47 protein-coding genes, 1 tRNA gene and 1 pseudogene (1 of these 49 running past the window's edge) are annotated in these 57671 nt (G+C 65.5%); 27 read left to right on the top strand and 22 right to left on the bottom strand.

Features of this window, described 5'->3' with window-relative positions; translation table 11 throughout:
- Positions 1–1014: the beginning of a TonB-dependent receptor gene (locus IN820_RS12300; protein ID WP_193681258.1), read on the bottom strand. Its footprint begins 1272 nt before the window's first position; only the first 1014 of its 2286 coding nucleotides appear in the window; the start codon lies at positions 1012–1014; its stop codon lies beyond the left edge, outside the window.
- A gap of 409 nt (positions 1015–1423) precedes the next feature.
- On the opposite strand from IN820_RS12300, the gene IN820_RS12295 reads away from it, so the two are divergent.
- From IN820_RS12295 to IN820_RS12285, 3 genes are all read left to right on the top strand, one after another.
- Complete coding sequence (locus IN820_RS12295) at positions 1424–1888, top strand: YybH family protein (protein ID WP_193681257.1); 465 nt, start codon at positions 1424–1426, stop codon at positions 1886–1888.
- A 78-nt stretch (positions 1889–1966) separates the two neighbouring features.
- Positions 1967–2323 (top strand): YciI family protein, encoded by a 357-nt coding sequence (locus tag IN820_RS12290; protein ID WP_193681256.1) that lies wholly within the window; start codon positions 1967–1969, stop codon positions 2321–2323.
- Position 2324: 1 nt separating this feature from the next.
- Positions 2325–3563 carry an RNA polymerase sigma factor gene (locus IN820_RS12285; protein WP_193681255.1) on the top strand — a complete coding sequence of 413 codons (1239 nt, stop codon included), beginning with the start codon at positions 2325–2327 and terminating at the stop codon, positions 3561–3563.
- A 229-nt stretch (positions 3564–3792) separates the two neighbouring features.
- On the opposite strand, the gene IN820_RS12280 is transcribed toward IN820_RS12285, so the two are convergent.
- Together IN820_RS12280 and IN820_RS12275 are read right to left on the bottom strand one after the other, a co-directional pair.
- The gene (locus tag IN820_RS12280) at positions 3793–5136 is read right to left on the bottom strand and encodes a sigma-54-dependent transcriptional regulator (protein ID WP_193681254.1); all 1344 of its coding nucleotides are present in this window, start codon (positions 5134–5136) and stop codon (positions 3793–3795) included.
- A 31-nt stretch (positions 5137–5167) separates the two neighbouring features.
- Positions 5168–6922, bottom strand: coding sequence for a sensor histidine kinase (locus IN820_RS12275; RefSeq protein WP_313027596.1), 1755 nt, complete (start codon positions 6920–6922; stop codon positions 5168–5170).
- Positions 6923–7135: 213 nt separating this feature from the next.
- Here IN820_RS12275 and IN820_RS12270 point away from each other — a divergent pair, with 213 nt between their 5' ends.
- The 3 genes from IN820_RS12270 (at position 7136) to IN820_RS12260 (ending at position 11001) form a co-directional block, all read left to right on the top strand.
- The gene (locus IN820_RS12270; RefSeq protein WP_193681252.1) at positions 7136–8356 is read left to right on the top strand and encodes an HD-GYP domain-containing protein; all 1221 of its coding nucleotides are present in this window, start codon (positions 7136–7138) and stop codon (positions 8354–8356) included.
- A gap of 291 nt (positions 8357–8647) precedes the next feature.
- Positions 8648–10135 carry a SulP family inorganic anion transporter gene (locus tag IN820_RS12265; RefSeq protein WP_193681251.1) on the top strand — a complete coding sequence of 496 codons (1488 nt, stop codon included), beginning with the start codon at positions 8648–8650 and terminating at the stop codon, positions 10133–10135.
- A 14-nt stretch (positions 10136–10149) separates the two neighbouring features.
- Positions 10150–11001 carry a universal stress protein gene (locus tag IN820_RS12260; protein ID WP_193681250.1) on the top strand — a complete coding sequence of 284 codons (852 nt, stop codon included), beginning with the start codon at positions 10150–10152 and terminating at the stop codon, positions 10999–11001.
- A gap of 46 nt (positions 11002–11047) precedes the next feature.
- Here the strand turns inward: IN820_RS12260 and cfaB are convergent, their stop codons facing one another.
- Positions 11048–12229, bottom strand: coding sequence for a C17 cyclopropane fatty acid synthase CfaB (cfaB, locus tag IN820_RS12255; protein WP_193681249.1), 1182 nt, complete (start codon positions 12227–12229; stop codon positions 11048–11050).
- Positions 12230–12377: 148 nt separating this feature from the next.
- Between cfaB and IN820_RS12250 the strand changes: the two genes are divergently transcribed.
- From IN820_RS12250 to IN820_RS12240, 3 genes are all read left to right on the top strand, one after another.
- Entirely contained in the window at positions 12378–12752 is a 375-nt protein-coding gene (locus IN820_RS12250) for a DsrE family protein (RefSeq protein WP_193681248.1), read from the top strand.
- The gene (locus IN820_RS12245; RefSeq protein ID WP_193681247.1) at positions 12749–13213 is read left to right on the top strand and encodes a glycine cleavage system protein H; all 465 of its coding nucleotides are present in this window, start codon (positions 12749–12751) and stop codon (positions 13211–13213) included. Before IN820_RS12250 ends, IN820_RS12245 begins: the two co-directional genes overlap by 4 nt.
- Positions 13214–13447: 234 nt before the next feature.
- Entirely contained in the window at positions 13448–13714 is a 267-nt protein-coding gene (locus IN820_RS12240; protein ID WP_193681246.1) for an antitoxin of toxin-antitoxin stability system, read from the top strand.
- A 610-nt stretch (positions 13715–14324) separates the two neighbouring features.
- On the opposite strand, the gene IN820_RS12235 is transcribed toward IN820_RS12240, so the two are convergent.
- The 3 genes and pseudogenes from IN820_RS12235 to IN820_RS22655 form a co-directional block, all read right to left on the bottom strand.
- Complete coding sequence (locus IN820_RS12235; RefSeq protein ID WP_193681245.1) at positions 14325–14714, bottom strand: hypothetical protein; 390 nt, start codon at positions 14712–14714, stop codon at positions 14325–14327.
- Between the two features lie 224 nt (positions 14715–14938).
- Positions 14939–15034 (bottom strand) — tRNA-Sec (locus IN820_RS12230).
- Positions 15035–15348 (bottom strand): annotated as a pseudogene (locus tag IN820_RS22655) (tyrosine-type recombinase/integrase); the annotation flags it as partial.
- Between the two features lie 218 nt (positions 15349–15566).
- On the opposite strand from IN820_RS22655, the gene IN820_RS12220 reads away from it, so the two are divergent.
- A complete protein-coding gene (locus IN820_RS12220; RefSeq protein ID WP_313026442.1) occupies positions 15567–15851 on the top strand; it encodes a DNA-binding protein in 285 nt (94 codons plus the stop codon).
- A 168-nt stretch (positions 15852–16019) separates the two neighbouring features.
- Here IN820_RS12220 and IN820_RS22970 read toward each other — a convergent pair whose 3' ends face one another.
- Positions 16020–16196 (bottom strand): hypothetical protein, encoded by a 177-nt coding sequence (locus IN820_RS22970; protein ID WP_193681244.1) that lies wholly within the window; start codon positions 16194–16196, stop codon positions 16020–16022.
- 314 nt (positions 16197–16510) lie between these two features.
- Between IN820_RS22970 and IN820_RS12210 the strand changes: the two genes are divergently transcribed.
- A complete protein-coding gene (locus IN820_RS12210; protein ID WP_193681243.1) occupies positions 16511–18088 on the top strand; it encodes a GmrSD restriction endonuclease domain-containing protein in 1578 nt (525 codons plus the stop codon).
- A gap of 434 nt (positions 18089–18522) precedes the next feature.
- Positions 18523–18840 (top strand): hypothetical protein, encoded by a 318-nt coding sequence (locus IN820_RS12205; protein WP_193681242.1) that lies wholly within the window; start codon positions 18523–18525, stop codon positions 18838–18840.
- A 323-nt stretch (positions 18841–19163) separates the two neighbouring features.
- On the opposite strand, the gene selB is transcribed toward IN820_RS12205, so the two are convergent.
- The 7 genes from selB to IN820_RS12170 all read right to left on the bottom strand — a co-directional run bounded on the left by selB (position 19164) and on the right by IN820_RS12170 (position 29207).
- Positions 19164–21071, bottom strand: coding sequence for a selenocysteine-specific translation elongation factor (gene selB / locus IN820_RS12200; RefSeq protein ID WP_193681241.1), 1908 nt, complete (start codon positions 21069–21071; stop codon positions 19164–19166).
- Complete coding sequence (selA, locus tag IN820_RS12195; protein ID WP_193681240.1) at positions 21068–22477, bottom strand: L-seryl-tRNA(Sec) selenium transferase; 1410 nt, start codon at positions 22475–22477, stop codon at positions 21068–21070. Before selA ends, selB begins: the two co-directional genes overlap by 4 nt.
- A complete protein-coding gene (gene fdhE / locus IN820_RS12190; protein WP_193681239.1) occupies positions 22474–23391 on the bottom strand; it encodes a formate dehydrogenase accessory protein FdhE in 918 nt (305 codons plus the stop codon). The genes selA and fdhE overlap by 4 nt, the downstream gene beginning before the upstream one ends.
- A 132-nt stretch (positions 23392–23523) precedes the next feature.
- Positions 23524–24147, bottom strand: a complete 624-nt coding sequence (locus IN820_RS12185; protein WP_193681238.1) for a formate dehydrogenase subunit gamma — start codon at positions 24145–24147, stop codon at positions 23524–23526.
- A 54-nt stretch (positions 24148–24201) separates the two neighbouring features.
- The gene (gene fdxH, locus IN820_RS12180) at positions 24202–25140 is read right to left on the bottom strand and encodes a formate dehydrogenase subunit beta (protein ID WP_193681294.1); all 939 of its coding nucleotides are present in this window, start codon (positions 25138–25140) and stop codon (positions 24202–24204) included.
- Positions 25140–28214, bottom strand: coding sequence for a formate dehydrogenase-N subunit alpha (gene fdnG / locus IN820_RS12175; protein ID WP_193681237.1), 3075 nt, complete (start codon positions 28212–28214; stop codon positions 25140–25142). The genes fdxH and fdnG overlap by 1 nt, the downstream gene beginning before the upstream one ends.
- Positions 28215–28370: 156 nt before the next feature.
- Positions 28371–29207: a helix-turn-helix transcriptional regulator gene (locus tag IN820_RS12170; RefSeq protein WP_193681236.1), complete on the bottom strand. Its 837-nt coding sequence runs from the start codon at positions 29205–29207 to the stop codon at positions 28371–28373.
- A gap of 120 nt (positions 29208–29327) precedes the next feature.
- Between IN820_RS12170 and IN820_RS12165 the strand changes: the two genes are divergently transcribed.
- Positions 29328–29756: an organic hydroperoxide resistance protein gene (locus IN820_RS12165; RefSeq protein WP_193681235.1), complete on the top strand. Its 429-nt coding sequence runs from the start codon at positions 29328–29330 to the stop codon at positions 29754–29756.
- Positions 29757–29791: 35 nt separating this feature from the next.
- Positions 29792–30742 (top strand): alpha/beta fold hydrolase, encoded by a 951-nt coding sequence (locus tag IN820_RS12160; RefSeq protein ID WP_193681234.1) that lies wholly within the window; start codon positions 29792–29794, stop codon positions 30740–30742.
- 165 nt (positions 30743–30907) lie between these two features.
- On the opposite strand, the gene IN820_RS12155 is transcribed toward IN820_RS12160, so the two are convergent.
- Positions 30908–31744, bottom strand: coding sequence for a Tim44 domain-containing protein (locus tag IN820_RS12155; RefSeq protein ID WP_193681233.1), 837 nt, complete (start codon positions 31742–31744; stop codon positions 30908–30910).
- A 151-nt stretch (positions 31745–31895) separates the two neighbouring features.
- Between IN820_RS12155 and IN820_RS12150 the strand changes: the two genes are divergently transcribed.
- Complete coding sequence (locus tag IN820_RS12150; protein ID WP_193681232.1) at positions 31896–32549, top strand: FMN-binding negative transcriptional regulator; 654 nt, start codon at positions 31896–31898, stop codon at positions 32547–32549.
- A gap of 752 nt (positions 32550–33301) precedes the next feature.
- Here the strand turns inward: IN820_RS12150 and IN820_RS12145 are convergent.
- The 5 genes from IN820_RS12145 to IN820_RS12125 form a co-directional block, all read right to left on the bottom strand.
- Positions 33302–34402 (bottom strand): TRAP transporter substrate-binding protein, encoded by a 1101-nt coding sequence (locus IN820_RS12145; protein ID WP_193681231.1) that lies wholly within the window; start codon positions 34400–34402, stop codon positions 33302–33304.
- 59 nt (positions 34403–34461) lie between these two features.
- Entirely contained in the window at positions 34462–36651 is a 2190-nt protein-coding gene (gene uvrD / locus IN820_RS12140; protein WP_193681230.1) for a DNA helicase II, read from the bottom strand.
- Positions 36652–36739: 88 nt separating this feature from the next.
- Positions 36740–37447, bottom strand: a complete 708-nt coding sequence (locus tag IN820_RS12135) for a fumarylacetoacetate hydrolase family protein (protein ID WP_193681229.1) — start codon at positions 37445–37447, stop codon at positions 36740–36742.
- 73 nt (positions 37448–37520) lie between these two features.
- Positions 37521–39281, bottom strand: a complete 1761-nt coding sequence (locus IN820_RS12130; RefSeq protein WP_313026463.1) for an IlvD/Edd family dehydratase — start codon at positions 39279–39281, stop codon at positions 37521–37523.
- A gap of 48 nt (positions 39282–39329) precedes the next feature.
- On the bottom strand, positions 39330–40364 hold the full coding sequence (locus IN820_RS12125; protein WP_193681228.1) for a LacI family DNA-binding transcriptional regulator: 1035 nt from the start codon (positions 40362–40364) through the stop codon (positions 39330–39332).
- Between the two features lie 241 nt (positions 40365–40605).
- Here IN820_RS12125 and IN820_RS12120 point away from each other — a divergent pair, with 241 nt between their 5' ends.
- The 12 genes from IN820_RS12120 (at position 40606) to IN820_RS12065 (ending at position 55776) form a co-directional block, all read left to right on the top strand.
- Entirely contained in the window at positions 40606–41754 is a 1149-nt protein-coding gene (locus tag IN820_RS12120; RefSeq protein ID WP_193681227.1) for a mandelate racemase/muconate lactonizing enzyme family protein, read from the top strand.
- Positions 41755–41873: 119 nt separating this feature from the next.
- A complete protein-coding gene (locus IN820_RS12115) occupies positions 41874–42851 on the top strand; it encodes a tripartite tricarboxylate transporter substrate binding protein (protein WP_193681226.1) in 978 nt (325 codons plus the stop codon).
- Between the two features lie 32 nt (positions 42852–42883).
- A complete protein-coding gene (locus IN820_RS12110) occupies positions 42884–43351 on the top strand; it encodes a tripartite tricarboxylate transporter TctB family protein (RefSeq protein ID WP_193681225.1) in 468 nt (155 codons plus the stop codon).
- Between the two features lie 36 nt (positions 43352–43387).
- The gene (locus IN820_RS12105; RefSeq protein WP_207793611.1) at positions 43388–44896 is read left to right on the top strand and encodes a tripartite tricarboxylate transporter permease; all 1509 of its coding nucleotides are present in this window, start codon (positions 43388–43390) and stop codon (positions 44894–44896) included.
- Between the two features lie 78 nt (positions 44897–44974).
- On the top strand, positions 44975–45895 hold the full coding sequence (locus IN820_RS12100) for a dihydrodipicolinate synthase family protein (RefSeq protein WP_193681224.1): 921 nt from the start codon (positions 44975–44977) through the stop codon (positions 45893–45895).
- A gap of 15 nt (positions 45896–45910) precedes the next feature.
- On the top strand, positions 45911–46906 hold the full coding sequence (locus IN820_RS12095; protein ID WP_193681223.1) for a 2-hydroxyacid dehydrogenase: 996 nt from the start codon (positions 45911–45913) through the stop codon (positions 46904–46906).
- A 49-nt stretch (positions 46907–46955) separates the two neighbouring features.
- Entirely contained in the window at positions 46956–48092 is a 1137-nt protein-coding gene (locus IN820_RS12090; protein WP_235989148.1) for an alpha-hydroxy acid oxidase, read from the top strand.
- Between the two features lie 192 nt (positions 48093–48284).
- Positions 48285–49199 (top strand): LysR substrate-binding domain-containing protein, encoded by a 915-nt coding sequence (locus tag IN820_RS12085; RefSeq protein ID WP_193681221.1) that lies wholly within the window; start codon positions 48285–48287, stop codon positions 49197–49199.
- Between the two features lie 120 nt (positions 49200–49319).
- On the top strand, positions 49320–50195 hold the full coding sequence (locus IN820_RS12080) for an alpha/beta fold hydrolase (RefSeq protein ID WP_193681220.1): 876 nt from the start codon (positions 49320–49322) through the stop codon (positions 50193–50195).
- Positions 50196–50405: 210 nt separating this feature from the next.
- Complete coding sequence (leuC, locus tag IN820_RS12075) at positions 50406–51827, top strand: 3-isopropylmalate dehydratase large subunit (RefSeq protein ID WP_193681219.1); 1422 nt, start codon at positions 50406–50408, stop codon at positions 51825–51827.
- A gap of 1 nt (position 51828) precedes the next feature.
- Positions 51829–52437, top strand: coding sequence for a 3-isopropylmalate dehydratase small subunit (gene leuD, locus IN820_RS12070; RefSeq protein WP_193681218.1), 609 nt, complete (start codon positions 51829–51831; stop codon positions 52435–52437).
- Between the two features lie 507 nt (positions 52438–52944).
- Positions 52945–55776 carry a putative bifunctional diguanylate cyclase/phosphodiesterase gene (locus IN820_RS12065; protein ID WP_193681217.1) on the top strand — a complete coding sequence of 944 codons (2832 nt, stop codon included), beginning with the start codon at positions 52945–52947 and terminating at the stop codon, positions 55774–55776.
- 137 nt (positions 55777–55913) lie between these two features.
- Here the strand turns inward: IN820_RS12065 and trhP are convergent, their stop codons facing one another.
- On the bottom strand, positions 55914–57287 hold the full coding sequence (trhP, locus tag IN820_RS12060; RefSeq protein ID WP_193681216.1) for a prephenate-dependent tRNA uridine(34) hydroxylase TrhP: 1374 nt from the start codon (positions 57285–57287) through the stop codon (positions 55914–55916).
- Positions 57288–57671: the final 384 nt, after the last annotated feature.

Here is a 57671-nt window from a genome sequence, read left to right as displayed (position 1 = left end):
GCCGGTGACCGAGTCCGAGAAATCGTATTCGGCGCGGAAGGTGCCGAAGGTCTGCTTCTCCTTCGAATAGGTCCAGGGCTGGGCGAAGTTGTCGTCCGCATCCGGCGCGCTGGGGATGCCGCCGCTGGGCGTCACGCTCGGGCGCGGGCTGTCGATGAAGTGGTACTGGTGGCCGATGTCGGCCGACAGGCGGAAGCGGTCGCCCTGGTAGTCCAGGCCCAGGGCGAACATATCCAGGGTGCGGTCTTCATCCTCGACGGTGGTCTCGCCGGCGCGTTTGGCTGCATTCAGGCGCACGCCGAAACGGTTGTCCTCGCCGAAGCGGCGGGCGATATCGGTCGCGACCATGCCGTGGCCGCCGTTTTCCGCGCCCATGGTCAGACGGGTGAGCGGCTCGTTGGGTGCGCGCTTGGGCAGAATATTGATTGCCCCGCCGATGCCGCTGCCGCCGGGTGCTGCGCCATTGAGGAAGGTATTGGCGCCGCGGAATACTTCCACGCGCTCGATGAATTCGGCGGCCACGTACTGGCGCGGCAGCAGGCCATAGAGGCCGTTGTAGGAAATGTCGTCGGAGTAGACCGGGAAGCCGCGCACCACGTACAGCTCCTGGAAGTTGCCGAAGCCGCGCGCCACGCGCACCGAGGGGTCGTTCTGCAGCACGTCGGAGACGCTGCGCGCCTGCTGGTCCTGGATCAGTTGCGAGGTGTAGGCCGTCGAGGTGAACGGCGTATCCATATAGTCCTGGTTGCCGAGGATGCCGACCCGGCCACCGCGCGCCACCTGTTCGCCGGCATAGGGCTCGGTCAGGCCGCCGGACGAGGCGTCGGCGCTGGCGACCACTTCGGTTTCCGGCAGTTCGAGCGGCTCGCTGGGTCGGCTGGTCTGCCCTTGCGAAGGCTGCGTGGTTGCAGATTGCTGCGCCATGGCCGGGGTACCGGCGAAGCTGGCGGCAAGGCAGACGGGCAGCAGGGCGGCGGCGGCACCTGTTTTACGAGGGAGGCGAAGGATGGTCATGGTGGGCCTGACTGGGCTGGTGGTCTTTGCGAGGAGGCATGCCGTCGGCAGGAGCCAGGCGGCATGGCGATCAGAGCCGGATAGGATAGCTCAATGATAATAATTCGCAACAATATTCAGATTCGAGGATGCCCGCTCGCGCCAAGTGCACCGGCGCCTGGACTCGTCCCGGCGCTTGATGGTTCCCACGCTCCAGCGTGGTAACCCTGGCGGTGGACGCTCTGCGTCCAGCGGCGCGGAGCGTCGTGGCTGGCGCTCCCACGCAGAGCATGGGAGCGATCGACTGCGTCCAGCGATAGCGACCACCGGCGGTGGCCGATCAAAAAATCCGGCTCGCCTGTCGATTCGCGTGCCTGCCGCTCGACCAGTCAATGAACCCATCGTTGAACCACGAGAACAGGAGATGGACATGACGCACGACATCCGCCAGGACGAAAACCGTATCCGCCAGCTCCACGAAGCGTTCGAACGCGACACCAAGGCCAAGGACCTGGACCGGATCATGGCCCAGTACGCCGACGACCTGGTCGCCTTCGACGCCGTCGGGGCGCTGCAATTCAAGGGGCTGGAGGAGTACCGCGCCCATTGGCAACGCTGTTTCGAGTTCTGCCAGGGCGAAGGCTTCCTCGAGACCCACGAGTTGCACGTGACGGTGGGCGGTGATCTGGCCTACAGCCGCATGCTCAACCATTGCGGCGGGCCCAACGCCGAGGGGCAGATGCAGACCGCCTGGATGCGCGGCAGCCGGGTCTGGGCCCGGCGCGACGGCGACTGGAAGGTGATCCACGAGCATTTCTCGATGCCCTTCGATATGGAAACCGGCCAGGTCTGCATGTCGCAGGAACCGTCGTCCGGCCAGCAACGGACGGGTTGAACGGTATTCGTCGCCCGTCGACGCGCGTCCGGCTGCCGGCTGCTAGCTTTTCTCCGTGACCGGCAGACGGAGAGCGTCATGAAATACCTGTGCCTGATCTATTACGACGAGCAGCGTGTCGACGAGATGAGCGACGAGCAATGGCAGGCGCTGGTCGCGCGCTGCCTGGCCTGTGGCGAAGCGCTGCGCGCCAGCGGCCACATGCTCGCCGGCGAGCCGCTGCAGGCGGTGCGCACCGCGCGCACGGTGAGGGTCCGCGACGGTGTCGCCACGGTGGTCGACGGGCCCTTCGCCGAGACCCGCGAGCAACTGGCCGGCTTCTACCTGATCGAGGCGGCCGACCAGGGCGAAGCCGAGGCCATCGCCGCGAAGATCCCGCCGGCGACGTTCGGCTGCGTCGAGGTGCGCCCGTTGCGCCAACTGCCGCAGCGCTGACATGCGCTGCAGCGGACAATCCGCGACGGCGGCGGTCGAGGCGGTCTACCGGGCCGAGTCGCGCCGGGTACTGGCGACCCTGATCCGTCTGCTGGGCGATTTCGATCGCGCCGAGGAGGCCCTGCATGACGCCTTCGCCGCGGCGCTGCAGCAGTGGCCGCGCGACGGCGTGCCGGGCAACCCGCGCGCCTGGCTGGTCTCCGCCGGGCGCTTCAAGGCCATCGATGCCCTGCGCCGGCGCGCGCGGTTCGATGCCTCGCTGCGGCTGCTGGCCGAGCAGCTGGAGGGCGAGGCGCATGAAGCGGAGCTCGATGAGGTGGAAGACGATCGTCTGCGGCTGATCTTCACCTGCTGCCATCCGGCGCTGCCGGCCGATGCGCGCGTGGCCCTGACCCTGCGCGAAGTCTGCGACCTGACCACCGAGGAGATCGCGCGGGCCTTCCTCGCCGCGCCCGCCACCATCGCCCAGCGTATCGTCCGTGCCAAGGCGCGGATCCGCGATGCGCGGATTCCCTATCGCGTGCCGGAGCGCGAGGAGCTGCCGGCGCGGCTCGACAGCGTGCTGCGGGTGATCTATCTGGTGTTCAACGAGGGCTATTCGGCCTCCGCGGGGGCGTCGCTGACCCGTGCCGATCTGTGCACCGAGGCCATTCGCCTCGGCCGGCTATTGCTGGAGTTGCTGCCCGACGCCGAGGTGATGGGCCTGTTGGCGCTGATGCTGCTGCACGACGCGCGCCGCGCCACGCGTACCGATGCGGCCGGAGAACTGGTGCGGCTGGACGAGCAGGACCGCAGCGCCTGGGATCGGCAACTGATAGCCGAGGGCTCTTTGTTGGTGCGCCGCGCCCTGGCCAGCCGCGATCTCGGACCCTATGCCCTGCAGGCGGCGATCGTCGCCGTGCATGCCGAGGCGCCGAGCGCGGTGCAGACCGACTGGGCGCAGATCGTCCGGCTCTACGACGTGCTGCTGGGCCTGAGCCCGTCGCCGGTGGTGGAACTGAACCGCGCGGTGGCCGTGGCGATGCGCGACGGCCCGGCGGCCGGCCTGCAACTGGTGGACGAGCTGCTGGCGCGCGGCGAGCTGCGCGACTACCACCTGAGCCATGCCGCCCGCGCCGACCTGCTGCGGCGGCTGGCGCGCATCGACGAGGCCCGCGAAGCCTACCGAGCGGCCCTGCGCCTGGCGCGGCTGGAGCCGGAGCGGCGCTTTCTGCAGCAGCGGCTGGATGAGTTGTCGTAGCTGCGCAAGATGGTTTTTCTCGAGATCGATGGTCCCCACGCTTCTGCGTGGGAACCTTGGCAGCGGACGCTCGGCGTCCAGCGACGCGGAGCGTACGCTTCTTGTAGGCGCCAGCTTGCTGGCGATCCGTGCCAGCCCGGCGGCTGGCTGATGATCGACCGACCTCCTCGCCAGCAAGGTTAGGCGCCCCCGCTGCTCCTACAGGTCGGTGCGGGCCTGCGGTCGGCGGTCAGCTGTCCGGACTACCCGCCGGCAGGTAGTCGCTGCGGCTCAGGCCGTGGCGCTGCATCTTCTCGTTGAGGGTGCGGCGCGGCAGTTGCAGCAGGGTCATGACTTCGGCGATGTTGCCTTTGCAGTGCTGCAGGGCGTTGTGCAGGCATTGCGCCTCGAAGGCCTCCATCTGTTCGGCCAGCGACTGGCCGCCACTGCTGGCCGGTGCCGGGGTGCTGAGGCCAAGGGCATGGCGTTCGGCGGCGTTGATCAGTTCGCGGACGTTGCCCGGCCAGTCGTGGGCGAGCAGTTGCGTCAGCTCGCCGGGCGTCATCGGTGGCGCCTCGCGACCGTGGCGCTGGGCGGCCTGGCGGGCGAAGTGCTCGAACAGCAGCGGAATGTCCTCGCGGCGTTCGCGCAACGGCGGGATGTGCAGCTCGGCGACGTTCAGCCGGTACAGCAGGTCTTCGCGGAAACGCCCGCCGCGCACTTCTTCGAGCAGGTCCGGCTTGGCCGCGCTGATCACCCGCAGGTCGACCTCGATGCTGCGGTTGGAACCGAGGCGTTCCAGGGTCCTTTCCTGCAATACGCGCAACAGCTTGACCTGCTGCGCCAGCGGCATGCTCTCGATCTCGTCGAGAAACAGCGTGCCACCGGCGGCGTGCTCGATACGGCCGATGCGTTTGCCCTGGGCACCGGTGAAGGCGCCGCTCTCGTGGCCGAACAGCTCGCTCTCGAAGATGGTTTCCGGAATCGCCGCGCAGTTCAGCGCGACGAAGGGGCCGCCGGCGCGCGGGCTGAAGTCGTGCAGGCAACGCGCGACCTGCTCCTTGCCGCTGCCGGTCTCGCCGCGAATCAACACGTTGACGTCGGTGCCGGCCAGTTCCAGTACCTGCCGGCGCAGATTGTCCATGGCCCGCGAGACGCCGAGCAACTGCGATTCGATGCGGCCCTTGCGGGCGAACTGCTCGCGCAGTTGGCGGTTCTCGCAGACCAGCCGGCGCTTGTCCATGGCACGGCGGACGCTGTCCAGCAGGCGCTCGGGGGTGAAAGGTTTCTCGATGAAGTCGTAGGCGCCCTGGCGCAGCGCCTGCACCGCCATGGGTACGTCGCCGTGGCCGGTGACCATGATCACCGGCAGGTCGGCATCCAGCTCCACCAGTTGTTCCAGCAGGCCGAGGCCGTCGAGATCGGGCATGCGCACGTCGCTGATCAGCACGCCGGGGAAGTTGCGGTCGAGCGCCGCCAGCGCTTCGCGGGCGCGGGCGAAGGTGCGCACCGCGAAGCCGGACAGCTCCAGCCATTGCTGCACCGCCTGGCGGATCGCCGCCTCGTCGTCGATGAAGATTACCTGCCCGCTCATTGCCTGCTCCTCGCGGTCGCGTCGCGGCAGTTTACTCGGCGGCGCTCGCTTCGGCAGCCGGAAGCGTGAGGGTGAATACTGCGCCCTGGTGGTCGTTGCGAACCTCCAGCGTTCCGCCGAAGTCACGCACGATGCCGTAGGACACCGCCAGCCCGAGCCCCAGCCCCTGACCCACCGGCTTGGTGGTGAAGAAGGGTTCGAACACCTGCTCCAGATGCTCGCCGGCGATGCCGCCGCCATTGTCGGCGATGCTGAGCTGCCAATTGTCGCCGACCCGTTGGCAGAGGATGCGCAGGTGCCGCTGCGGCCGTTCGGCCATGGCATCCAGGGCGTTGTGCAGCAGATTGATCAGCACCTGCTCGAGGCGAATGGCATCGCCGCTGACCCCGGCATCGGCCGGCACCTGGCGGAATATCTCGACCTGCTCGCTGCGAATGCGCGGCGCCAGCAGTTGCAACGCCTGCTCCAGTACCTCGCCCAGGCCCAGGCGCTGGCGCAGCCCGGCCGGGCTCTTGCGGGCGAAGGTCTTCAGGTGGCCGGTCAGCGCGGCCATGCGTTCGAGCAGCCCTTCCACATGGCCCAGGCCCTCGCGGACCTCGGCCTCGCGGCCGTTGTCGAGCAGCAGGCGCAAACTGGCCAGTTGCATGCGCAATGCGGTCAGCGGCTGGTTGATCTCATGGGCGAGGGCGGCGGACATCTGCCCCAGCGCGGCCATGCGCGCGGCGTGCACCAGCTCGTCCTGGGCGGTGCGCAGTTCGCGGGTGCGCTCGTGTACCAGCCGCTCCAGCTCGATGCGGCTGCGCTGCTCGACGCGGCGGGTCTTGCGCCGCTGGGCCAGGTAGAGCAGCAGGAAAGCCAGGGTCATCCATACGCCAGCGGCGGCCAGGCGATAGCTGCGCACGCTGGTGGCCACCGACTGCGGCTCCTGCAGCAGGTGCAGGGTCCAGTTCTCTTCTGGCAACTTCAGGCTCTGCCAGAGATAGTCGCGGCGGCCGTCGGGGCCGTCCACCTGGCGCCGCTCGCTGCCTTCGGCGAGCGCTTGCAGGCGCATGCTCTGCAGTGGTTGCAGGGTCTGCTCGGCATAGCGGCGGGCGGTTACCAGACGGCTGCGTACCTCGTCGCTGAGCGGGCGCAGATAGCGGAAGCGCCAGGCGGGGCGGTTGGTGAGGATGACGATGTCCAGCGAGTCGGCAATCAGCAGGATGCCCGATTGGCCGACCCAGCCGCGCTGCATGTCCTCCAGTTCGAGCTTGACCACCAGCACGCCGAGCACTTCGCCGGCAGCATTTTTCACCGAGCTGGAGAGGAAGTAGCCGGGGATGCCGGTGGTCACCCCGACGGCGAAGTAGCGGCCGCTGTCGCTGTTCAGCGCGTCGCGAAAGTATGGGCGGAAGGCGTAGTTGTAGCCGACGAAGCTGCTCCAGTCGCGCCAGTTGCTGGCGGCGATGGTTTCGCCTTCGGGGTCGAGCAGGTAGAGCACCGAGGAGCCGGCCGCCTGGTTCTGCTGTTCCAGGCGCTGGTTGAGGCGCCTGCGCAGCTGTTGATTGGCGGGATCGGCGAGCAGCGCCTGGATGTCGCTGTCCAGCGCCAGCAGCGCCGGCACCGAGCGGAAGCGTTCGACCTGGGTATGGATCGCCTGGGCATAGAGTTCCAGCTGCCCGCGCGCTTCCTGGCCACGCTCGGCCCAGGCGCGTTCCTCGGCCAGGCGCCCGGCCCAGTACACGCTGAGCAGCAGGCCGACGAGAATCAGCGCAACGATCAGGATGACGCGCAGACGGCTGGACATTGTGGCCAAGGGTGCTCGCGAGAAGACGCGCCGATGGTAAGCGAAAGCCAGTGGCTGTGTGGCGCTGATCGGCAAGCATTATCGCAACTAAAATCTTGTTTAGAGCGTATAGGGGCATGGTGCCATCATCGATATACTGTGGGGCGTTAGAGATCAGCTCGAGCAGGGATCGCTTGTACGGTCGGCCACGCCGCCCCACCAGTTGAGGTTCCCTTGCTCAGGAAAATTCTCGTCAGCCAGCTCCGCTTCGGAATGTACGTACATGCACTCGAGGGGAGCTGGTTCGATCATCCGTTCTGGCGCAGAAAGTTCCTGCTGAGCGACCCGGTCGATCTGCAGAACTTGCGCAGCAGCGGGATCAAGGCCGTATGGATCGATGTGGAGAAAGGGCTGGATCAGGATATCGTGGCCGCAACCGCTTCGCCTGCCGAGCCGGGTCAGGCGCTGTCAACGGCGCTGGTGGAGCAGCCCACCGCGCCTGGCGCGCGGCCGCAGCTGTGCAGTGTCAGGGAGGAGCTGCAGCGCGCAACGCTGTTGCTCAAACGCTCCAGGCAGCAGGTGACCTCGCTGTTCAACGAGGCCCGTCTCGGCAAGGCGGTCGATCCACAACAGTGCCTGCCGCTGGTGGAGCAGATTTCCGCGTCCCTGGCGCGCAACGGCTCGGCGCTGCTGAGCCTGGCGCGGCTGAAGACCAAGGACGAATACACCTACATGCATTCGGTGGCGGTCTGTGCGCTGATGGTGGCGCTGGCCCGGCAGCTGGGTATGGGCGAGGACGAGGTGCAGGAAGCGGGAATGGCCGGGCTGCTGCACGACATCGGCAAGATGGCCATGCCGCTGGACGTGCTGAACAAGCCCGGCAAGCTGAGCGACGACGAATACGCGATCATGCGCAGCCATCCCGAGCGCGGGCATGCCATGCTGCTCGCCGCCGAAACGGCCGTATCCGAGGCGGTACTGGACGTGTGCCTGCATCACCATGAAAAGGTCGACGGCACTGGTTACCCGCACGGGCTGGCGGGCGAGCAGATCGGCCAACTGGCGCGGATGGGCGCCATCTGCGATGTCTATGACGCGATCACCTCGGATCGTCCGTACAAAAGCGCCTGGGATGCCTCGGGCTCGCTGGCGCGCATGGCGCAGTGGCAAGGGCACTTCGATACCAAGCTGCTGTATGCCTTCGTGCGCACGGTGGGCATCTATCCGCTGGGATCGTTGGTGCGTCTGCAGTCGGGCCGGCTCGGCGTGGTCATCGAGCACAACGCCCAGCAACTGACGGCTCCACGGCTGAAGCTGTTCTACTCCACCCGCTCGCGCACCGCGATTCCACTGATAGAGCTCGACCTGTCCAATCCGCAGTGCAGCGACCGCATCGTTGGTCGGGAAGACCCGGCGGCCTGGGGCTTCACGCACCTCGATGAGCTGTGGACATAGATCGGCGGTCGTAAGAGCGGCGCGTTGCGGCTAGAATGTCGCCCCCGAATCGTTTCGCCCGGCGAGTCACACAGACGAGAGCCCGCACCGCCCATGACCTGGCTGCCTAGTCCGCCATAGCGCGCCGCCCCCCGCGTCACCTTGCGACTGCCTGTCATGGAGGCGGTCGTATGCCGCTGTCCATGCGTTTCTGCCGGCAGACAGCTGATCCATTCAAACCAAGAACTGGCCTTGTATCGCTGCCGATCACTTCGTGATTAGCATGCCGGTGCTTTTGCTCTGGATATACCGATGCTGCATACCCTCAAACAGAACTGGCTTTCCAACGTCCGTGGCGACCTGCTTTCCGGACTCGTCGTCGCGCTGGCGCTGATTCCCGAGGCGATCGCCTTCTCCATCATCGCCGGCGTCGACCCGCGGGTCGGCCTGTATGCGTCCTTCTGCATCGCCGTGGTGATCGCCTTCGTCGGCGGGCGCCCGGGGATGATCTCGGCCGCGACCGGGGCGATGGCGCTGCTGATGGTGACGCTGGTGCGCGAGCACGGCCTGCAGTACCTGCTGGGGGCAACGCTGTTGTGCGGCCTGTTGCAGATCGCTGCCGGCTATCTAAGGCTCGGCTCGCTGATGCGCTTCGTCTCGCGCTCGGTGGTCACCGGTTTCGTCAACGCCCTGGCGATCCTGATCTTCATGGCGCAGCTGCCGGAACTGACCAACGTCACCTGGCACGTCTACGCCATGACCGCGGCGGGTCTGGGGATCATCTACCTGTTCCCCTACGTGCCGAAGATCGGCCGGGTGATTCCTTCGCCACTGGTGTGCATCCTCTCGATGACGGCGGTCGCCATTTACTTCGGCCTGGATATCCGCACGGTCGGCGACATGGGTGAGTTGCCCGACACGTTGCCCATCTTTCTCTGGCCACAGGTCCCGCTGACCTTCGAAACCCTGGTGATCATCTTCCCTTACGCCGCCGCGCTGGCCGTGGTTGGGCTGCTGGAGTCGCTGATGACCGCAACCATCGTCGACGAGCTGACCGACACTGGCAGCGACAAGAACCGCGAGTGCAAGGGCCAGGGCGTCGCCAACATCGCATCCGGCCTGTTCGGCGGCATGGCCGGCTGCGCGATGATCGGCCAATCGGTGATCAACGTGAAATCCGGTGGCCGCACGCGCCTGTCGACGCTGGTCGCCGGCGTGGTGCTGTTGCTGCTGGTGGTGTTCCTCAGCGACTGGGTCAGCCGGATTCCCATGGCTGCGCTGGTGGCGGTGATGATCATGGTGTCCATCGGCACCTTCAGCTGGGACTCGCTGCGCAACCTCAAGCGCTACCCGCTCTCGACCAACATCGTCATGATGGTTACCGTGGTGGTCGTGGTATTCACCCACAACCTGGCCTACGGTGTGCTCGCCGGTGTGCTGCTGGCGGCGCTGTTCTTCGCCAACAAGGTGGGTCACTACCTGGCCATCGATTCGGAGCTGGACGCCGTCGGCAGCCAGCGAACCTACAGGGTGGCGGGCCAGGTGTTCTTCAGCTCCTCGGACAAGTTCACCGCCGCGTTCGACTTCAAGGAGGCGCTGGGCAAGGTGACCATCGATCTGTCCCGCGCGCATTTCTGGGACATCACCGCGGTCTCTGCGCTGGACAAAGTGGTGCTCAAGTTTCGCCGTGAGGGCACCGAAATCCAGGTGTTGGGTCTGAATGAGGCCAGCGCGACCATCGTCGACCGCTTCGGTGTGCATGACAAACCCGATGCGATCGACAAGCTCATGAGCCACTGACCAGGAGAGCGACCATGACCCACGTATTGGCTTGTATCGATGGCTCGGCGCAGGCGGCGGCGGTCTGCGACTGCGCGGCCTGGGCCAGTCGGCGCCTGGGCGCGCCGCTGACGCTGCTGCATGTGCTGGACCAGCAACAGTATCCGGTGTCGGGCGATCTCAGCGGCATCATCGGCCTGGGCAGCCGGGAATTTCTCCTGCAGGAGCTGGCGACGCTGGACGAGCGACGCGCCAAACTGGCGCTGGAAGAAGGCCGGATGTTGCTGGATTCGGCGCGGCAGCGAGCGATCGTGGCCGGCGTCGCGCAGCCGGAGTGCCGGCAGCGGCATGGCGATCTGGTCGAGACGCTGCATGAACTGCAGGACGAGACCCGCCTGCTGGTGATCGGCCGGCAGGGCGAGGACAGCGGCGACGCCATCCAGCACATCGGCAGCCAGCTCGAGAGCGTGGTCCGCGCCCTGCACCGGCCGATCCTCGTCACCCCTGGCCGTTTCGCCGCACCGCAGAGCCTGATGCTGGCTTTCGACGGCAGTGCCACCAGCCGCAAGGGTGTCGAGCTGCTGACTGGCAGCCCGTTATTCAGGGATATGCCGATCCATCTGGTAATGGTCGGCAGCGAGACCGGGGACGCTCAGGCCCAGCTCGAAGCCGCGCGCGACAGGTTGAGCGCCAGCGGTTTCGAGGTGCACATCGCGGTCCGCAACGGGGACGTGGAGCCGACACTGCATGGCTATCAGGCCGAGCACGGCATCGATCTGCTGGTGATGGGCGCCTACGGCCATTCGCGCATTCGCCAGTTCTTCGTCGGCAGTACCACTACCAGCATGATCCGCACCACCAGCACGCCGCTACTGTTGCTGCGCTGAACGATCGGGCCCCGTAGCGCACTCGCCGGCGCGGGGCCCGCCGGGTTCAGCCATACAGGTCGGCGCGGGTCCAGGGCAGCTCGTGGGAACCGTCCGGCAGCGGTTTGCTGGCGAGGACCTGGTGCAGGTCGATCCAGTCGCGGCGGAAGCCATAGGCGCAGCCGGCCAGGTACACCCGCCAGATTCGCAAGGCGCGCTCGGGAACCAACTGCCGGGCCTGCTCCAGATGCGCCTCCAGGCGTTCGCTCCACAGCTGCAACGTGCGGGCGTAGTGCAGGCGCAGGCTTTCCACGTCGACGATTTCCAACCCCGACTCGCTGATGCAGGCGCTGATCTTCACCAGATGCGGTAGCTCGCCGTGGGGGAATACGTAGCGGTCGATGAACTCGCCCGCCCCATGGCCGACCGGCCGGCCATCCAGATGCCGCGAGGTGATGCCGTGGTTGAGCACCAGTCCGCCCGGGCGCACCACGCCGAACAGCTGCTGGCAGTACAGCGGCAGGTTGGCATGGCCGACATGTTCGAACATGCCGACGCTCACCACCTTGTCGAAGCGGCCGTCCTGCGGCAGGTCGCGGTAATCCATCAGCTCCAGCCGCACCTGGTCCTGCAGCCCCTCGGCGACCACGCGCTCGCGGCCCAGCGCCAGCTGCTCGCGGCTGAGGGTGATGCCGAACACCTCGGCGCCGAATTCGCGTGCGGCAAAACGCGCCAGCCCGCCCCAGCCGCAGCCGACATCGAGCAACCGGTCGCCTGGCTTGAGCCGCAGCTTGCGGCAGATCAGGCGCAGCTTGGCCTGCTGCGCCTGATCGAGGGCCTCATGGCCGGTTTCGAAGTAGGCGCAGGAATAGACCATGTCCTGGTCCAGCCAGAGTCGGTAGAAGTCGTTGGACAGGTCGTAGTGGTAGGAGATCGCCTCGGCATCGGTGGCCTTGTCATGCGCTTCGCGCGCGGGCGGGGGGAAATTGTCCTCGCCCAGCGCGCGACTCATCTCGTCACCGATGCGGATGACCTCTTCGAGAGGCCCCAGCAGGTCGATCCGCCCTTCGACGTAGGCTGCGCCGAGCAGATCCAGGCTGGGGTGCGCCAGCTGGGTTATCAGGTTGGGGTCCTTGATGACTAGCGTGACATGGGGGGAGGGCCCGATGTCGATTTCATTGCCATCCCACAAACGCAGTTTCAGCGGCAAGGCAAGTTCTTTAAGGGCCGGTAGCAATGTCGCCAACATGCTCGATCTCCTTTCAATTCATCGTAGGAATCCTAGACCATGAATTTGAAAACTGTAGGCTATTGTATTGATAGTTTCCTCCTATGAGTAAATGGCATCGCCTGGGCGCCAACGTAGCGGCGATCCATGATTTTCACGGAGAATCCACGTGACAGAACCAACCCCACAGCGCGTGCTGATCCTGGTGGTCAGCGGCCCCAGCACGCCGGCGCGCTGCGCGGCACCCTTTCATATCGCCACGTTGCTGGCCTGCATGGATGCCGAAGTGACCCTCTACCTCACCGGCGAAGGCACGCAACTGGCGCGCCGCGAAGTGGCCGAGTCACTCCGCGCAGTGGAAAACGGCGAGCCGCTGCTGCATTTCATCCGCAATGCCAGACAGGCCGGTGCGCGCCTGCTGATGTGCCGCCAACCCGGCGTGAACCTCGACGCCGACATGCTGATCGCCGAGCTGGACGATATTTCCAGCGGTGGCGAGCTGGCGCAGATGATCCTCGAATACGAACGAGTCCTGACCCTATGATCCTGCACGGCCTGGAGTTCCCCGACGCGCTGCGCTACGCGCCGGAGCACAGCCTGTGGTTGCGCGAGGAGCACGACGGCAGCGTCACCCTTGGGCTGACCGCCTACGGCTGTGCGCTATACGGGCAGATCTTCGCCTTCACGCCCAAGCGCGTCGGTACGCGCATCGAGCGCGAGCGCAGTTTCGGCGTGGTGGAATTCGCCAAGGCCGCCGCCTCGGCGCGCAGCCCGCTCGCCGGAGAGCTGCTGGCAGTGAACGAGGTGCTGCTCGAGCAGCCGGCCCTGATCAATCGCGATTGCTACGGCGAAGGCTGGATGGTGCGCCTGCAGCCGGAAGACTGGAGTGCGGCGCGCGACGAATTCCCGCGGGGCGAAGCGGCCCTGGCGGCGATCGCCGAGCGCATGCGGCTGGACAATTTCGATCCGGCGAACGCCCATGTACAGGCGTTGCAGTGGAAGTGAGCGGGGTTGGCGGGAGGTTGTGGGCGTCGAACTCGTTTTTGTCTGCCCCTGGTTGGCCTACGTTGGCCCAAGCGGGTCATTCTGCCGGCCTTCGCGTCCATCGTTCTGGTGCCGGCATTCCTGAACAGTGATTTCGACACTTGCCATTCATCGGGCCTGTTTCCTCAAGCCTATGCCAGGCCTAAATGTGGACACATCGTATGTACGAAATCAGTACGTTCAGGAGGCTTCGCCATGGCCAAAGAAGCGGTTTTTAACTTGAAACTGGAGCCTGAGTTGCGCGCCGATTTCATGGCGGCGGCGGAAGCCGTCCACCGACCGGCCTCCCAGGTCATGCGCGACTTCATCCGCCAGCAACAGCAGGTCAGGGATTACGACGACTTCCTGCACAGGAAGGTTGAGGCTGGTCGCGCTGCCGTCGAGGCGGCGCGTGGCCGCTCCAATGAAGAGGTCGAAGCGACATTCGCTGCCCGCCGTGACCAGGTGCTGGGCCTCAAATGAAGGGGCATCGGGACGCCCGAAGCCGAGCAGGACCGTCTGGATATATGGGACTTCATCGCGACCGACCATCCCCTTGCCGTCGCTCGCATGGATGAACTCTTCGGCAACGTGGCCGCCAAACTGGCGGATTTCCCCCCGACATGGGCAAGCTCGGGAACGTACCGGGCACCCGAGCGCTGATTCCCCACGAAAACTATCGCCTCGTATCAGATCGAAGAAAGCGCCGTATGGGTACTGGCGTTGGTTCATACGGCCAGGATGTGGCCTCCCTTACGGGACTAAACCGGAGAAAAGCGGGTGGAAAGCAGTGGAGTTGAACTCGTTTCTTTGGCTTGCAATAACACGCCGTCTTCGGCTTTTCTAGTGGCCTGTTTGGTTAGTTTGTTAACTCACTGAGCATTATGTTGTAGGAGCCAGCTTGCTGGCGATCCGGCGATGGTGGTCGGAATCGCCAGCAAGGACTAGGTGCCCCCAAGCTCTTACGCTCGATAGGCTCTTGCGCTTCTCCCGAGTCGAGGCAACGTATGAATAAACGAACTTCCAAGACGGTCCACTAGCTTGGCTGCATTGCTCCGCTTTGGTCCGTAGTGATTTCGACACTTTTTTGCCGCTATTGCATTTGGCAAGACTGCATCGTTCTAGCCTTGGCGATCACTTGCGGATCATTCGGTGCGCGTTCCCACCAGAAGCGGCATGCTCTTGAATTCCACACTTGGTCCCTTCGTGCCTGTGCGGCTCGTTGTGCTTGCAGGCGTCGTTGCTGTGCCTGAGCTTGTGCATGGCGCTGGGCGGCTTGTGCCAGCTCTTGCATCGCTTGCTTTGCACGCCACTCGTGGAACAGTTCGTAGCCGATCTTTCCGCCCCAAAAACCGCTGACGCCGATGATGGCGGCCAGGACAATGCCCGTTCCGATGCTGAACAGTGGCCTGCGCGTTTTGCGGGTTCGTTTGTATTCCCGTATCTCGATTGGATCGGGTCGAAGGTCGCCCAGGTCGATCATGTTCTGTCCTTCAAGGCATGCCGTTGCCTTGCTCCTGCTTTCCTTTCGCATAGGTCCTATGCGGTTCACACGTCTTGGCTAGGTCGAACAGCGGGGCGGTGGAATCAGCGTTCTGCTGCTTCTTTTGTAATTGCTATCCCGTGCTGGGTACGGTCCTGCATGGCTTGGAGCACCTTTGCAAAGATGACAGCGAGCCCTGTTCAGCGAGGCGTTCTCGAGAAATTTGGCGGAAGGCAGTGAGAGTCGAACTCACCCGGGAACGGCTGCCGCCCCCAACCGGGTTTGAAGCCCGGCCGCAGCACCGGCTGCGATTGCCTTCCTTATTGATTTACAAAGGATTTTCCTGTCTCGAATGCTGCTCCGAGGCGGGAGTGTCGAAAATCCTTAGCAGGACCGAACGCTAACACGTCTTGCAGATGATCGGGTGACAGGTGCGCGTAGCGCATCGTCATCGCCAAGGACGAATGACCCAGGATCTTCTGCAAGGTCAGGATATTGCCACCGTTTGCTATGAAGTGGGAGGCAAGGTGTGCCGTAGCACATGCGACTTCTGTCCGGCAGGCAATCCAAGACCCGCACGCGAAACAGCCTCATCGAATCGATCACGACACTTGCTGAAGGCACCATGGCGGCGAAGTGGAATGTAGCCGTTGCGAATCCAGTCCCACACGTTCTTCGCCCATGCGAATCCAGTCGGCGAACTGGCGCCACGGCATTGATCGGGGGCGCGTTGAGCAGGTCTATCGGCGGTAGGTTTCCTTCCATGTCCTTGGCCTTTGTTGCACTATGTTGGTCTTTACTAGTAATGCTGCTGTCTGCGTAACATTTACCCTTGCGTAAATGTTACGCAGCATGAAATTTACCTATATGGATTCGTTCCGAGATAGAGCGCTTCGATTGATGCGTGTGGTCGGCCCGGAGCGCCTGAGCGAGAAGGGCAGCAAGAACTACGACCGCTGGCGCAACATCAGCAGCGAGAAAATCCGCATTGGTACGGAGGAGATCGGCATCCTGGCTGACTCGTTTCCCGAGTACGCCCTTTGGCTCGTTAGCGGCCGGATCGAGCCAGAGCATGGCCACCGAAGCCCGGAATACGACGAGGCCAACCGAAACTTGACCAGTCAGAGCGCGGGATAGCGATCACCAAGGAAGTGACTAGGCGCTGGTACGCCCGAAGGACAGGGAGAGGGAGATATGAAGGCTAAATGGAACGACGCCCCGGACTACATCAGAAGGCGCCCGCGCAAGGGAGCCGTAGCATGGCTGATACCAGGGCTGATCGGCACCGCGATCATGCTGGCCGCACTACAGATGATGAGTTCGGCATTCCTCAAAGGCACCGTCCAGGGCATCGCCGATAAGCGCGTCCAACCCAAGCCAACCCCCGTTGCCGAGATCACGCGAGCAGAGCCGACAGCGACCAAGGATTGGGACAGGGTAGTAGAGGAAGTGGCCGCAAGAGGTGCAACGCCTCAGCCACAAACGCCCCAGCCCCAAGCCGCTACGGCAGAACCACCACCCAAGCAAACCGTATTCAACGACAAAAACTACGTCCCCCAGGGCGCGACCAATATCGTTCCAGCTACTCGGGTCGCCCCGGAGCCGGCCGTAGCGATCCCAACCCGGCAAAAAGAAATTGTAGTTGTAGGAAAAGAGCCTCGCATAAGTGATTACTGCCCAGGCGGCGAGGGCAGCATTGAGCGAAGAAGTTGCAAGATGAAAGTAGATTTGAGTTTGCGGAATTAAATTAGAGTCACTTAGCGTAGTGGCCCACTTAGACTGGCAAGGAATATGTTATGGCAGGAACACATAAAATTACCCCCACAAATCCGAGATTGTCTGCACTGCTAAGTGACGTGTCGAGAGGGAATATAAAGATTCCTGTTTTTCAGCGTGAATATGTCTGGGGTGACGAGCAAATAATGAGTCTTCTAGACTCAATTTATAACGGATATCCGGTAGGGTCCTTGTTGTTGTGGTCAACAAAGGAAGAGCTGAAGCACGAGAGAGATGTTGGAGGGTTTGCACTGCCAAAAACTCCAGAAGATTTCCCGGTAAACTATGTTCTCGACGGTCAGCAGCGCTTAACAACGCTATATGGCGTATTCAATTCCGACGCTGAAACGACAGATCCTGAGCTGGCGGCAAGGTTTAATGTTTCCTTCGTGCCTTCAACTGACGAGTTTGTGCATGCTTCTATAGCACCAGAAAACTCAATAAATCTTAGGACCATACTTGATACAACAAAGTTGCTGCCAGAACTGGCGCGTTTTCCTGACGACGAAAAGAAGATTATTGCGGACCTGACGGAGCGATTTAAAGATTATGAATTTCCGGTCGTCACAATCAAGGATCGATCCAATCAAGAGGTATGCAGGGTCTTTCAACGGATCAATTCTTCTGGAACGAGCCTCAGCACCTTGGAGCTGCTGGCGGCGTGGACATGGTCCGAGCAGTTCGACTTAAGAAATGAAATAGAGCGGCTCTTGGATAGTCTTTCTGACAAAGGGTTTGACCAAGTAGAAGAAACACTTTTGATGCGGTGCCTTGCAACAATCGCAATCAATAAAATCGATGCAGACGCATTGGTAGATGTAAAGGCGGAAGTCTTAATTGAGAGCATGTCTAAGCTGAAGCAAGCTATCTACTCTTGCGTAGATTTTTTGGAAAAGCAGCTGCATATTAAGAATTTCGTATTTATTCCCTTTCCGATTATGCTCGTGCCGTTGGTTTCCTTCTATTCCGACTGCCTTAAGCCAAACGCAAAGCAAGTCGCAAGTCTAAAGAAATGGTTTTGGCACTGTTCTTTTACTCAAAGGTATAAGGCCGGAACAAACTCTTATGTGATGGTCGATATAGAGAAAATGCGTGAGTTAGCCAAAGGGAATTACGTTTTTGACGAGATGCATGCAAAAATAGACCCTTCGATTTTCAAAAAAACATGGCGTATAAACTCAACTGCAGCTAAGGCTACCATTTGCCTGCTCGCTCAATGCCAACCGAAGAGCTTTCTTACTGGTCAAAATATTGATCTCGGCGAAGCGCTGGCATCATATAATGCGCGAGAGTTTCATCATATCTATCCGAAGTCATTCCTAAATGGACTCGGAATTCCATTTCATGAGTCAAATGTCATAGCAAACATTTGTCTCCTAAACTCCAGCGACAATCGGGCTATCTCTGATAATGACCCTTATCAGTACTTTCAAACCATCGATGGCGGTATCAAGGAAATGGTATTCAAATCGTCCCTGATTCCAAGTGAGTTCTGGTCAGGCGATAAGCCTTACGTGGACTTTATCAATGCAAGAGCGCTGGTGTTGTCCCAAGTAGCAGATGATTTGATTACACATGGACACTATTCGGCGACGTAACCCGAGTTCCTGCTAGACGAATGTGTCGAAAAAGTGTCGAAGCTAATGGCCAAGGAAGGCCGATACTAGCCAAGATCGGAGTTAAGAACGTAGAGCATCTCCAGCAACAACTAGCGTTGGCCAATATAGTCCGGCTAATTCAGCGAATATCACAGGATTTGAAGCCCGGCCGCAGCACCGGCTGCGATTGCCTTCCTTATTGATTTACATGGGCTTTTTTTGGCTCTTGCCGCGTCTTGTGACGAGGGGGTGTCGAAAAAACTGGTCGGCCCGGACGTCAAAGTACCTTGCAAACGATCCAGAGCCAAGTGCGTGTCGCTTCGTGCATGGCTGCCGCTCGCTCGGCTCGAGCTATCTGGTGGCATTTGGCTATCGATTAATGAAGTGAACTGCGTCACAATTCGCGCTTTTCTTTCCAGGGATAGGGAAAAGTCGTGAGCGATATGCACGAGGACCGTCGCGTTTACCATGCGCTGCGGGACCATATCGAATGCCTGTTGGCGGAAGGCGCTTCGTTGACGGGGCGGGACCCGGTCCGGCTCAGCTTCAAGGGCCGTACGCTTACCGTTCAGCATGGCATGCTGATCTGCGAGGACGGTCACCACGACCTGATCGAGACGCTGGCCGAGCTGGAGTGGAGCAGCAAGCGGACACGCGACCTCGCGATCGATCTGTGCTTGAAGCAGCTGGAGCAGGCGATCGATGCTGGCGGCTATCCGGAGCTTTCCGAAGCGCAACCCGGGAAACGCTGAAGCGACCCATAGGCTGGAGTAGGTTGTTGGGCTGAGCCTGAGAAGCCAACGGGCGGTTAATCGGGCCAGTCCCGATTCCGATCCACGTCGCATTAGCGGACGCACCGCCGACAAAGTGGCCAGTAGACGTTCGATATCGAAGTGGCGAGCGAAAAAAAGCCCGCAAAGATGCGGGCCGGGAAACCACGGCGGCGGTCATTGGGAAGCGGGACCGCCGGTAGTGGCCGTATGATGCCATTAATGTGATCTGCATCACATTGCTTTTTTGGTCGAGATACCCCCGACTTTCTGGGAGGCCGTCCGAGGGCCGCTGGCCTGCCGGGCTATAGCTCCGTCGCCAGCGCGCTGTCGCGGCGAACCTTGCGTTCGTTGCCGAAGCGGCGGGTGAAGCCGATGCGGTCGAAGTGCTCCAGCAACTGGATGCTGCGCTTGCGGCCGAGCTGGATGCGGTCGCGGAAGGCGGCGGCACGGATCACGCCGCTTTGCGCTTCCAGTTGCAGTACATGCCCGGCGAGCTGGCGAATGGTGAACTCGGGGTAGAACAGGTCTTTTACGACTTGTTGCAGCAGGCCGAGGCGGGCAAGTTTGCGCAGCAGTTGGCGCATCTGCGCTTCTTCGACGCCGAGTTCGCGGGCGAGGTCGCGTACCCAGGGCGGATCGAAGCGTCCGGCTTCCAGCAGCGGCCAGAGGCGTTCCTTGAGCGTTTCCTCCGTATCGCTCAGGCGGACACGGTGATCAGGGCGGTGCAGCCAGGGGCCACTGGTCTCGATGGCGCCGGCGGCCAGCGCCTGCTCCAGCAGGGCGATGAACACCGGGCGCTCCAGCTGCGGCAGGGCATAGCGGCGCAGGCGATCGCGATCCGGGCCGAGTTCGTCGGGCTGTTCGTCGTGGAAGCGCTGCAGCGCGGCGAGCAGGGTTTCGCCGAGTGCGTTCCAATGTTCGTGATCGAACAGGCGCGCACCTTGCCGCGTGGCGATCTCCAGCGCATCGGCGGGCAGTTGCCAGTTGCCGCGGGGACGGTTGAACTGACGCTCCAGCGCCTGCGGATCGAGCCCATTGATGGCACTGGCCAACAGGTCCGGCAGTGCGCGTTCCAGGGTCGGCTGGTTCAAGGCCCGCAGTTGCGCCAGGCGCGCCTCGCGGCGGCGGTTGCGCGGCGGGGCGAAAGGGTCGAGCACGTGGCCGCCACCGAGGGTGCGCTGGGCGGACTGGTCGCGCAGGACGACGCGGTCGCCATGCACCGCGTGGGCCGGCGCATTGAGCAGCAGCTGGGCGAACATGCGCCCGCCCGGGGCCAGGCTTTCGCCTTCGAGCAGGGCGACGCGGGCGGTGACGTCCTGGGCGCCGAGGTGCACGTGCACCGGTGTCCAGTGCCTGAGTTCGTGGGCTTCGCCGGGCAGCAACTGGAGTTCGACGTCGATGCGCTGGGTCGGCGCGTGCAGCAGCGGCTGCAGCAGCCAGTCGCCGCGGTGGATCTGCTCCACCGCCAGGCGCTCGCCGGCCAGGTTCAGCGCCACGCGTTGGCCGGCATGGGCTTCGCCGGCTGCGCGATTCTGCGCATGCAGGCCGCGCACCCGCACGTTTTTCCCGCTCGGGCTGAGCAGCAGTTCGTCGCCGACCCGCACATGGCCGGCGAAGGCGGTGCCGGTGACCACCACGCCGGCGCCGGTGACGCTGAAGGCGCGGTCGATGGCCAGGCGGAAGTGGCCGCTGTCGCTGCGTGCATGAACCCTGGCCGCCTCGTCGATCAGCGCCGACCGCAGCGCATCGACGCCCTGACCACTGATGCTGGATACGGGAAAGATCGGCGCTCCAGCCAGCGGACCGGGCGCCAGCAGGTCCTCGATCTGCTGGCGTACTTCGGCGATGCGCTGCGGTTCGGCGCGGTCGATCTTGGTCAGCGCGACGATGGCCCGGCGAATGCCCAGCAGTTCGACGATGGCCAGGTGCTCGCGGGTCTGCGGCATCACGCCGTCGTCGGCGGCCACCACCAGCAGCATGCAGTCGATGCCGCTGGCGCCGGCGAGCATGTTGTGGACGAAGCGCTCGTGCCCCGGCACGTCGATGAAGCCGGTGAGCGTGCCTTCGCCGAGATCGGCGTAGGCGTAGCCGAGGTCGATGGTGATGCCGCGCTCGCGCTCCTCGCGGCGGCGATCGCCCTGCTGGCCGGTGAGGGCCTCGAGCAATGCGGTCTTGCCATGGTCGATATGGCCGGCGGTACCGACGATCAAATCGCCAGCTCCTCTTGCAGGTGCGGCAGTTGCTGGAGGAAGGCCGGTTCGTCGTCGAGCTGGCGCAGGTCGAGCCAGAGGGCGTCGTCGTCGATGCGGCCGAGCACCGGGATCGGCAGGCAGCGCAGCGCTTCTTCCAGTTGGCGCAGGCTGCGCCCGCGCAGGCGCTTGGGCTGCTGTGGGCGGATGCACAGGGCCGCGCTGGGCAGACGTGCCACCGGTTGCGCGCCGCTGCCGATCATGCCCAGGGCGTCGACCACGGCAACATTCCAGATTTCGTCCAGTACAGTGGCCAGCGCCGGAGCGATGCGTTCGGCCTGGGCACGGATATCGGCTTGCGGGCGGCTGAGCAGGCGCAGGCTGGTGAGGCGCTCGGCCAGCCGGTCGGGGTCGCGGTAGAGGTTGAGCACCGCCTCCAGCGCCGCCAGGGTCAGCTTGTCGACGCGCAGGGCGCGCTTGAGCGGGTTCTTCTTGATCTTCTGGATCAGTGCCTTGCTGCCGACGATCAGCCCGGCCTGGGGGCCGCCGAGCAGTTTGTCGCCGCTGAAGGTGACGATGTCGGCGCCGTCGCGCAGCGCTTCCTGCACGGTGGGCTCCTTCGGCAGGCCCCAGCGGCTGAGGTCGAGCAGGCTGCCGCTGCCCAGGTCTTCCAGCAGCGGCAGGTGGTGGGCATGGGCGATGCGCGCCAGTTCGGCGGTGGCGACGCTGGCGGTGAAGCCCTGCACGCTGTAGTTGCTGGTGTGCACGCGCATCAAGAGGCCCGAGCGCGGGTTGATCGCCGCTTCGTAGTCCTTGGCGTGGGTGCGGTTGGTGGTGCCGACTTCATGCAGCTTCACCCCGGCGCGGGCCATGATGTCGGGGATGCGGAAGGCGCCGCCGATCTCGATCAGTTCGCCGCGGGAGATGATGCCTTCCTTGCGCGCGCCAAGGCTGTTGAGTGCCAGCAGCACGGCGGCGGCGTTGTTGTTGACCACGGTGACCGCTTCGGCGCCGGTCAGCTCGCGGATCAGCCCTTCGATGAGGTCGTCGCGGTCGCCGCGCTTGCCGCTGGCGAGATCGAATTCCAGATTGAGCGGGTAGCGCGCGGCGACGGTGATCGCCTCGATGGCTTCGTCTGGCAGCAGGGCGCGGCCGAGGTTGGTGTGCAGCACCGTGCCGGTGAGGTTGAACACCCGGCGCACGCGGCTGCGGTGCTGGCTGGCCAGGCGTTCGCCGGCACGCCCGGCAAGCACCGCTTCGGACAGCTCCAGTGCGGCGAGCTGGCCATGGCGGGCCGGCTCGCGCAGTTCGTCGAGCAGGTCGCGCAGGGTCGTGAGCAGCGCCTGCCGGCCATAGCGTTGTTGCAGCGGCTGGCAGGCCGGGTCGCGCAGCAGCTTGTCGACCGAGGGCAGGTGGCTGCTGCTCATGCATCGCCTCCCGGCGCCAGCAGCAGGTTCGGTGCCTGTCGGTTGTAGCCTTGTTCGGCCAGCAGCAGGTCCAGGTCCAGCGTCGCCAGGTCGGCGGAGAGGCTTTCGCCGTCCGGCGCCAGTTCCAGATAGAGCTGCTTGAGATAGCCGTTGCAGTCCGGGCAGACCTCGGCCTTGACGCCCTGCGGCGAGCCTTCGAAATGCAGGTAGTCGAGTTTCTTGGTACTGCGGCAATGGCTGCATTTCAGGCGCACGTAGTGCCATTCGCAGGCGCACAGCGAGCAGACCAGATAGCGCAGGCCGTTGAGCTGGGCGCGATGACGGATGATGCCGGCCATCGGCGGTGCGCCGCAGCAGGGGCAGTGGGTCTGGTCCTCGCGCTCGCGCATGGCCGAGAGGTCGAGTTGCAGCAACCTATGGCTCCAGGCCAGCTGCAGGGTGGCGCCGAGAAAGGGCACCAGCGCCGGCGGCAGGCTGTCGTACTGGCCGCTGACCAGCGCCACGGCCCAGGCCTTGCGCTGGCCGCTGTCGGCCTCGCGCAGCTGGTTGATGGCGGCGGCTACGGCGGGGTTGTCCGGCACCACGTAAGCCTCCAGCCAGGCGTCCAGCAGCGGCAGCCAGGCATCGTCGCGCACCAGGGTATCGGCGGCGAGCGGTGGCAGGTCGTGCCTGAGGCTTTCGCGGGTGCGGCGCTCGTCCAGCGGGGCCGTGGGCGGCGGGTTGTCCAGCACCTGCTGCTGTGCCTTGCAGACATCGGCGAGCAGGCGCAGGTAAGCGGCGAGCGGGTGGTCATCGGCGAGCCTGTGCAGGCGCTCGCTGCGCAGGGCGAACAGATCGCTCGGCGGCAGGTTGATGAAGGGTGGTTTGCTGGCAGCGGCTTCGATCTGCCCTGGCTCGAGAATGGTGCCTGCCACGCAGGACTCCTTTTCTTTTGGTTGTGCCGAACAGCATAGTCCGTCATGGCCTGTTGCACGGCTTTCGAGGGTGCGCGCAGCCGAAGATTCCCACGCGTCGCACGGGAACCTTCGGTTGGGCATTGGTGCCGCTCACTTGCGTTCGTTGATCTCCCGGTACCAGGCTGGATGGTGCTTGCGCGCCCAGGCACGGCTGACCGTGCCGTAGAGCATCGAACCCATCGAGCCCTTGAGCCAGATCGCCGCGTAGATGTGCACGATGATGCTGAGGATCAGCACGAAGGCCGCCGCCGCATGCAGCAGGCTCGCCCAGCGCAGCGAGACGATGCCGAAATAGCCGCTGAAGTACTCGCGCCAGATGACGATGCCGCTGAACAGCAGTACCAGCATGCAGAGGATCAGCACCCAGAACAGCACTTTCTGCCCGGCATTGTAGCGGCCGACTTCAGGCAGCTTGTCCTCGCGATTGTGCACCACGTCGTTGATCTGCCTGAGCCACTGGCGGTCGCTTGCTCCGATGCGGTTATGCCCGGCGAAACGGATCGCCAGCACCAGGAAGAAGACGAACATCGCCACCCCGATGAACGGGTGCAGGATGCGTGTCCAGGTGCCGCCGCCGAACAGCCCGGAAAGGCCGAACAGGGCGGGATGGAACAACGCCAGGCCGGACAGCGCGGCAAGGACGAAGAGGATGGCAACGGCCCAGTGATTGGTCCGTTGCGAGGGGTTGTAGCGTTCGATGTCGTTATTGTTCATCGTTGGCTCCTTGAGCGAGCGGCCTGTGAGCGACCCCGGACGGGGCCGCTGGCATCAGGGTCGCGGCTCCTTGGGATCGACCACATGCACCGAGGGATCGACCTGGTGCACCACGGGCTCGCTGAGTTCGGCGTTCTCCTGCTCTTCCTCGACACGGACCGGGCCGACCCGGGTGTAATGGAAGAAGCCGGCCAGCACCGCCGCGCCCATGCCCAGCAGGGCAAGCGGCTTGGTCACGCCCTTCCACAGGCTGACCAACGGGCTGATGGTCGGCTCGTCCGGCAGCGCGCTGTACAGCGAGGGCTGGTCGGCGTGGTGCAGCACGTACATCACGTGCGTGCCGCCGACGCCGTCCGGGTCGTACAGACCGGCCTGGTCGAAACCGCGTTCCTTGAGATCGGCGATGCGCCCGGCGGCATGTTCCTTCATGTCCGCCTTGCTGCCGAAGACGATCGCCCCGGTGGGACAGGTCTTCACGCAGGCCGGCTCCAGCCCGACCGATACCCGGTCGGAGCACAGCGTGCACTTGTAGGCCTTCTTGTCCTTCTCGGAGATGCGCGGAATGTCGAACGGGCAGCCGGTGATGCAGTAGCCGCAGCCGATGCAGTGGTCCTGGTTGAAGTCGACGATGCCGTTGGCGTATTTCACGATCGCCCCCGGCGATGGGCAGGCCTTGAGGCAGCCGGGGTCGGCGCAGTGCATGCAACCGTCCTTGCGGATCAGCCACTCGAGGTTGCCGCTGCCGGGGTTCTCGTACTCGGCGAACTTCATCACCGTCCAGGACTGCGCGGTGAGGTCGATCGGGTTGTCGTAGGTCCCGGCGCTGGTACCGACTTCGTCGCGCAGGTCGTTCCACTCCGAGCAGGCGACCTGGCAGGCCTTGCAGCCGATGCACTTGGAGGTGTCGATCAGTTTCGCCACTTCGCCGATCTCGCGGATCGACGGCCGCTCGGTGGTCGTGGCGGAGCGGGCAATCACGTCTTGAGTAGCCATCATGCCTTCTCCACGTTGACCAGGAACGACTTGAACTCCGGCGTCTGGGTGTTGGCGTCACCGACGAACGGCGTCAGCGTGTTGGTCAGGTAGCCGTTGCGCGCCACCCCGGCGAAGCCCCAGTGCAGCGGGATGCCGATATGGTGCACGGTCTGCCCGTCCACCGTCAGCGGCTTGATGCGCTTGGTCACCACCGCCACCGCCTTGATGTAGCCGCGGTTGGACGACACCTTGACCCGCTCGCCGGCCTTGATGCCCAGCTCGTTCGCCAGCACCTCGCCGATTTCGACGAACTGCTCGGGCTGGGTGATCGCGTTGAGCCGGCAATGCTTGGTCCAGAAGTGGAAGTGCTCGGTGAGCCGGTAGGTGGTGGCCGCGTAGGGGAATTCCTTCGCGGTGCCGAACAGCTCCATGTCGTTCTTGAACACCCGCGCGGCCGGGTTGCTGATGGCCTGCGGATTGTCCGGGTGCATCGGGTTGCGCCCGATCGGTGTTTCGAACGGCTCGTAGTGCTCGGGGAAGGGGCCTTCGTTCATCTTGTCGATGGCGAACAGCCGGGCCACCCCTTCGGGGTTCATGATGAAGGGGTTCATGCCGTCCGCCGGCGGCGAGTCGACCTTGAAGTCCGGCACGTCGGTGCCGCCCCACTTGCCGCCGTCCCACCACACCAGGCGCTTCTTCTCCGGATTCCAGGGGTTGCCGGCAGGGTCGGCCGAGGCGCGGTTGTAGAGGATTCGCCGGTTGGCCGGCCACGACCAGGCCCAGCCCAGGGTCTGGCCCATGCCGTAGGGGTCGGCATTGTCGCGCCGCGCCATCTGGTTGCCGGCCTGGGTCCAGGAGCCGCTGAAGATCCAGCAGCCGCAGGAGGTGCTGCCATCGGCGCGCAACAGGCCGAAACCGGACAGCTGCTCGCCGGCCTTGGCCAGTTGGGCGCCGCTCTGCAGGTCGAACACGTCGCCCAGCGCCTTGCCGTTGTACTCCTGGGCGATCTCTTCCGCCGTCGGCTCTTCCGGCTGGCGATAGGCCCAGTCGATGTTGAGCAGCGGCTCGGCGTAGGCGCCGCCTTCCTTGCGGTACAGCTCGCGCAGGCGATGGAACAGCCCGCCCATGATCACCACGTCGGTCTGCGCCTGGCCTGGCGGCTCGGCGGCCTTCCAGTGCCATTGCAGCCAGCGCCCGCTGTTGACCAGCGAGCCGTTCTCTTCGGCGAAGCAGCTGGTCGGCAGGCGGAACACCGTGGTCTGGATGGCGGCGGTGTCGACGTCGTTGTACTCGCCGGCGTTGCGCCAGAACTCCGAGGTCTCGGTGGCCAGCGGGTCCATGATCACCAGGTACTTGAGCTTGGCCAGCGCGGCGCTGACCTTGGCCTTGTTGGGGAACGAGGCGATCGGGTTGAAGCCTTGGCAGAAATAACCGTTGACCTGCCCCTGGTACATCATGTCGAAGACCTTGAGCACGTCGTAGCCGGGGATGTCCAGCTTCGGCAGCCAGTCGTAGCCCCAGTTGTTCTCCGCCGTGGCGTTCTTGCCGTACCAGGCCTTCATCAGGCTGACGTGGAACTTCTCGTAATGCTGCCAGTACGACAGTTGCCCCGGGCGCAACGGCTTGGCGGTGCGCTTGGCGATGTAGGCGGCATAGTCCTGCTCGGCCTCCAGCGGCAGGGTCAGGTAGCCCGGCAGCAGGTTCGAGAGCAGGCCCAGGTCGGTCAGGCCCTGGATGTTGGAGTGGCCGCGCAGGGCGTTCATGCCGCCACCGGGCATGCCGATGTTGCCGAGCAGCAGCTGCACCATGGCACCGGTGCGGATCATCTGCGAGCCGGTCGAGTGCTGGGTCCAGCCCAGCGCGTACATGACGGTCATGGCCTTGCCCGGCGCCGAGGTCTCGGCGATGGCTTCCCAGACCTGCAGCATGCGGTCCTGCGGCGTGCCGCAGATGTTGCTGACCACCTCCGGCGTGTAGCGGCTGTAGTGCTGCTTGAGCAAATTGTAGACGCAACGTGGATGGCTGAGGCTCTTGTCGACGCGGGCGAAGCCGTCCTCGTCCAGCTCGTAGCCCCAGGCCGTCTTGTCCGGGTAGCTGCGCTTGTCGGCGTCGTAGCCGTTGAACAGACCATCCTCGAAGCCGAAGCCTTCCTTCACGATGAACGCCACGTCGGTGTAGTTGACCACGTACTCATGCTGGATCTTGTCGTTCTCCAGCAGGTAGTTGATCAAGCCGCCGAGGAAGGCGATGTCGGTGCCGGTGCGGATCGGTGCATAGAGATCGGCCACCGATGCCGAACGGGTGAAGCGTGGATCGACCACCACCAGCCGCGCCTTGTTGCGCGCCTTGGCTTCGGTGACCCATTTGAAACCGCACGGGTGGGCTTCGGCGGCGTTGCCGCCCATGATCAGGACCAGATCGGCATTCTGGATGTCGCTCCAGTGATTGGTCATGGCGCCGCGGCCAAACGTCGGGGCAAGACTTGCCACCGTCGGGCCGTGTCAGACACGTGCCTGGTTGTCGAATCCCAGCATGCCGAGCGAGCGCACCACCTTGTGGGTGATGTAGCCGGCTTCGTTGGATGACGCCGAGGCGGCGAGGAAGCCGGTGCTCAACCAGCGGTTGACTGTCTGCCCCTTGTCGTTGCGCTCGATGAAGTTGGCGTCGCGGTCGTCCTTCATCAGCCGGGCGATGCGGTCGAGGGCTTCGCTCCACTCGATGCGCTTCCACTCGTTGCTGCCGGCTTCGCGGACTTCCGGATGGGTCAGGCGGTTGGGGCTGTGGATGAAGTCCAGCAGGCCCGCGCCCTTCGGGCAGAGGGTGCCGCGGTTGACCGGATGGTCGGAGTCGCCCTCGATATGGATGATATTCTGCGCGACGTTCTTGCCGCCGCTGCCCTGGCTGTAGAGGATCAGTCCGCAGCCGACCGAGCAGTAAGGGCAGGTGTTGCGTGTTTCGCGCGTATTGGTCAGTTTGAAATGCCGGATCGATTCGGCATACGCCGTTGGCGGGGCCATGCCCAATGCCGCCATGCTCGACGCCCCAAGGCCCACACCGCAGACCTTGAAGAACTGTCGACGGTTCATGTCCATCGGTTGTTCTCCTTTTTATCAGGCTTGAACGCCGATACATTGCCGGCGTCTGCTCAACAGCTTAGCCAAGGCTGCGGAAAAAGTTGCGAAAAGCGAAGGATTAATTCCGCCTTTCGCTGTGTCGCGTGGGGCGTACGGAAACCCGGATTCTTGCTGTCAGACGCTGGTCGCCATGGACAGCTGGTTCTTCCACTCCCGCGGTGATTGCCCGGATTGCACCTTGAACGCACGGGAGAGCGCGGCCTCGCTGCCGTAACCAACCTCGGCCGCGATCACCTTCAGGGAACGTCCTCGGCGCAGGGCCTTCTGTGCCAGCCGCACGCGCCAGCCCTGGAGATACTGTCCGGGAGTGATACCGACCGTTTCGCGGAAAGTCGTGGCGAACACGCTGCGCGACATCCCGGCGACACCGGCGAGTGCTTCGAGGGACCATTCCTTCGCCGGCGCCTCGTGCATCGCCACCAGCGCATTGCGCAGCCGCGGATGCGACAGCCCGGAGAGCAGCCCGCCATTCACTTCGCCGCTTTCCATCAGCTGGCGCAAGACCTGGATCATCACCACCTCCAGCAGGCGTTCGATCAGCGCCACGCGTCCGCAGCGTTGCTCGAACGCTTCTTCGAACAGCAGCGACAGCACTGGCTCGGCACCCCATACCCCATCCAGCGGCAGGCAGACGACATCCGCCAACGCCGACGCGATCGGATTGCCTGGGCCGCCTTCGAACGACAGGTTCGCGCAGACCATGTCCACGTCGTGCCCGGGGGCGATGATGAAACGATGCGACAGGGGCCGCGGGAACAGCAGCAGGCTCGGTTGTTCGATGTGCAGCGATTCCCTGCCGTAGCGCACCTCGACTACGCCATTGCGCACCAGGTGCAACTGTCCGTGCACGCCATCGCTCTGCAGCGTGTTGATGCCGCACAGCGGCCCGGTGTTGAACACCTGGGCGCTCATCGGGAAGTGGGTCATCAGTGCCGCGAGGCGGTCAGCCATCTTCGTACTCCTGATCAAGTTTTCAGGATTTTATATCACCAGTAGTTTTTCCATGGCGAGCAGAATACCTCTCACCGGGCAACACCGACCCGGCCATCCACCCGAACAGGAACCATCGCCATGTCCATCGAGAAGATTCTTTACAGCGCCACTGCTATTGCCACAGGCGGCCGCGAAGGCCGCGCCACCTCCTCCGACAATGTGCTCGACGTGCAACTGTCCACCCCGCGTGAGCTGGGCGGCGCCGGCGGGCCGGGCACCAATCCCGAGCAGTTGTTCGCCGCCGGTTACTCGGCCTGCTTCCTCGGTGCGCTGAAGTATGTCGCTGGAAAACAGAAAGTCGCATTGCCCGCGAACACCACGGTCACCGGCAAGGTCGGCATTGGCCAGATCCCCACCGGTTTCGGCATCGAGGCCGAATTGACCATCACCGCTCCCGGCATCACCCGCGACCTGTTGCAGGCACTGGTCGAACAGGCCCACGTGGTCTGCCCGTACTCCAACGCCACGCGCGGAAACATCGACGTGACGCTCGTCATCGCCGACTGACCGAAACCACCCCATACGAACAGGACACGAACGCCATGAACGTCACCATCCGCACCCTCACCATCCCGCTGTTGGCCATCGCACTGCAGTCCGGCTTCGCCGTACAGGCTGCACAGGCCGCGCAGCCAGCCTCCGGCACGGCCATCAGCCGCACCGCAAGCACCCTCACCACAGCCGACGGCGTGCAGCTCTATTACAAGGATTGGGGCCCGAAGGACGGCCAGGTCGTCACCTTCAGCCACGGCTGGCCGCTCAGCTCCGATAGCTGGGAGTCACAGATGCTCTTCCTTGCCTCGCAGGGATATCGCGTGGTCGCCCACGACCGCCGTGGCCACGGCCGCTCCAGCCAGCCCTGGGAAGGCAATGACATGGACCACTACGCTGACGACCTGGCCGCGGTGATCGAAGCGCTCGACCTGAAGGACGTCACCCTGGTGGGCTTCTCCACCGGTGGCGGCGAGGTGGCACGCTACATCGGCCGCCACGGTACCGGGCGGGTCAAGAAGGCCGTACTGGTCAGCGCCGTGCCGCCGATGATGCTGAGAACGGCCGACAATCCCGGCGGCGTGCCGCTCGAAGTGTTCGACGGTATTCGCAGGGCCTCCCTGGAGAACCGCTCGCAGTTGTACCTCGATCTCGCATCCGGCCCGTTCTACGGCTTCAACCGTCCCGATGCCAAGGTCTCCCAAGGCCTCATCGATAGCTGGTGGGCTCAGGGCATGCAGGCTGGCCACAAGAACACCTACGATTCCATCGCCGCGTTCTCGGCCACCGATTTCCGCGAGGACCTGAAGAAGTTCGACGTGCCGACGCTGGTGATCCATGGTGACGATGATCAGATCGTGCCGCTGGACGTCTCCGGCAAGGCGTCCGCCGCGCAGGTCAAGGGGGCGAAGCTGATCGTCTATCACGGCGCGCCGCACGGCCTGACCGACACCCACAAGGATCGCTTCAACAAGGATCTGCTGGACTTCCTCAGCGAATGAGTGGACTGCGTCGCTGCGCCGGCCGCGGGTTGCACCTGCGGTCGGTTTTTTTTGCTTCTGGAGAGCCGCCGCGCCGAGGGCGGCCCCAGAAACGACCGACCCCGCCAAGGGGCGGGGTCGGTTGGCGGTCTGCCTGGGTAGACCCGTTTCTTTGCGCTGCGCCGATCAGCCGTTCTGGCGGATGCCGGCGACCAGCCAGGGCTGGTTCTCGCCCTGGATACGCTCCATGCGCCAGCTTTCGCTGAAGGGCTCACCCTGGTCGAAGCGTGAGGTCTTGGATACGCCGCTGAAGGTCAGGGTAGCGGTGGTCTTCTCGGCATCGTCGTCGACGCCGTCGAGCTGGATCTGCAGGTCGTCGATGTAGGTCGACTGGTAGGCGTCGCCGATTTCCGCGCGCTCCTGCTTGAGGAAACCGAGCAACTGCGGGGTGACGAACTCGGCGATCTTGTCCATCTCGTTGGCGTCCCAGTGCTGCTGCAGGGACAGGAAGTGCTCGCGGGCCGCGGCGACGAAGCTCTGCTCGTTGAACCAGGCCGGGGCGTTGATCACCGGGGCTGCGGCTGCCGGCGCCGCGCTGCCACCGAAGATGGACGCCGGTTGCGGCATTTCGCGCTGCATCGGCGCATGCCCGGCCATGGCCGGCTGCTGCTGGCGACGGCGGGCGGCGAGGAAGCGGAACAGCAGGAAGGCGATCGCGCCGAAGATCAGGATGTCCATGAACTGGATGCCTTCGAAGCCGTCACCCATGAACATCGACGCCAGCAGGCCACCGGCGGCCAGGCCGGCCAGCGGGCCGAGCCAGCGCGAGGCGCCGCTGGGCGCGGCGGCGGCCTGCCGACCTGCCTGGGGCGGCGCGGCCTGGGTCTGCTGGGGCGCCTGGCGGGTCTGGTGGCTGGGCGCCGAGCCGAAGCTCTTGCCGCCGCCGAAGCGCTTGGCGTGGGCGTCGATGCTGAGGGTCAGACCGATACACAGCGCCATGAAGATGCTAAGCACACGTTGCATTGAGTGTTCCCGCTTTATTGGAGAGAGGTACGCGCGTCATCCTGCCGAGCTGGGCAGGCGTTGGCCAGGGGCAGTATGTTACCGGCTTTTGCTTGCGACCGTTCGCCGCGCATTATGGACGGAACCTTGCCAGACCCCATGGAGAATCAGCATGTACCTGCCCGCCGCCTTTCGTCAGGACCACCTGCCCAGCCTGCACGCACTGATCGAGCAGGCCGGGTTGGCCACGCTGGTCTGTCGGGCCGGCGACTCGCTCGAGGCCAGTCACTTGCCGCTGTTGCTGCGTCGCGACGAGGGCGAATTCGGCACGCTCTACGGGCATTTCGCCCGGGCCAACCGGCAGTGGCAGGCGCTGTCGGCGGATGGCGAGGCGCTGGCAATGTTCCAGGGGGTGGACGGCTACGTCAGCCCGAGCCTGTATCCGAGCAAGGCCATCAGCGGCAAGGTGGTGCCGACCTGGAACTACACCGCCGTGCATGCCTACGGCACGGTCGAAGTGTTCGACGATCCGGGGCGGCTGCTGGCCCTGGTCGGCGCCCTGACCGCGCGGCACGAAGCGGGCCGCGCGATGCCCTGGGCGGTCGGCGACGCACCGGCCGACTACATCGACGGCATGCTCAGGGCCATCGTCGGCTTCGCCCTGCCGATTCGCCGCCTGGAAGGCAAGTGGAAGCTCAGCCAGAACCGTTCGGCCGAGGATGCCGCCGGCGTGCGCGAAGGGCTGGCGCGTTCCGAGCGCGGGGGGGAGCGGGCACTGGCCGCTGCGATGCAGGCACTGGCGGATTCTGGCGCCGGGCGCGAATGACGAAACGGAGCGCGCAGGTCAATCGGATAAGGCTTCATGCCCGCTCTGTGGCTTTGGCACAGGATCTGTAGGCGGTGCCTCCGCGTCTTCGACGCAGCGCTGTCGCGCAGCAAACAGGTGTAGTGGTCAACCAATTTGCACACCGAACCTGTAGGCGCCGGGGGGGCGCCGAGTCCTTGCCGGCGATCATCGGCGTTGCGGCGGATCGCCCGCAAGCGGGCTCCTACAAGCTCCCAGGGCTTCCGCGAGCGCGTGGTGGGCTGAAGCCCACCCTACCTGGAGCACGCTATCGCCTCAGATCCCCCCAGAAAGCAGCATGTGCACACCGAGCCTGTAGGCGCCGGGGGGCGCCGAGTCCTTGCCGGTGATCGTCGGCGTTGCGGCCGATCGCCCGCAAGCGGGCTCCTACACGTTCCCAGGGCTTCCGCGAGCGCGTGGTGGGCTGAAGCCCACCCTACCTGGAGCACGCTATCGCCTCAGATCACCCCCAGAAAGCCCGTTGATGGGCAGCTTCCGCAGGTAGGGCTGCAGTTCCTGCAGCTCCGGATGTCGGACAAAGGCCTGGATGCGCCGGGCCGTCTTGCCGGACAGCATTCGGCTGGCGCTGGTAGGTCTGTTCGTTTTGCAGCGGCAGCCGGAGGATGCGCAGGTTACGGTTTGCCAGTCGCGCCTTTTGTAGAAGCAGCGGCGGCGCCTGCACAGGTCGACATTTCATGCTTAACCGACTGCAGGCTCCGCTCTTCGCCACCGGCTCAACGCCAGTTGTACAGCTCCTTCTCGGAGATCTCGTGCATCGGCTCGACCTGCGCCTGGAACGCCTTCATCGAGGCCCAGATGCGGCCGTTCAGCTCGCTCTGCGCGGCCAGCTCGCCCAGCACCCGTTCGGACTGCTCCTGCATCGCGGCCAGCACTTCGTCGGGGAAGCGCTTGAGCTGGGTGCCCTGCTGCTTGAGCTGGTCCAGCGCCAGCGCATTGTTGTAGACGTAGTCGTCGAGCATGTCGCGGCTGGCGGCGCGGGTCGCCTCGCTGAGGATCGCCTGCAGGTCCTGCGGCAGTCCGTCGAAGGCCTTCTGGTTGACCAAGAGCTCGAGCACCGCCTGCGGCTCCTGCCAGCCCGGGTAATAGTAGTACTGGGCCGCCTTGTGCAGGCCGAAAGCCAGATCGTTGTAGGGGCTGACCCAGTCGGTGGCGTCGATGGCGCCGGTCTGCAGGGCGGTGAACACCTCGCCACCGGGCAGGTTGACGGTGGTGGCGCCGAGCCGCGCCAGCACTTCGCCGCCCAGGCCCGGCATGCGGATCTTCAGGCCCCTGAGGTCGGCCAGGGAATTGATTTCCTTGTTGTACCAGCCGCCCATCTGCATGCCGGTATTGCCGACCACCATCGGCTTGACGCCAAAGGGCGCGTAGGCCTCGTCCCAGAACTTCTGGCCTTCGCCCTTGCTCAGCCAGGCGTTCATCTCGATGGCGGACAGGCCGAACGGCACCGAGGTGAAGAACTGCGCGGTGGGCACCTTTCCCTTCCAGTAATAGGCGGCGCCGTGGCCGAGTTCGGCGGTGCCGCGCGAGACGGAGTCGAACACTTCCATCGCCGGCACCAGTTCGCCAGCGGCATAGACCTTGATGGTCAGGCGGCCGGCGCTCATGGTGTTGACGCGTTCGGCCAGGCGCTCGGCGGCGGTGCCCAGGCCCGGATAGTTCTTCGGCCAGGCGGTGACCATCTTCCAGTGATAGGTCTTGGCCGGTTCACTGGCGGCCTGTTGGGCGGGCGTTCCGGCGTTATCGTCATTGCAGCCGGCAAGGCCGAGGGTCGCGAGCAAGGCAGCGGCAGCACCGAACAAATGGCGGCGTTTCATGGGAGGTGGTTTCCTTGGTGACGTTCTTCTTGATATGAGGCTTGACGTTATCGTTAACGTTACAGCGCTTCAAGTTTGGCGTAGCTGAGCATCAGCCATTTGCTGCCTTCGTCTTCGAAGTTCACCTGTACCCGGGCCTGGGCGCCAGCGCCTTCGAAGTTGAGGATGGTGCCTTCGCCGAACAGCGCATGACGCACGCGCTGGCCGAGGCTGAACGGGGTATCCGGCACGCCGGCGCCATCGAACAGCGACCCGCCGCTCATGCCCTTGCCACTGAACGAGCGGCTCACGCTGTTGCTCAGGCGGACTTCCTGGATCAGCGCCGGCGGGATCTCGCGGACGAAGCGCGAAACCTTGTTGTAGGTCTCGCTGCCGTAGAGCCGGCGGGTTTCGGCGTAGGTGACCACCAGCTGCTGCATGGCGCGGGTGATGCCTACGTAGGCCAGGCGGCGCTCTTCTTCCAGACGGCCGGATTCCTCCAGGCTCATCTTGTGCGGGAACAGGCCTTCCTCCATGCCGACCAGGAACACCAGCGGGAACTCCAGGCCCTTGGCGCTGTGCAGCGTCATCAGCTGCACGCTGTCCTCATGGTCGCCGGCCTGCTGCTCGCCGGCTTCCAGCGAGGCGTGGTCGAGGAAGGCGGCCAGCGGCGACTGGACGTCGTCGTCCTCTTCGCTGTAGTTGTCGAAGGCGCGCGCGGCGGACACCAGTTCCTCGAGGTTTTCCACCCGTGCCTGGGCCTTCTCGCCCTTCTCGTCGCGGTGGTAGGCGAGCAGGCCGGAGTCTTCGATGACCACCTGCGCCATGCTGTGCAGCGGCAGTTTCTCGACCTTCAGCGCCAGGCTGTCGACCAGTTCGACGAAGCCGTTCAGCGCGCTGGCAGCGCGGCCGGAGACGAGCTTGGTGCCGACCGCCTGGTGCAGCGCCGCCCACAGCGAGATCTCGTCCTGGCGGGCCAGCTGGCGCAGGCACTCGACGGTCTTCTCGCCGATGCCGCGCGCCGGCAGGTTGATCACCCGTTCCAGCGCCGCGTCGTTGTGGCGGGTCTGGATCAGGCGCAGGTAGGCCATGGCGTTCTTGATCTCGGCGCGCTCGAAGAAGCGCTGGCCGCCGTAGATGCGATAGGGAATCTTCTCGCGCAGCAGCGCCTCTTCCAGCACCCGCGACTGGGCGTTGGAGCGGTAGAGGATGGCGATCTCGCTGCGGCTCATGCCGTCCTTGATCGCCTTCTCGATGCTCTCGACCACGTAGCGCGCCTCGTCGTGCTCGTTGAAGGCGGCATACAGGCTGATCGGCTCGCCTTCGCAGCCCTCGGTCCACAGCTCCTTGCCCAGGCGGCCCTGGTTGTTGGCGATCAGCGCGTTGGCGGCCTTGAGGATGCAGGCGGTGGAGCGGTAGTTCTGCTCCAGGCGGATGGTCTGGGCATCGGCGAAGTCCTGGCTGAACTGGTGCAGGTTCTCGATCCGCGCGCCGCGCCAGCCATAGATCGACTGGTCGTCGTCGCCGACCACCATCAGGCTCTCGCCACCCTTGGCGAGCAGGCGCAGCCAGGCGTACTGCACGGCGTTGGTGTCCTGGAACTCGTCGACCAGCACGTGGCGGAAGCGCCGCTGGTAGTGCTCCAGCAGCCCCGGATGGTTGCGCCACAGGTCCAGCGCGCGCAGCAGCAGCTCGGAGAAATCGATCACCCCGGCGCGCGCGCAGGCCTGCTCGTAGGCTTCGTAGATCTTCAGCTGGGTGGCGAGGAACAGGTCGCCGCCGGCCTGGATGTTCTGCGGCCGCAGGCCTTCGTCCTTCTGTGCGTTGATCCACCACTGCGCCTGGCGCGCCGGCCAGCGCTGCTCGTCGAGGCCGAGCTCGCGGATCACCCGCTTGACCAGGCGTTGCTGGTCGTCGGAGTCGAGGATCTGGAAATTCTGGTCCAGCTTCGCTTCCTGCCAGTGCGCCCGCAGCAGGCGGTGCGCCAGGCCATGGAAGGTGCCGACCCACATGCCCTGCGGGTTGACGTGCAACAGCTGCTCGATGCGCTGGCGCATCTCGGCGGCGGCCTTGTTGGTGAAAGTCACCGACAGGATCGAGTGCAGCGAGGCGCGTTCGACCTGGTTGAGCCAGGCGATGCGGTGCACCAGCACGCGGGTCTTGCCCGAGCCGGCACCGGCCAGCACCAGTTGACGGCCCAGCGGCGCGGCCACGGCCTGGCGCTGGGCATCGTTGAGGGAGTTCAGGAGGAGAGAGAGATCGTCATGCATCGCGGCATTCTATCAGGGCGCCGCGACGGACGGTGCAGCCGTTCGCCGCTGATGCCCGTTTCGCAGCCGGACGGCGCGCTCCCCGCCGTCACTGGTCGCCGACGACGATCTCGAGCCGGCCGACGCCCTGCACGCCGCCGCTCAGGCGGTCGCCGCGGCGCACCGGGCCGACGCCGGCCGGGGTGCCGGTCATGATCAGGTCGCCCGGGGCGAGCACGAACAGCCGCGAGAGATGGGCGATCACCTCCGCCACGCTCCAGATCTGCGCGGCCAGGTCGCCTTCCTGGCGGGTCTCGCCGTTGATGTCGAGCCAGATGCGGCCCTCGCCCGGGTGGCCGATCTCGGCGGCCGGCACCAGCGCCGAGCAGGGCGCGGCCTGGTCGAAGGCCTTGGCCACGGCCCAGGGCCGGCCCATCTTCTTCGCTTCGGCCTGCAGGTCGCGGCGGGTCATGTCCAGGCCCACGGCATAGCCGAACACGTGCTCCAGCGCCGCGTCGACGGCGATGTCGGCGCCGCCGCGGCCGATGGCCACCACCAGCTCGATCTCGTGGTGCACGTCCCGGGTGCCCGGCGGGTAGTCGAAGACGCTGCCGTCCGGCAGCAGGCCGTCGGGGTGCTTGGTGAAGAAGAACGGCGGCTCGCGGTCCGGATCGTGGCCCATCTCGCGGGCATGCTCGGCGTAGTTGCGGCCGACGCAATAGACGCGCCGCACCGGGAAGCGCCGGTCGCTGCCGGCCACGGCCAGGCTGGGGATGACGGGGTCGAACAGGTACTGCGCGGGTTCGGTCGAATTCATTCGGGACTCCAGTTCGGGTTTTTCGGCGTGTTGCAGGGGTGTCGCCCCGTCCGCGCGGGGCGACGGAAGCGGTTCACTTGGGCTGCGGAACACGGGTGCGCGTATCGCGGCTGCGCAGGAAGTCGAAATCACAGCCGGCATCGGCCTGGGTGACGCTGTCGAGGAACAGCTTGCGATAGCCGCGCTCGTCGCCTTCGCGGGGCTCGGGCAGCTTCGCCGCCTGGCGGCGCCGGGCCAGTTCCTCGTCGCTCACCAGCAGTTCCAGACGGCGCTCGCTGACGCTCAGGCGCAGCCGGTCGCCGCTCTGCACCAGCGCCAGCGGCCCGCCCTCGGCGGCTTCCGGGGTGACGTGGAGGACGATGGTGCCGGCCGCGGTGCCGCTCATGCGGCCGTCGGAGAGGCGCACCATGTCCTTCACCCCGGCGCGCGCCAGCTTGCGCGGGATCGGGATGTAGCCGGCTTCCGGCATGCCCGGGGCGCCCTTGGGGCCGATGTTCTTCAGCACCAGCACGTCGTCGGCGCACACATCCAGGTCCGGATCGTCGATGCGCTGGGCGAGGTCTTCCAGGCCGTCGAAGACCACCACGCGGCCCTCGTGCTCCATCAGTTCGGCGCTGGCCGCCGACTGCTTGATGATGGCACCGCCCGGGGCGATGTTGCCGCGCAGCAAGGCGATGCCGCCCTGCGGGTAGATCGGGTTGTCCAGCGGGCGCACCACCTCCTGCGCGAAGGCGGCGACGGCGTCGAGTTCCTCGCCGAGGCTGCGGCCGGTCACGGTCAGCGCGTCCAGGTGCAGGAAGGGTCTGAGTTCGCGCAGCACCGGCGCGAGGCCGCCGGCCTTGTGCAGGTCTTCCATGTAGTGGCTGCCCGAGGGCTTGAGATTGACCAGCACGGGAATGTCGCGACCCAGTTCGTCGAAGCGATCGAGATCGACCTCGATGCCGCAGCGCCCGGCGATCGCCGCCAGGTGGACGATGCCGTTGGTCGAGCCGCCGATGGCCAGCAGCACCATCAGCGCGTTCTCGAAGGCCTTCTCGGTGAGGATGCGGTCCGGGGTGATGCCGGCCTCGATCATCGCCACCGCCTGCGCCCCGGTGCGCTCGGCGATGCGCAGCCGGTCGGCGGTGACCGCCGGCGGCGTGGCGCCGCCGGGCAGCATGATGCCCAGCGCCTCGGCGATGCAGGCCATGGTGCTGGCGGTGCCCATCACCGAGCAGGTGCCGACGCTGGCAACCAGCTGGTCGTTGACCTCGGCGATTTCCTGGGCGTCGATCTCCTCGCCGCGGTACATGCCCCAGAAGCGTCGGCAGTCGGTGCAGGCGCCGACCCGCACGCCGCGGTGCGAGCCGGTGAGCATTGAGCCGGTGACCAGCTGAATGGCCGGCACGCCGGCGCTGGCGGCGCCCATCAGCTGCGCCGGGACGGTCTTGTCGCAGCCGCCGATGAGCACCACCGAGTCGATCGGCAGGGCACGGATCATCTCCTCGGTATCCATCGACATCAGGTTGCGCAGGAACATGCTGTTGGGGTGGGCGAAGCTCTCGTGGATCGAGATGGTGGGGAAGTCCACCGGCAGCCCGCCGGCGAGCATCACCCCGCGCTTGACCGCCTCGATCAACTGCGGCGCGTTGCCGTGGCAGGGATTGAAGCCGCTGCCGGTGTTGGTGATGCCGACGATCGGTCGCTCCAGCGCATCGTCCGAATAGCCGGCGCCCTTGATGAAGGCCTTGCGCAGGAACAGCGAGAATTCCGCGTCGCCGTAGTTGGTCAGGCCCTTGCGCATGCCGCGGGCCGGGTTGTGGGTCTTGCTGCCGGAGTCGTTGTTGTTGTTCACGGGGCATTACCTCTCGGTCTGTCGATGGAAGGCGGGGTGGCGGGCACCTCAACCGGGCTTTTGCGGTGCCGGGCCGGAGCTGCCGCGCACGATCAATTCGGTGGCGGTCTCGATGGGGCCCGGCCGCGATCTGCCGGCCAGCGCATCGAGCAGGTAGGCGCCGGCGCAGGCGCCGATCTGTTCGAGTTCCACGCGGATGGTGGTCAGCGGCGGGGACATGTGCCGGGCGTAGTCGAAGTCGTTGAAGCCGACCACCGAGACGTCCTCGGGCACCCGCACGCCGAGGCTCTTGGCCGCCAGTAGCGCGCCGAAGGCCAGCAGGTCGTTGGCGCAGATGACTGCGGTGGGGCGGGTCGGTCCCTGTAGCAGCTGGCGCATGGCGGCGATGCCGTCCTCCAGCGTCAGGTCGGTCTCCAGGCGCCAGTGCAGGGGGAGCTCCAGGCCCACTTCGGCCAGGCGGGCGTGGGTCCCGATGATGCGGTCGCCGATCCGGTCGTTGAACGAGGGCTTGCCGACGATCATGGCGAAGCGCCGATGGCCGAAGGCGAGCAGGTGATCGACCATGCAGCGCGCCACGGCGACGTTGTCGAAGCCGACGCTGGGGTGCTGGCTGTCCTGCGCCCAGGCCTGCACGCAGGGGATGCGCTTGCTCTCGATCAGTTGCCACATCTTCGGGTCGTGGGTGCGGCCGACCACCATCAGCGCGTCGACGCCATGCTCGAGCATGGTCTGCACTTCCTTCAGCTCGACCTGCGCGTCGAAGCCGAAGCTGGCCACCAGCAGCGTGTAGCCGGCCTGGTGCACGGTCTGCTGAAAGGCCGCCAGCGGGCGCGAGAAGGTCTCGGTGGCCAGGGTCGGCACCACCGCGCCGATGGTCATGCTGCGCCGCGACGACAGGGTGCGCGCCGCGGCGTTGAGCACGTAGCCCAGTTCGTCGCAGGCGCGCTGCACGGCGCGCCGCTTGTCGTCGCGCACGGCCGCGCTGCCGTTGAGAACGCGCGATACGGTGGCCGTCGACACGCCGGCGCGACGAGCGACATCGCGCAGACCGGCGCGCGACAGCAGAGCAGGTGGTTGGGACATGGAGCATTCCCGTGCAATTCGTCGAAAAAGGTCACCGTGATCGAACGGTGGTTGACATTAGGAAAAACCGATTCTAGCTTTTTGTAAACGGTTACATCGCCTCAGTGAGCAAATGTAAGCGGTTACAAGCGCCTGTCAATAGCCTTTGCAACCGCAGCGTCAAAGCCCCCCAGGGTCGCTCGCCGCTGAAATGAAACCGGTTACATTTTCGTTCCACCGCCGAATAACAAGGAAAACAAGCATGGCCATCATCCGCTCCATTTCCGTCTGCGCGGCCCGGGTGCCGCTGGATCGGGTCACCTCCTTCTCCAATCGCACGGTCTATGCACGCGACTACGGCCTGGTCAAAGTGACCTCCGAGGACGGCGTGACCGGCATCGGCTTCTGCTACGTCGGCAGCGCCGGCGGCGAGCTGCTGCCGATCGCCGTGGAAAAGCTGCTGGCGCCGGTGCTGCTCGGCCGCGACTCGCTGGACGTCGAGGCGCTGTGGCGCGAGATGTACCAGGAAGCCCTGCTGCAGGGCCGCGCCGGCGTGGTCATGCGCGCCATCAGCATCCTCGACACCGCCCTCTGGGACCTCAACGCGCGCAGCGCCGGCCTGCCGCTGCACCGCTACCTCGGTGCGGCCAGCGCCGACCGCGTGCCGGCCTACGCCAGCGGCGGCTACTACCTCGACGGCAAGACCCCCGAACTGCTCGGCGAGGAGATGGCGCACTACGTCTCGCTCGGCTTCAAGGCGGTGAAGATGAAGACCGGCCGCCTTTCGCCGAAGGAAGAGGAAGCCCGGGTGGCGGCCGCGCGCGAGGCCATCGGCCCCGACGTCGCGCTGATGCTCGACGTCAACAACGGCTGGAGCGACGTCACCGAGGCGCTGCAGTACGTGCGCCGCTTCGAGCGCTACGACCCGGCCTTCGTCGAGGAGCCGTTCCTGGTCGACGATATCGACAGCCATGCGCGCCTGGCCCGAGCCACGTCGATCCCGGTGGCCACCGGCGAAGTGGAGGTCGGCCGCTGGCGGCACAAGGAACTGCTCGACAAGGGCGGCGCGGCCATCCTGCAGACCGACGCGGTGGTCTGCGGCGGCATCACCGAATGGCGCCGCATCGCCGCCATGGCCGCCGGTTACGGCGTACCGATGTACCCGCACTGGTTCCACGACGTGCACGCGCCGCTGGTGGCCGCCACGCCGAATGCGCGCTACGTGGAGTTCTTCTGGGACGACCAGGTACTCAACTTCCGCCGGCTGATCGACCGCCAGCTGGCGCAGGAGGACGGCTACATCAAGCTGCACCAGACCCCGGGCCTGGGCTTCGATTTCGACGAGCAGGCCGTGGCCCGTTACTCGATCGCCAACGGCGACGCCTGGCTGACCGTGCAGAAGGACCGCTGAGCAACAAAAAGTCGTACCACCGGGGAGTCCGCGTCACCTGCGTCGCGGTTCCTCGACACGTCCCGGTCCGGTTCGCGCCGGACGCCATAAATCCAACAAGAAAGCGTGGAGTGAGCGAAATGAAGATCAACAAGAAACTGACCACTGCCGTCCTGGCCGCCGCAACGGCGCTGTCCCTGTCCCTCAATGCCCAGGCCGAATACGTCGCCGGCGAGGACGTCACCGTGCTGCAGGGCTTCAAGCCCGGCGGCGGCAGCGACGTACTGGCGCAGCTGGTGCAGCCGTACGTGAGCAAGCAGCTGGGCGTCAATTTCGTCAATGAATACATCCCCGGCGCCACCGGGGCGATCGCCTGGACCCGCCTGGCCAAGCAGTCGAAGAAGGACGGTTCGGTGGTCAGCATCACCAATACGCCGATGCTGATGACCAACTACATCATGAACGAGGCGATCACCTACAACATCAAGGAGCTGACCCCGATCGCCAACGTGGTCACCGACCCGGGCATCGCCGTGGTCGCCAAGGACAGCCCCTACGACAGCATCGAGGACCTGCTCGCCGCGGCCAAGGAAAAGCCCGGGCGCATCACCGTGGGCAACTCCGGCATGGGCGGCGACGACTTCTTCACCACCCTGCTGATCGAGAAGGCTACCGGCCTGTCGTTCAAGAAGGTGCCGTTCCAGGGCGACGGCCCCTCCGCCACCGCCGCCATGGGCAACAAGATCGACGTCAGCTTCAACAACGTCGGCACCGTCTACAGCCAGGTGCAGAGCGGCAACCTCAAGGCCCTCGCGGTGTTCTCCGAGAACCGCGTCGACAGCCTGCCGGACGTGCCGACGCTGAAGGAGAAGGGCGTCGACGTGGTCGCCGGTTCCTCGCGCGGCTACAGCGCCCCAGCTGGAATCCCCGACGAGGCTCGCGACCAGTTGATCGCCGCCTTCGAGGCGCTGAAGAACGACCAGGCCTTCCTCGAAGACGCGAAGAAACGCGCGCTGAACATCGACATCGTCACCGGCGACGCCTACGGCGAGATGTTCGAGAGCATGGAAAAGGAATTCCAGGGTATCTGGCAGGAAGTGAGCGCGAAGCAACAGTGAAGCGATCCGCCGAGCACCAAGGGGAGGCGACCATGAACACGAACAGATTGCTGCTGGGACTCTTCGGCATCGCCCTGGCCGCGTTGTTTTTCGTCAACGCGCTGAAGTACCCGGAGGCGGCGGCGGAGATGCCGCTGATCTACTCGGTGACGGTAGCGCTGCTGTCGCTGGCGATGGTCGCCTCGGAGCTGCTGCGCCGCCGCCCGGCCAGCGACGCCGCGGCGGTGCCGCCCGACGACGGCGAGCCGGTGGCGCTGCGCCCGCGCTACGCGGCGACCGCGGCGGTCTTCGCCCTGGCGATCGCCTACGTCGCGACCATCACCACGTTCGGTTACCTGGTGTCGACCGTGGCGTTCATGGCCGCGACGCTGCTGGTGATCCGCACGGTGTCGCTGCGCTTCGCGCTGATCGCCACGGTGGTGCTGGTGGCCGTGGTGTGCGTGGTGTTCATCCAGTTCCTGGGCCTTCCCGTTCCGCTCCTTCCGCCGGCGATCGCCTGATCGCCGTCTCTTCCATCTTTCGCCGAGGCCTTCTCCGTGGAAAGTTCGATCGTCATGACGGGGCTGAGCAATGTGTTCACCCTGTACAACATCGCCGCGATACTCGGCGGCACGCTTCTCGGCCTGTTCGTCGGCGCCATGCCGGGCCTGTCGGCCACCATGGCGCTGGCGCTGCTGTTGCCGCTGACCTTCAGCATGGACACCGGCACCGGCCTGAGCATGCTCGCTTCGCTCTACGTCGGCGCCTCCTACGGCGGCTCGATCGCCGCCATCCTGCTGCGCACGCCGGGCACCCCCTCGGCCGCCGCCACCGTGCTCGACGGCTTTCCCATGTCGCAGCAGGGCCAGGCGGGCAAGGCGCTGGGCATTTCGCTGTTCGCCTCCTTCATCGGCGGCCTGATCAGCGGCGTCGCGCTGCTGCTGGCGGCGCCGCTGCTCGGCAGCCTGGTGGTGCAGTTCGGCCCGATCGAGCTGTTCGCCATCGCCGTGCTCGGCATCACCATCATCGGCTCGCTGGCCCAGGGCTCGGTGATCAACGGCCTGTTCTCCGGGGTCGTCGGGCTGCTGGTGAGCACGGTGGGCATGGACCTGACCACCGGCACGCCGCGGATGACCTTCGACAACATCAACCTGTTCTCCGGCATCAGCTTCACGGTGGCGCTGATCGGGCTGTTCTCGATCCCGCAGGCGCTGGCGCTGGTGGAGAACTCCAACGCCCCGGCGAAGGTCGCCAGCCGCATCACCGACCGGCTGATTCCCAGGCTCTCCGAGCTGAAGACGCTGATGCCGAACATGCTGCGCTCGAGCGGCATCGGCATCATCGTCGGGCTGATCCCCGGCACCGGCGGCGACACCGCCAGCTGGTTCGCCTACAACGAGGCCAAGCGCTTCGCCAAGGACAAGAGCGGCTTCGGCAAGGGCGATCCGGCCGGCGTCGCGGCACCGGAGGCCGCGAACAACGCGGTGGTCGGCGGTGCGCTGATTCCCACCATCGCCCTCGGCATTCCCGGCAGCTCGGCCACCGCCATCCTGCTCGGTGCGTTGATGGTGCAGGGCATCCTGCCGGGGCCGAATCTGCTGACCGACTACGGCGACGTGACCTACACGCTGATCTGGGCGGTGATCTTCGCCAACGTCGGCCTGCTGCTGGTCGGCCTGATGTTCACCAAGGCCAGCGTGGCGGTCACCCGCATCCCGGACGGCTTCATTGCCTGCGCGATCATCGCGCTGTGCATCATCGGCGCCTACGCGATCAACAACAGCCTGTTCGAGGTAGGCCTGATGCTCGGCTTCGGCCTGTTCGGCTACTGGCTGGCCAAGGCCGGGGTGTCGCCGGCGCCGATGGTCATCGGGCTGATCCTGGGGCCGGTGATGGAGAACAGCTTCCATCAGTCGATGCTGATCGGCAATGACGACTACCGCATCTTCCTGTCCAGCCCGATCGCCGTGGTGCTGCTGTGCATCGCGGTGTTCTCGGTCCTGCAGGCCACCCCGGTGTTCCGCTGGCTGATCGAGGCGTGTCGGCGGCGTACGCAACTGGCCTGAAAAACACCCATCGGTCGGCAGGCCGCCGTCAGCGGTGCTGCCGACCGCCCGAGCAGAACACAACATAAGGAGAGAACCATGAGTCATGCCACGGGCCGCGTCTGGTCGCCGGTGATCACGCCGTTCAGCCAGGACCTCGCTGCGGATACGGAACGTTTTGTGGCGCAGTGCCGCTGGTTGCTGGACGCCGACGTCGGGCTGGCCGTATTCGGCACCAACTCCGAGGCCAATTCGCTTTCGGTGGAGGAAAAGATCCGGCTGCTGGACGCCTTGATCGAGGCCGGCATTCCCGCCGCGCGGCTGATGCCGGGGACCGGCGCCTGCGCCCTGCCCGACACCGTCGCGCAGACCCGCCATGCGGTCGGCAAGGGTGTCGAGGGCGTGCTGATGCTGCCGCCCTTCTACTACAAGGGCGTCTCCGACGAGGGCTTGTTCCGCTATTTCAGCGAAGTGATCGAGCGGGTCGGCGACGATGCGCTGCGCATCTACCTCTACCACATCCCGCCGGTGTCGCAGGTGCCGCTCTCGCTGACGCTGGTCGAGCGCCTGCTCGCGGCCTATCCGAGGAACGTGGTCGGGGTGAAGGACAGTTCCGGCGACTGGGCCAACACCCGGGCGCTGATCGACAACTTCGCCGCCGACGGCTTCCAGGTCTATGCCGGCAGCGAGCCGTTCCTGCTGCAGACCCTGCGTGCCGGCGGCGCCGGTTGCATCAGCGCCACGGCCAACGTCAATCCGGCGCCGATCGCCCGGCTGGCGCGGGACTGGCAGGCGGCGGACGCCGACGCGCAGCAGGCCGCGCTGATCCGCACCCGCAAGCTGTTCGAGCGCTTCCCGATGATTCCCGCGCTCAAGGCGGTCACCGCCCGCTACAGTGGCGTCGGCCAATGGGCGCGGCTGCGGCCGCCACTGGTGGAACTCGACGAGACGCAGTGCCAGGAACTGTTCGCCTCGCTCGACGAAATCGGCTTCGATATGCCGGGACTGAAGCACAGCTGAGCGGGAGATCGCAGCATGGAAAAGAAACGCATCGTGGCCCTGCGCCGCCTGAACGAGGCGCACCTGCAGCGCCTGCGCGAAACCTTCGAGGTCACCTATTTCGAAGAACCGCAACAGCAGCCCGAGGCGGTGGCCGCCGCGCTGTGCCGGGCCCACGGGCTGATCGGCGGCAAATTGCAGGTCAGCCCGGCGATGCTCGACGAGGCGCCGCAGCTGGAAGTCGTCTCGACCATCTCGGTGGGCTACGACAACCTGCCCGTCGCCGAGCTGAGCCGCCGCGGCATCCTGTTGACCAACACGCCGGACGTGCTCACCGAGACCACCGCCGACACCGCCTTCATGCTGATCATGGCCAGTGCCCGGCGCCTGGTGGAGCTGGCCAACATGGTGCGCGAGGGCCGCTGGACGCAGCATGTCGGCGAGCCGCATTTCGGCCATGACGTGAACGGCAAGACGCTCGGCCTGGTCGGGCTGGGGCGCATCGGCCAGGCGATCGCCCGCCGCGCGCTGGGCTTCAACATGCGCGTGCTCTACAGCAACGCCTCGCCCAAGCCGGTGCTGGAGGCCGAATGGGGCATCGAGCGGCGCAGCTTCGAACAGCTGCTGGCCGAGTCCGACTTCGTCTGCCTCAGCGTGCCGCTGACCGAAGAGACCGAGCACCTGCTCGGCTACGAACAGTGCCGGGCGATGAAGCGCTCGGCCTTCCTGGTCAACATCGCGCGCGGCAAAGTGGTCGACGAGGCCGGGCTGATTCGCGCATTGGAAGAGGGGCTGATCGCCGGTGCCGGGCTCGACGTGTTCGAGCAGGAGCCGGTCGCCCCCGACTCGCCGCTGCTGCGCATGGACAACGTGGTGACCCTGCCGCACATCGGCTCGGCCACCCACGAGACCCGCGAAGCCATGGCCAACTGCGCGGCCGAGAACCTCTGCCAGGCCCTGCGTGGAGAACGCCCGCGCGACCTGGTCAACCCCGAGGCCTGGGCGCTGCGCCATCCCCACCCCCTGCAGTAGGAAGCATCAGGACATGCCCGATAAGCATTCACGCCGTTTGGCGTCGATCTTGAACCTGCACGATCTCGATCGCGCGGCCAGGCGCCTGCTGCCGCGCCCGATCTATGGCTACATCGCCAACGTGGCCGAGGACGGCCACACCGCCCGCGCCAATCGCAGCGCCTTCGAGGCCTACTCGTTCCTGCCGCGGGCACTGGTGGACGTGTCGAAGATCTCACTGGAAACCGAACTGCTCGGCCAGCGCTACGCCCTGCCGATCGGCATCGCGCCGATGGGCATCAGCGCGCTGTCGGCCTATCGCGGCGACCTGGTGCAGGCGCAGGCGGCGGCCACGGCCGGCATCCCGATGATCTTGAGCGGCAGCTCGCTGATCCCCATGGAAGAGGTGCTCGCCAACGGCAAGACCGACTGGTTCCAGGCCTACCTGCCGGGCGATCACGCCGGCATCGAGGCGCTGATCGAGCGGGTGCGCAACGCCGGCTTCGACAAGCTGGTGATCACCGTCGACTACCCGGTGCCGCCGAACAGCGACAACAACAGCCGTTCGGGCTTCTGCTCGCCGTTGCGCCCAAGCCTGCGCCTGGCCTTCGACGGGCTGGTGCGGCCGCGCTGGCTGTTCGGCACCTTCCTGCGCACGCTGCTCAACCATGGCTTGCCGCATTTCGAAAACAACTACGCGACGCGCGGCATCGCCGTCGTGTCGCGCAACGTCAAGCGCGACTTCTCCGGTCGCAGCCACCTGAACTGGAGCTACCTGGAACTGGTGCGCCGGCTCTGGCCCGGCAAGCTGGTGGTCAAGGGCATCCTGCATCCGGACGATGCGCGCAAGGCCTGCGACCTCGGCGCCGACGCGCTGATCGTCTCCAACCACGGCGGCCGCCAGCTCGACAGCACGCTCTCGGCGCTGGAGGCGCTGCCCGGCGTCGTCGAGGCGGTCGGCGATCTGCCGGTGATGGTCGACAGCGGTTTCCGCCGCGGCACCGACGTGCTCAAGGCGCTGGCGCTGGGCGCGCGGATGGTCTTCATCGGCAGGCCGTTCAACTATGCCGCGGCGTATGCGGGCGAAGCGGGCGTGGCGCACGCCATCGAGCTGCTGGCCGCCGAGCTGCAGCGCGACATGGCGCTGCTGGGGGTGACCCGGGTCGAGGATGTCGACCGGCGGTGCCTGGTCGAGAGAAGCAAATAACTCGAACCGCTCCCGGATCGACGGGCGATCCGCGCCGGAAACGAGCCAGGCAATGCCTGGCTCGTTTAGTCTCCGGGGCTGCTATCGGAGCAGCAGGCCAACCAGCAGGTAGCTGAGGCCGGTGAGGCTGTTGGCGACATCGTCATGCTATATTTCGAGCTTCATGTTTAAAGCCGACGTAACGTGGGGTACATGAACACAGTTCGTGATCAATTGCCGCTGCCGGAAGACCTCCGGGTGTTTCTCACCGTCATCCGCAAGCAGAGCTTCGCCGGTGCGGCAGACGAGCTGGGGCTGTCGCCCGCCTATGTCAGCAAGCGCATCCAGGTACTCGAAGGGGTGCTGCAGACCCGGTTGCTGCATCGCACCACCCGGCGGATCGCGCTGACCGACGACGGCGAACGCACGCAGCGCTGGGCGGTACGCATCCTTGGCGACCTGGACGATCTCTTCGATGAACTCTCGCAGGCGCGCCTGACGCCCCGGGGGCAACTGCACATCAGCAGCAGCTTCGGCTTCGGCCGCAACCACGTGGCGCCGGCGATATCGGCACTCGCCGAGCGCTATTCGGAGCTGGAGATCCGCCTGGAGGTATTCGACCGGGTCGTGGACATCGTCGCCGAGGGCTTCGACCTGGAGATCCGCGTCGGCGACGACCTGCCGGGCCAGCACATCAGCAAGCGCCTGGTCAGCAACCGGCGCGTGCTCTGCGCCAGCGCCGACTACCTGGCCCGTCGCGGCACGCCGACGAGCCTGGAGGACCTGCAACAGCACGATTGCCTGGTGCTCAAGGAGCGCAACAACGCCTTCGGCGTCTGGCAGCTCGAACGCAACGGGAAGGCGCAGAGCGTGCGCGTCAGCGGGCCGCTGTCCTCGAACAATGGCGAGATCGTCCTGCAATGGGCGCTCAACGACCGCGGCATCCTGTTGCGTTCGATGTGGGACGTGAAGCCCCTGCTGGAGCAGGGCAAGCTCGTCCAGGTGCTGCCGGACTATAGTGAAAGCGCCAACGTCTGGGCGGTCTACCCGACCCGGCTGTCGAGCTCCGCCAAGCTGCGGGTGTGCGTCGAGTTCCTGGCCGAGCATTTCAGGCGATTGTCGCTATAGCGCCGCCCTGGTCGTCACGACCATGCACGATTCATGAATGATCAGGTCACGGTTTCGCGGCTTGCGCTCGCCTGCCGCTTACCTAGCATGTCGGGCACCGAATAGAGAGGAGTGAGGGGTATGTTCGCTGAGTTCCGCAAGGACGAGTGCCTGGTCAATGGCGTGCGCATCGCCTACCGCAAGGGCGGCAGCGGGCCGGCCCTGTTGCTGCTTCACGGCCATCCGCAGACCCATGTCATCTGGCACAAGATCGCCGACCGGCTGGCCCGGCACTTCACCGTGGTCGCCGCCGACCTCAGGGGCTACGGCGACAGCGACAAACCCGCCGGCGGCGACGACCACAACGCCTACTCCAAGCGGGAAATGGCGCGCGACGCCCTGGAGCTGATGGAAACCCTGGGGTTCTCGAGCTTCGACGTGCTCGCCCATGACCGCGGCGCGCGGGTCGCGCATCGCCTGGCTGCCGACCATGGCAGGGCGGTCCGGCGGATGATCCTGCTGGACATCGCCCCGACCCTGGCGATGTATTCGCAGACCAACGAGGCGTTCGCCCGTGCCTACTGGCACTGGTTCTTCCTGATTCGCCCGGCTCCGCTGCCCGAAACCTTGCTCGAGAGCGATCCGGAGCTGTATCTGCGCAGCGTCATGGGCACGCGCAGCGCCGGCATGCGGCCGTTCACCGAGGAGGCGTTCGCCGAATACCTGCGCTGCCTCCGCCTGCCGGGCACGGCGCACGCCATCTGCGAGGACTACCGCGCCAGCGCGGGGATCGACCTGGAGCACGACAGGCAGGACCGCGAGGCGGGCCGCCAACTGGAGATGCCGTTGCGGGTGCTGTGGGGCGCCGAAGGTGTCGTCGGCCGCTGCTTCGATCCGCTGGCGGAGTGGCGGAAGGTCGCGACCAACGTCCAGGGCAAGGCCCTTCCCGCCGGGCACTACCTGCCGGAAGAAGTCCCGGAGCTGCTGTTCGACGAAGTGATGGCCTTCCTCGGCTGAACCCGAGCAGGGCGCCGGATAGAGCCCTCCCGACGCGCTGTCGCCTGCGTCGGCCGAGCGCTCCTGCTGCCGGCATCGTTCACGAATCGTGAATTCTCAAACCCCGCTAACGCGCTTTGAGTGGTCGGTGGCGCTCAATATGCTGGCGGGGCAGGCCTGGCAACCGGGCGCTGCGCTGCCCTGGACGACAAGCAAGAAGCGAGAACGGCCATGAACCGCCCCAGAACCCTTTACGAAAAGCACATCGACTCCCATGCCGTCTGCGACCTGGACGACCAGGGGCATGTGCTGCTCTACATCGACCGGCAAGTCGCCAACGAATACACCAGCCCGCAGGCCTTCAGCGGTCTGCGCGCGGCGGATCGCAAGGTCTGGCGGCCGGCCGCCACGCTGGCGGTGGTGGATCACGTCAATCCCACGAGCCCGAACCGCATCGCCACCATGCCCGACCCGGGTGGCGCGCGGCAGGTGTCCTATTTCGCCGAGAACTGCCGCGACTTCGGCATCGAACTCTTCGATGTGCTGGACAAGCGCCAGGGCATCGAGCACGTCGTCGCTCCCGAGCAGGGTTTCATCCTGCCGGGCATGGTGGTCGCGGCAGGCGACAGTCACACCACCACCTACGGGGCGCTGGGCGCCTTCGGCTTCGGCATCGGCACCTCGGAGATCGAGCACCTGCTGGCGACCCAGACGCTGGTCTACAAGCGCCTCAAGACCATGCGGGTGAACGTCCATGGCGCGCTTGGCGACGGTTTGACGTCCAAGGACATCATCATGGCGCTGATTCGCCGCATCGGCGCGTCCGGCGCCACGGGCTACGCCATCGAATTCGCCGGCCCGACGATCGAAGCCCTGAGCGTCGAAGCGCGGATGACCATCTGCAACATGGCGGTCGAAGCGGGGGCGCGTGGCGCCTTCATGGCGCCGGACGACAAGGTCTATGCCTACCTGGCCGACAAGCCCCGGGCGCCGAAAGGCGCGCTCTGGGAGCAGGCGGTGGCGCGCTGGCGCGAACTCTACAGCGATCCAGGCGCCGCGTTCGATGTCGACATCGAGCTGGACGCCGGCGCCCTGGAGCCGATGGTCACCTGGGGCACCAGCCCCGACCAGGCCGCCGCCATCGGCGATCGGGTGCCGGACCCGCGAGACGAGCCGGATGCCATTCGCCGCCAGGACCTTCAGCGCGCCCTGCGCTACATGGGCCTTACGGCGGGGGAGCCCCTGATGGCCATCGAGATCAGCCACGCCTTCATCGGCTCGTGCACCAACGCCCGTATCGAGGATCTGCGCGACGCCGCCCGTGTCGTGCGCGGCCGCAATGTCGCGCCCGACGTACGGGCCATGGTCGTTCCCGGTTCCACCCAGGTGCGTGCCCAGGCCGAGGCCGAAGGGCTTGCCCAGGTATTCCTCGATGCCGGTTTCGAATGGCGCCAGTCGGGCTGCTCGATGTGCCTGGCGATGAACGATGACGTCCTGGCGCCCGGCGATCGCTGCGCCTCCAGCACCAACCGCAACTTCGAAGGGCGTCAGGGAGCCGGTGCGCGTACGCACCTGATGAGCCCCGCGATGGTCGCCGCCGCAGCGGTCTCGGGACGTTTGACCGATGTCCGTTCACTGCCCCTGGAGGCCTGAAATGGAACCCTTCGTCGACATCAGCGGCAGCGCCGCCCCCATGCTCGCCGCCAACGTCGATACCGACGTGATCATGCCCAAGCAGTTCCTCAAGGGCATCGACCGCAACGGCCTCGATCGGGGCGTGTTCTTCGATCTTCGCTTTTTGCCGAACGGCGAGCCGAACCCGGATTTCATCCTCAACCGGCAACCCTGGAACCAAGCCCGCTTCCTGGTCGTCGGGCCCAACTTCGGCTGCGGCTCGAGCCGCGAACATGCCGTGTGGGGGCTCAGGCAACTGGGTATCCGGGCGGTGATCGGAACGAGCTTCGCCGGGATCTTCTTCGACAACTGCCAACGCAACGGCCTGTTGCTCATCCAGTTGAGCGATGCGCAGCTGCGGGAGGTCGGGCAATTGGTCGGCAAGCCTGAGTCGTCCTCGATCCGCATCGATCTCGCGGCGCAGACGATCGTCCTCGAGGGCGGGCGAACGATCGAATTCGCCATCGACGCCCTGCGCAAGGAGGCGCTTCTGCTCGGGTTGGACGCCATTGGCAGCACGTTGCAGCGCACCGATCGGATCAAGGCCTTCGAGGCCCGGCATCTGCAGGCCAACCCCTGGTTGGCCTGATCGATCCCTGCGCGACAGCCCTGCCCAAGGCGTGTCTCGGTCCCGGTCCAAAGGGGGGTACAGATTGCCTATGGCACCGCCCGCGCTCGGGACCATATCCATTTCCAGACCGCCAAGCTTGCCCTGGAACATCACCGGCTCATTGTTCAACTGGTGATCCCGGCTCGGCGGATCGGGGCTGCCACTGACGTTGTTTACGACGCGCTGCAGCGTCTCTTCGCCTGCGCCGCTCGGGGCGACGCGGATCGATGCGCTCGGCGAGCGGTGCCTGATTCGCAATCGGCGAGCCGCTGACGGTGGTCGCGCTGGCGAGCCTTCATCGAATCGGCCGTCCTAGAGCCCTCGCGCATGCCTGCGACTGTTAGGTGCTTGCCCTCGCTGCGCCAATGGGCTTTCATTTGGGCCCGAGCGCTGTCGACATGCCACTATGCGGTAGCCGCTTTACCGCTTGCATGGGCCCCGGTTTCGGCGGGCCCGCGGCATCCAATGACAACAACGATGGACCACATGACAGAACCGGCACCCGTTTCTCCGGCCCGTTCGGGCACGCTCGGCGAGCAGCCGGACGTGCCCCTCGAACTGGATGCAGAGCATCTGCGCCTGCTGCTCAAGGGCGCAAGGCTACCGGCACTGCTGACGCTGTTCACCAGTCTGGTCTGCGTCGTGCTGCTGTGGGGGCAGCAATCGGCAGCGCATCTGCTTGCCTGGCTTATGTGGGCCGCCGCGCCGGCGGTATGGCTGCTGCAGCAGGCCTGGCTGCACGAGCGTGCGCCGAACACGCGTCAGGCCGCGCCTCGCTGGCGTCGCTATTTCATCCTCGGCAGCGCCGTCTCGGCGCTGGCATTGGCCTATGCCAGCGTCCAACTGGTGCCGGCGGACGATTTCCTGCAGCAGGTGCTCGTCTACGGTCTCATTGGCTCGGTCGTGCTGGCGGTGAGCATCATGCATGCCGTCAGCCTGCCGGTCTTCTTCAGTTTCGTGGCGCCCTGCCTGCTGCCGGCCGGCTTCGGCCTGGTCGCCAGCGGCGAGCCGATCCTGCGTGGCTGGGGCGTGCTGGCGTTCGTCCTGTTCGCCACCCTCAGCCTGATCGCCTGGCAGATCAATCACCGGGTCATCGCCGGTCTGCGCCAGCGGCTGGAACGGCTGCGGCTGATCGAGCGGCTGGAGCGTGCCGGCGAGGAGGCCCAGCGGCTCAATGCCGAGCTGGCGTGCGAGGTGGAGCAGCGTCGTGCCGCCGAGCAGCAGCTGCGGCACGCCTACGACGGGCTGGAACAGCGGGTCGGCGAACGCACCGCGGCACTCGCCGAAAGCGAGACGCGGCTGAAGCTGGCGCTCGAGGCCTGCGGGCTGGGGCTGTGGGATTGGGATCTCGAACGCAGCGTGGTGCACCATGCCTTCCCGGGTGCGGACTTCGGCGCCGGCGCGCAGGCATACGTGGAGCAGGACGAGCATGGCCGGCCGGAGGTGCATCCCGACGACCTGCAGCGGGTCCGCGACGTGCTGGTCGCGCATCTCAAGGGCCGAACCGATATCTATACCGTCGAATACCGCGCCCTGCAGCGCGACGGCAGCTACCTCTGGGTCGAGGACCGCGGGCGCGTCATCCAGCGCGACAGCGCCGGCCGGGCGCTTCGCATGATCGGTACGCGCCGCGACATTACCCACGAGCATCGCCAGGCCGAACAGCAGCGCCTGGCCGCCACGGTGTTCGAGGCCGCCGGCGAAGGCATCGTGATCATGGACGCCGGCTATCGCATCCTGGCCGTCAACGATGCCTGCTGTACGCTGTCCGGCTACTCGCGCGACGAGCTGGTCGGGCGCAGCGCGGCGCGCCTGGATGCGCCGCCGGAATCGCAGCTGCAGTACGCGCAGATCCGCGAGGCGCTGGAGCGCGAAGGCCGCTGGCAGGGCGAGCTGCTCGAAGCGCGCAAGAGCGGCGAGCTGTATCCGCAGTGGGTGCAGATGCGCCTGGTGCGCGACGCGCAGAATGCGGTCAGCCACGTGGTCGCGTTCTTTTCCGACCTCACGGTGCGGCGCCGGGCCGAGGAGCGCCTGCGTTTCCTCACCCATTACGACGGGCTGACCGGCCTGGCCAATCGCAGCCTGCTCAAGGAGCGCCTGCATGATGCCTGCCAGCGCCTGCGCCACAGCGGCCGCAGCCTGGCGGTGCTGTACATCGACCTGGATCGCTTCAAGCTCCTCAACGATAGCCTCGGCCACGAGGCGGCCGACGAGCTGCTGCGCGAGGTGTCACGCCGGCTGACGCATACGTTGTCCGGTGCCGACACCATCGCCCGGCTGTCGGGCGACGAATTCGTCGTGCTGCTCGATGCCTACGGCAGCCTGTCCAACCTGGCGCATATGGGCAGCCGGGTGCTGATGCGCATCCGCAAACCGATGACCATTGGCGGCCAGGAGCTGGTGATCAGCGCGTCCATCGGTGTCAGCCTGATGCCCGACAACAGCCTGGAGTCGGCGACGCTGCTGCGCCAGGCCAACCTGGCCATGCAGACGGCCAAGCACCTGGGCGGCAATACGCTGCAGTTCTTCACCGACCGCCAGCAGGCTTCGAGCCTGGCGAGCCTGCAACTGGAGAACCAGCTGCGCAAGGCGATCGAGGAAGGCCAGCTGGAAGTCTTCTACCAGCCGCGCCTGAGCCTTGCCGACGATTCCCTGGAAGCCGCCGAGGCACTGGTGCGCTGGCGCCATCCGCAACTGGGGCTGGTCGCCCCCGGGCAATTCATCCCGCTGGCCGAGGAAACCGGCCTGATCATTCCGCTGGGCGAATTCGTCCTGCGCCAGGCCTGCCGGCAGGCGCGGCAATGGCAGCAGAACGGGCTGGCGCAGATCCGCATCTCGGTGAACCTGTCGGTCAAGCAGTTGCGCCAGGGCAATTTCATCAGCCTGGTGCGCCAGGTGCTGGAGGAAACCGGCTTGCCGGCGCAGATGCTCGAGCTGGAACTGACCGAAAGCCAGCTGCTCGACGACATCGACAACGCCATCAGCATCAGCCGCCAGTTGCGCGCGCTGGGGGTGAAGCTGGCGATCGACGATTTCGGCACCGGCTACTCGTCGCTGAGCTACCTCAAGCGCTTCCCGGTGGACTACGTGAAGATCGACCGCTCGTTCATCAGCGAACTGGAGCATTCGGCCGAGGATGCCTCGATCACCCGCGCGATCATCGCCATGGTCCACAGCCTGGAACTGAAGGTGGTCGCCGAGGGCGTGGAAACCCAGGCGCAGATGGATTTCCTCAAGTCCAATCGCTGCGACGAGATCCAGGGCTACCTGCTCAGCGCGCCGGTGCCGGCGGAGCAGTTCGTCGAGCTATTGGGGTAGGGGCAGCCACAAGCTTCAAGCTTCAAGCTTCAAGCTTCAAGCCAAAGCCAAAGCCAAAGCCAAAGCCAAAGCCAAAGCCAAAGCCAAAGCGGCAAGCCAGCTGTTCTTTCGGCTTGCGCTTGAAGCTTGCCGCTGCTTCAGCCTCTGGTCGTACCGCCGTCCAGTTCGCGCATCAGCAGCCCGTAGCGCAGCTCGACCGATTCCGGCACCGGCAGGTAGACGGTGTGGCCATCGCCCGGCGCTACGGCGATGCGTTCGCCGCGACCATTTTCCAGCGTTTCCAGACGCAGGTTGAGATTGCCCTGCGGGGTCATCAGCTCGAGCTTGTCACCGACGGCGAAGCGGTTCTTCACCTTGACCTCGGCCAGGCCGCCGCGCCGCTCGCCGGTCAGCTCGCCGACGAACTGCTGGCGCTCGGACAGCGAGAAGCCGCGCGCGTAGTTCTGGTACTCGTCGTGCACGTGGCGGCGCAGGAAACCCTCGGTGTAGCCGCGGTGGGCCAGGGATTCGAGGGTGTCCATCAGCGATTTGTCGAACGGCCGCCCGGCGACCGCGTCGTCGATGGCCTTGCGGTAGACCTGGGCGGTGCGCGCCACGTAGTAGTGGCTCTTGGTACGGCCCTCGATCTTCAGCGAATGCACGCCCATCTGCACCAGGCGCTCGACGTGCTGCACGGCGCGCAGGTCCTTGGAGTTCATGATGTAGGTGCCGTGCTCGTCCTCGCTGACTTCCATGAGCTCGCCGGGACGGCTGACGTCTTCGAGCAGGAACAGCGCGTCGGTCGGCGCGCCGACGCCCAGGGTCGGCTCGGCGCGGCCCGCTTCGGCGGGTTGCACGGCGATGGGCTGGTAGCGCTGCACGGCATTGCCCAGCTCGTCTTCCCTGGCCTCGTGGGTCTTGTATTCCCAGCGGCAGGCGTTGGTGCAGGTGCCCTGGTTGGGGTCGCGCTTGTTGATGTAGCCCGACAGCAGGCAGCGCCCGGAATAGGCCATGCACAGCGCGCCGTGGACGAACACCTCCAGCTCCATGTCCGGCACCTGCTCGCGGATCTCGCCGATCTCTTCCAGCGACAGCTCGCGCGAGAGGATCACCCGGCTCACGCCCTGGGCGTGCCAGAACTTCACCGTGGCCCAGTTCACCGCGTTGGCCTGCACCGAGAGGTGGATGGTCATCTCGGGGAAGTGCTGGCGCACCAGCATGATCAGCCCGGGATCGGACATGATCAGCGCATCCGGCCCCATCGCCACCACCGGCGCCAGATCCTTGATGAAGGTCTTCAGCTTGGCGTTGTGCGGGGCGATGTTGACCACCACGTAGAACCGCTTGCCCAGCGTGTGCGCCTCGTCGATGCCGAGCTTGAGGTGGGCGTGGTCGAACTCGTTGTTGCGCACCCGCAGGCTGTAGCGCGGCTGCCCGGCATATACCGCGTCGGCGCCGTAGGCGAAGGCGTAGCGCATGGATTTCAGCGTGCCGGCAGGGGACAGCAGCTCGGTGCGGTAGGGGGTGCTCATGGGCGCGGAACTCGCAGGGACATCGTACAAGCGCGGCATTTTACTGTGCTTGCCCGCCGATTGCGCGGTCGATGGCCAGAAGGGCGGTTGGGTTGAGCGAAGCGAAGCCCAACAATGGGCGGCAGGACGACAAAGCGGGTTCCAGTGCCGCCGAATGCACGGATGCACGGATGCACGGATGCACGGATGCACGGATGCACGGATGGTGTTGGGCTTCGTCGCTACGCTCCTCAACCCAACCTACGTGCTGCGCTGGCCGGGCCCGTAGGTTGGGTTGAGCGAAGCGAAGCCCAACAATGGGCGGCAGGACGACAAAGCGGGTTCCAGTACCGCCGAATGCACGGATGCACGGATGGTGTTGGGCTTCGTCGCTACGCTCCTCAA

It is taken from the genome of Pseudomonas lopnurensis (genome assembly GCF_015070855.1).
GTDB classification, from domain to species: domain Bacteria; phylum Pseudomonadota; class Gammaproteobacteria; order Pseudomonadales; family Pseudomonadaceae; genus Stutzerimonas; species Stutzerimonas lopnurensis.
The sequence above is the reverse complement of the archived record's forward strand: the minus strand, read 5'-3'. Positions and strand labels throughout refer to the sequence as shown.

Bases quoted from the DNA above. Each gene is read 5' to 3' on its own strand.
- IN820_RS12290 (WP_193681256.1), top strand. From the start codon at position 1,967: ATGAAATACCTGTGCCTGATCTATTACGACGAGCAGCGTGTCGACGAG.
- IN820_RS12115 (WP_193681226.1), top strand. From the start codon at position 41,874: ATGAAGATCAACAAGAAACTGACCACTGCCGTCCTGGCCGCCGCAACG.
- IN820_RS12260 (WP_193681250.1), top strand. From the start codon at position 10,150: ATGACCCACGTATTGGCTTGTATCGATGGCTCGGCGCAGGCGGCGGCG.
- IN820_RS12125 (WP_193681228.1), bottom strand. From the start codon at position 40,364: ATGTCCCAACCACCTGCTCTGCTGTCGCGCGCCGGTCTGCGCGATGTC.
- IN820_RS12170 (WP_193681236.1), bottom strand. From the start codon at position 29,207: ATGGCTGACCGCCTCGCGGCACTGATGACCCACTTCCCGATGAGCGCC.
- selA (WP_193681240.1), bottom strand. From the start codon at position 22,477: ATGAGCAGCAGCCACCTGCCCTCGGTCGACAAGCTGCTGCGCGACCCG.
- IN820_RS12265 (WP_193681251.1), top strand. From the start codon at position 8,648: ATGCTGCATACCCTCAAACAGAACTGGCTTTCCAACGTCCGTGGCGAC.
- IN820_RS12295 (WP_193681257.1), top strand. From the start codon at position 1,424: ATGACGCACGACATCCGCCAGGACGAAAACCGTATCCGCCAGCTCCAC.
- IN820_RS12100 (WP_193681224.1), top strand. From the start codon at position 44,975: ATGAGTCATGCCACGGGCCGCGTCTGGTCGCCGGTGATCACGCCGTTC.
- uvrD (WP_193681230.1), bottom strand. From the start codon at position 36,651: ATGCATGACGATCTCTCTCTCCTCCTGAACTCCCTCAACGATGCCCAG.
- IN820_RS12165 (WP_193681235.1), top strand. From the start codon at position 29,328: ATGTCCATCGAGAAGATTCTTTACAGCGCCACTGCTATTGCCACAGGC.
- IN820_RS12150 (WP_193681232.1), top strand. From the start codon at position 31,896: ATGTACCTGCCCGCCGCCTTTCGTCAGGACCACCTGCCCAGCCTGCAC.
- IN820_RS12185 (WP_193681238.1), bottom strand. From the start codon at position 24,147: ATGAACAATAACGACATCGAACGCTACAACCCCTCGCAACGGACCAAT.
- leuC (WP_193681219.1), top strand. From the start codon at position 50,406: ATGAACCGCCCCAGAACCCTTTACGAAAAGCACATCGACTCCCATGCC.
- IN820_RS12065 (WP_193681217.1), top strand. From the start codon at position 52,945: ATGACAGAACCGGCACCCGTTTCTCCGGCCCGTTCGGGCACGCTCGGC.
- IN820_RS12145 (WP_193681231.1), bottom strand. From the start codon at position 34,402: ATGAAACGCCGCCATTTGTTCGGTGCTGCCGCTGCCTTGCTCGCGACC.
- IN820_RS12280 (WP_193681254.1), bottom strand. From the start codon at position 5,136: ATGAGCGGGCAGGTAATCTTCATCGACGACGAGGCGGCGATCCGCCAG.
- IN820_RS12210 (WP_193681243.1), top strand. From the start codon at position 16,511: ATGGCAGGAACACATAAAATTACCCCCACAAATCCGAGATTGTCTGCA.
- fdxH (WP_193681294.1), bottom strand. From the start codon at position 25,140: ATGGCTACTCAAGACGTGATTGCCCGCTCCGCCACGACCACCGAGCGG.
- cfaB (WP_193681249.1), bottom strand. From the start codon at position 12,229: ATGTTGGCGACATTGCTACCGGCCCTTAAAGAACTTGCCTTGCCGCTG.
- IN820_RS12110 (WP_193681225.1), top strand. From the start codon at position 42,884: ATGAACACGAACAGATTGCTGCTGGGACTCTTCGGCATCGCCCTGGCC.
- IN820_RS12220 (WP_313026442.1), top strand. From the start codon at position 15,567: ATGAAATTTACCTATATGGATTCGTTCCGAGATAGAGCGCTTCGATTG.
- IN820_RS12245 (WP_193681247.1), top strand. From the start codon at position 12,749: ATGATCCTGCACGGCCTGGAGTTCCCCGACGCGCTGCGCTACGCGCCG.
- IN820_RS12135 (WP_193681229.1), bottom strand. From the start codon at position 37,447: ATGAATTCGACCGAACCCGCGCAGTACCTGTTCGACCCCGTCATCCCC.
- trhP (WP_193681216.1), bottom strand. From the start codon at position 57,287: ATGAGCACCCCCTACCGCACCGAGCTGCTGTCCCCTGCCGGCACGCTG.
- IN820_RS12080 (WP_193681220.1), top strand. From the start codon at position 49,320: ATGTTCGCTGAGTTCCGCAAGGACGAGTGCCTGGTCAATGGCGTGCGC.
- IN820_RS12120 (WP_193681227.1), top strand. From the start codon at position 40,606: ATGGCCATCATCCGCTCCATTTCCGTCTGCGCGGCCCGGGTGCCGCTG.
- IN820_RS12275 (WP_313027596.1), bottom strand. From the start codon at position 6,922: ATGTCCAGCCGTCTGCGCGTCATCCTGATCGTTGCGCTGATTCTCGTC.
- IN820_RS12235 (WP_193681245.1), bottom strand. From the start codon at position 14,714: ATGATCGACCTGGGCGACCTTCGACCCGATCCAATCGAGATACGGGAA.
- leuD (WP_193681218.1), top strand. From the start codon at position 51,829: ATGGAACCCTTCGTCGACATCAGCGGCAGCGCCGCCCCCATGCTCGCC.
- IN820_RS12160 (WP_193681234.1), top strand. From the start codon at position 29,792: ATGAACGTCACCATCCGCACCCTCACCATCCCGCTGTTGGCCATCGCA.
- IN820_RS12240 (WP_193681246.1), top strand. From the start codon at position 13,448: ATGGCCAAAGAAGCGGTTTTTAACTTGAAACTGGAGCCTGAGTTGCGC.
- IN820_RS12155 (WP_193681233.1), bottom strand. From the start codon at position 31,744: ATGCAACGTGTGCTTAGCATCTTCATGGCGCTGTGTATCGGTCTGACC.
- IN820_RS12085 (WP_193681221.1), top strand. From the start codon at position 48,285: ATGAACACAGTTCGTGATCAATTGCCGCTGCCGGAAGACCTCCGGGTG.
- IN820_RS12095 (WP_193681223.1), top strand. From the start codon at position 45,911: ATGGAAAAGAAACGCATCGTGGCCCTGCGCCGCCTGAACGAGGCGCAC.
- IN820_RS12285 (WP_193681255.1), top strand. From the start codon at position 2,325: ATGCGCTGCAGCGGACAATCCGCGACGGCGGCGGTCGAGGCGGTCTAC.